The organism is Ensifer sp. LC384 (assembly GCF_001695865.1).
Classification (GTDB): domain Bacteria; phylum Pseudomonadota; class Alphaproteobacteria; order Rhizobiales; family Rhizobiaceae; genus Ensifer.
Map to the genome: position 1 here is coordinate 1 of NZ_MBST01000067.1, position 57,353 is coordinate 57,353.

The 57,353-nt window shown below is 62.8% G+C and carries 52 protein-coding genes; 22 read left to right on the plus strand and 30 right to left on the minus strand.

The genetic code is table 11. The features are described 5' to 3' along the window. Positions 1-192 precede the first annotated feature (192 nt). Positions 193-741, minus strand: a complete 549-nt coding sequence (locus BC363_RS29260) for a hypothetical protein (RefSeq protein ID WP_065783026.1) — start codon at positions 739-741, stop codon at positions 193-195. A 279-nt stretch (positions 742-1,020) separates the two neighbouring features. Here BC363_RS29260 and thrC point away from each other — a divergent pair, with 279 nt between their 5' ends. From thrC to BC363_RS29280, 4 genes are all read left to right on the plus strand, one after another. Continuing rightward, positions 1,021-2,421, plus strand: a complete 1,401-nt coding sequence (gene thrC / locus BC363_RS29265; RefSeq protein ID WP_065782644.1) for a threonine synthase — start codon at positions 1,021-1,023, stop codon at positions 2,419-2,421. A 16-nt stretch (positions 2,422-2,437) separates the two neighbouring features. Further along, the gene (locus BC363_RS29270; protein WP_065782646.1) at positions 2,438-3,739 is read left to right on the plus strand and encodes a pitrilysin family protein; all 1,302 of its coding nucleotides are present in this window, start codon (positions 2,438-2,440) and stop codon (positions 3,737-3,739) included. A 192-nt stretch (positions 3,740-3,931) separates the two neighbouring features. Next, the gene (locus BC363_RS29275; RefSeq protein WP_065782648.1) at positions 3,932-4,543 is read left to right on the plus strand and encodes a GNAT family protein; all 612 of its coding nucleotides are present in this window, start codon (positions 3,932-3,934) and stop codon (positions 4,541-4,543) included. Continuing rightward, positions 4,543-7,452, plus strand: a complete 2,910-nt coding sequence (locus BC363_RS29280; RefSeq protein ID WP_065782650.1) for an EAL domain-containing protein — start codon at positions 4,543-4,545, stop codon at positions 7,450-7,452. Before BC363_RS29275 ends, BC363_RS29280 begins: the two co-directional genes overlap by 1 nt. A 112-nt stretch (positions 7,453-7,564) precedes the next feature. On the opposite strand, the gene BC363_RS29285 is transcribed toward BC363_RS29280, so the two are convergent. Continuing rightward, on the minus strand, positions 7,565-8,170 hold the full coding sequence (locus BC363_RS29285; protein ID WP_065782652.1) for a YqgE/AlgH family protein: 606 nt from the start codon (positions 8,168-8,170) through the stop codon (positions 7,565-7,567). A gap of 169 nt (positions 8,171-8,339) precedes the next feature. On the opposite strand from BC363_RS29285, the gene BC363_RS29290 reads away from it, so the two are divergent. After that, a complete protein-coding gene (locus BC363_RS29290; protein WP_083223470.1) occupies positions 8,340-9,188 on the plus strand; it encodes a protein-disulfide reductase DsbD domain-containing protein in 849 nt (282 codons plus the stop codon). 142 nt (positions 9,189-9,330) lie between these two features. Next, on the plus strand, positions 9,331-9,816 hold the full coding sequence (locus BC363_RS29295) for a peroxiredoxin (protein WP_053250780.1): 486 nt from the start codon (positions 9,331-9,333) through the stop codon (positions 9,814-9,816). Positions 9,817-9,847: 31 nt separating this feature from the next. On the opposite strand, the gene rnhA is transcribed toward BC363_RS29295, so the two are convergent. The 13 genes from rnhA to coxB form a co-directional block, all read right to left on the minus strand. After that, entirely contained in the window at positions 9,848-10,324 is a 477-nt protein-coding gene (gene rnhA, locus BC363_RS29300; protein ID WP_065782654.1) for a ribonuclease HI, read from the minus strand. Continuing rightward, positions 10,321-11,301 carry a homoserine kinase gene (locus tag BC363_RS29305; RefSeq protein WP_065782656.1) on the minus strand — a complete coding sequence of 327 codons (981 nt, stop codon included), beginning with the start codon at positions 11,299-11,301 and terminating at the stop codon, positions 10,321-10,323. Before BC363_RS29305 ends, rnhA begins: the two co-directional genes overlap by 4 nt. 26 nt (positions 11,302-11,327) lie before the next feature. Beyond that, the gene (gene ispH, locus BC363_RS29310) at positions 11,328-12,335 is read right to left on the minus strand and encodes a 4-hydroxy-3-methylbut-2-enyl diphosphate reductase (protein WP_053250658.1); all 1,008 of its coding nucleotides are present in this window, start codon (positions 12,333-12,335) and stop codon (positions 11,328-11,330) included. A gap of 3 nt (positions 12,336-12,338) precedes the next feature. Beyond that, the gene (locus BC363_RS29315; RefSeq protein WP_065782657.1) at positions 12,339-12,704 is read right to left on the minus strand and encodes a DUF1304 domain-containing protein; all 366 of its coding nucleotides are present in this window, start codon (positions 12,702-12,704) and stop codon (positions 12,339-12,341) included. A 53-nt stretch (positions 12,705-12,757) separates the two neighbouring features. After that, entirely contained in the window at positions 12,758-13,525 is a 768-nt protein-coding gene (locus tag BC363_RS29320) for an SURF1 family protein (protein ID WP_083223471.1), read from the minus strand. After that, positions 13,494-13,877: a DUF983 domain-containing protein gene (locus BC363_RS29325; RefSeq protein WP_065782659.1), complete on the minus strand. Its 384-nt coding sequence runs from the start codon at positions 13,875-13,877 to the stop codon at positions 13,494-13,496. Before BC363_RS29325 ends, BC363_RS29320 begins: the two co-directional genes overlap by 32 nt. After that, positions 13,874-14,368: a L,D-transpeptidase family protein gene (locus BC363_RS29330; protein ID WP_141690480.1), complete on the minus strand. Its 495-nt coding sequence runs from the start codon at positions 14,366-14,368 to the stop codon at positions 13,874-13,876. The genes BC363_RS29325 and BC363_RS29330 overlap by 4 nt, the downstream gene beginning before the upstream one ends. 100 nt (positions 14,369-14,468) lie before the next feature. After that, positions 14,469-15,347: a cytochrome c oxidase subunit 3 gene (locus BC363_RS29335; RefSeq protein WP_065782663.1), complete on the minus strand. Its 879-nt coding sequence runs from the start codon at positions 15,345-15,347 to the stop codon at positions 14,469-14,471. Positions 15,348-15,411: 64 nt separating this feature from the next. Beyond that, positions 15,412-16,011, minus strand: coding sequence for a cytochrome c oxidase assembly protein (locus BC363_RS29340; protein ID WP_065782665.1), 600 nt, complete (start codon positions 16,009-16,011; stop codon positions 15,412-15,414). A 12-nt stretch (positions 16,012-16,023) separates the two neighbouring features. Next, on the minus strand, positions 16,024-16,164 hold the full coding sequence (locus BC363_RS35655) for a hypothetical protein (protein WP_025426174.1): 141 nt from the start codon (positions 16,162-16,164) through the stop codon (positions 16,024-16,026). Next, a complete protein-coding gene (locus tag BC363_RS29345) occupies positions 16,164-17,120 on the minus strand; it encodes a heme o synthase (protein WP_065782667.1) in 957 nt (318 codons plus the stop codon). The genes BC363_RS35655 and BC363_RS29345 overlap by 1 nt, the downstream gene beginning before the upstream one ends. Positions 17,121-17,218: 98 nt before the next feature. Further along, positions 17,219-18,907, minus strand: a complete 1,689-nt coding sequence (gene ctaD / locus BC363_RS29350) for a cytochrome c oxidase subunit I (protein ID WP_065782669.1) — start codon at positions 18,905-18,907, stop codon at positions 17,219-17,221. Positions 18,908-18,927: 20 nt separating this feature from the next. Continuing rightward, a complete protein-coding gene (gene coxB, locus BC363_RS29355; RefSeq protein WP_083222531.1) occupies positions 18,928-19,812 on the minus strand; it encodes a cytochrome c oxidase subunit II in 885 nt (294 codons plus the stop codon). 355 nt (positions 19,813-20,167) lie between these two features. Between coxB and BC363_RS29360 the strand changes: the two genes are divergently transcribed. Further along, entirely contained in the window at positions 20,168-20,698 is a 531-nt protein-coding gene (locus tag BC363_RS29360; protein ID WP_053250648.1) for an invasion associated locus B family protein, read from the plus strand. A 134-nt stretch (positions 20,699-20,832) separates the two neighbouring features. Here BC363_RS29360 and ribB read toward each other — a convergent pair whose 3' ends face one another. The 3 genes from ribB to BC363_RS29375 all read right to left on the minus strand — a co-directional run bounded on the left by ribB (position 20,833) and on the right by BC363_RS29375 (position 26,549). Then, the gene (gene ribB / locus BC363_RS29365) at positions 20,833-21,933 is read right to left on the minus strand and encodes a 3,4-dihydroxy-2-butanone-4-phosphate synthase (RefSeq protein ID WP_065782673.1); all 1,101 of its coding nucleotides are present in this window, start codon (positions 21,931-21,933) and stop codon (positions 20,833-20,835) included. Positions 21,934-22,048: 115 nt separating this feature from the next. Continuing rightward, positions 22,049-23,149 carry a chorismate synthase gene (gene aroC, locus BC363_RS29370; RefSeq protein WP_065783029.1) on the minus strand — a complete coding sequence of 367 codons (1,101 nt, stop codon included), beginning with the start codon at positions 23,147-23,149 and terminating at the stop codon, positions 22,049-22,051. Between the two features lie 220 nt (positions 23,150-23,369). Beyond that, complete coding sequence (locus tag BC363_RS29375) at positions 23,370-26,549, minus strand: EAL domain-containing protein (protein ID WP_065782675.1); 3,180 nt, start codon at positions 26,547-26,549, stop codon at positions 23,370-23,372. Positions 26,550-26,847: 298 nt separating this feature from the next. On the opposite strand from BC363_RS29375, the gene BC363_RS29380 reads away from it, so the two are divergent. Next, complete coding sequence (locus BC363_RS29380; RefSeq protein ID WP_053250645.1) at positions 26,848-27,108, plus strand: DUF1344 domain-containing protein; 261 nt, start codon at positions 26,848-26,850, stop codon at positions 27,106-27,108. A 66-nt stretch (positions 27,109-27,174) separates the two neighbouring features. Here the strand turns inward: BC363_RS29380 and BC363_RS29385 are convergent, their stop codons facing one another. The 4 genes from BC363_RS29385 to BC363_RS29400 all read right to left on the minus strand — a co-directional run bounded on the left by BC363_RS29385 (position 27,175) and on the right by BC363_RS29400 (position 30,561). Then, on the minus strand, positions 27,175-27,759 hold the full coding sequence (locus tag BC363_RS29385) for a histidine phosphatase family protein (protein WP_065782677.1): 585 nt from the start codon (positions 27,757-27,759) through the stop codon (positions 27,175-27,177). Between the two features lie 49 nt (positions 27,760-27,808). Next, the gene (fabI, locus tag BC363_RS29390) at positions 27,809-28,627 is read right to left on the minus strand and encodes an enoyl-ACP reductase FabI (protein ID WP_065782679.1); all 819 of its coding nucleotides are present in this window, start codon (positions 28,625-28,627) and stop codon (positions 27,809-27,811) included. A gap of 205 nt (positions 28,628-28,832) precedes the next feature. Continuing rightward, positions 28,833-29,891, minus strand: coding sequence for a DnaJ C-terminal domain-containing protein (locus BC363_RS29395; protein WP_065782681.1), 1,059 nt, complete (start codon positions 29,889-29,891; stop codon positions 28,833-28,835). A 217-nt stretch (positions 29,892-30,108) separates the two neighbouring features. After that, entirely contained in the window at positions 30,109-30,561 is a 453-nt protein-coding gene (locus tag BC363_RS29400) for an RT0821/Lpp0805 family surface protein (RefSeq protein WP_065782682.1), read from the minus strand. A 140-nt stretch (positions 30,562-30,701) separates the two neighbouring features. Here BC363_RS29400 and pdxH point away from each other — a divergent pair, with 140 nt between their 5' ends. Next, positions 30,702-31,322, plus strand: coding sequence for a pyridoxamine 5'-phosphate oxidase (gene pdxH, locus BC363_RS29405; RefSeq protein WP_065782683.1), 621 nt, complete (start codon positions 30,702-30,704; stop codon positions 31,320-31,322). Between the two features lie 21 nt (positions 31,323-31,343). Here the strand turns inward: pdxH and BC363_RS29410 are convergent, their stop codons facing one another. Beyond that, positions 31,344-32,393 carry a polysaccharide deacetylase family protein gene (locus BC363_RS29410; protein WP_065782685.1) on the minus strand — a complete coding sequence of 350 codons (1,050 nt, stop codon included), beginning with the start codon at positions 32,391-32,393 and terminating at the stop codon, positions 31,344-31,346. Between the two features lie 307 nt (positions 32,394-32,700). On the opposite strand from BC363_RS29410, the gene BC363_RS29415 reads away from it, so the two are divergent. Beyond that, positions 32,701-33,960 (plus strand): D-alanyl-D-alanine carboxypeptidase, encoded by a 1,260-nt coding sequence (locus BC363_RS29415; RefSeq protein WP_202618639.1) that lies wholly within the window; start codon positions 32,701-32,703, stop codon positions 33,958-33,960. Positions 33,961-33,990: 30 nt separating this feature from the next. Here BC363_RS29415 and tldD read toward each other — a convergent pair whose 3' ends face one another. After that, positions 33,991-35,406, minus strand: coding sequence for a metalloprotease TldD (gene tldD / locus BC363_RS29420; protein WP_065783031.1), 1,416 nt, complete (start codon positions 35,404-35,406; stop codon positions 33,991-33,993). A 78-nt stretch (positions 35,407-35,484) separates the two neighbouring features. Then, positions 35,485-36,684 carry a winged helix-turn-helix domain-containing protein gene (locus BC363_RS29425; RefSeq protein ID WP_065782687.1) on the minus strand — a complete coding sequence of 400 codons (1,200 nt, stop codon included), beginning with the start codon at positions 36,682-36,684 and terminating at the stop codon, positions 35,485-35,487. A 114-nt stretch (positions 36,685-36,798) separates the two neighbouring features. Between BC363_RS29425 and BC363_RS29430 the strand changes: the two genes are divergently transcribed. The 5 genes from BC363_RS29430 to BC363_RS29450 are packed head-to-tail and all read left to right on the plus strand — an operon-like array spanning position 36,799 to position 41,356. After that, positions 36,799-37,479, plus strand: coding sequence for an ABC transporter ATP-binding protein (locus BC363_RS29430; RefSeq protein ID WP_065782689.1), 681 nt, complete (start codon positions 36,799-36,801; stop codon positions 37,477-37,479). Continuing rightward, the gene (locus tag BC363_RS29435; protein ID WP_083223472.1) at positions 37,473-38,078 is read left to right on the plus strand and encodes an energy-coupling factor transporter transmembrane protein EcfT; all 606 of its coding nucleotides are present in this window, start codon (positions 37,473-37,475) and stop codon (positions 38,076-38,078) included. The genes BC363_RS29430 and BC363_RS29435 overlap by 7 nt, the downstream gene beginning before the upstream one ends. Positions 38,079-38,114: 36 nt before the next feature. After that, the gene (locus tag BC363_RS29440; RefSeq protein WP_065782691.1) at positions 38,115-38,678 is read left to right on the plus strand and encodes a biotin transporter BioY; all 564 of its coding nucleotides are present in this window, start codon (positions 38,115-38,117) and stop codon (positions 38,676-38,678) included. 4 nt (positions 38,679-38,682) lie between these two features. After that, positions 38,683-40,185: an AMP-binding protein gene (locus BC363_RS29445; protein WP_065782693.1), complete on the plus strand. Its 1,503-nt coding sequence runs from the start codon at positions 38,683-38,685 to the stop codon at positions 40,183-40,185. Beyond that, positions 40,169-41,356, plus strand: coding sequence for a thiolase family protein (locus tag BC363_RS29450; protein WP_065783033.1), 1,188 nt, complete (start codon positions 40,169-40,171; stop codon positions 41,354-41,356). Before BC363_RS29445 ends, BC363_RS29450 begins: the two co-directional genes overlap by 17 nt. A gap of 12 nt (positions 41,357-41,368) precedes the next feature. On the opposite strand, the gene BC363_RS29455 is transcribed toward BC363_RS29450, so the two are convergent. After that, positions 41,369-41,770 carry a thioesterase family protein gene (locus BC363_RS29455; protein ID WP_065782695.1) on the minus strand — a complete coding sequence of 134 codons (402 nt, stop codon included), beginning with the start codon at positions 41,768-41,770 and terminating at the stop codon, positions 41,369-41,371. A 16-nt stretch (positions 41,771-41,786) separates the two neighbouring features. On the opposite strand from BC363_RS29455, the gene BC363_RS29460 reads away from it, so the two are divergent. From BC363_RS29460 to dxs, 5 genes are all read left to right on the plus strand, one after another. Beyond that, positions 41,787-42,761, plus strand: a complete 975-nt coding sequence (locus BC363_RS29460; protein ID WP_065782697.1) for a zinc-dependent alcohol dehydrogenase family protein — start codon at positions 41,787-41,789, stop codon at positions 42,759-42,761. Between the two features lie 63 nt (positions 42,762-42,824). Next, positions 42,825-43,754 carry a histone deacetylase family protein gene (locus tag BC363_RS29465; protein ID WP_065782699.1) on the plus strand — a complete coding sequence of 310 codons (930 nt, stop codon included), beginning with the start codon at positions 42,825-42,827 and terminating at the stop codon, positions 43,752-43,754. A 2-nt stretch (positions 43,755-43,756) separates the two neighbouring features. Beyond that, positions 43,757-44,008: an exodeoxyribonuclease VII small subunit gene (locus BC363_RS29470; protein WP_025426149.1), complete on the plus strand. Its 252-nt coding sequence runs from the start codon at positions 43,757-43,759 to the stop codon at positions 44,006-44,008. A gap of 116 nt (positions 44,009-44,124) precedes the next feature. Beyond that, the gene (locus BC363_RS29475) at positions 44,125-45,048 is read left to right on the plus strand and encodes a pirin family protein (protein ID WP_065782701.1); all 924 of its coding nucleotides are present in this window, start codon (positions 44,125-44,127) and stop codon (positions 45,046-45,048) included. Between the two features lie 236 nt (positions 45,049-45,284). Next, on the plus strand, positions 45,285-47,198 hold the full coding sequence (gene dxs / locus BC363_RS29480) for a 1-deoxy-D-xylulose-5-phosphate synthase (protein WP_065782703.1): 1,914 nt from the start codon (positions 45,285-45,287) through the stop codon (positions 47,196-47,198). A 91-nt stretch (positions 47,199-47,289) separates the two neighbouring features. On the opposite strand, the gene BC363_RS29485 is transcribed toward dxs, so the two are convergent. Further along, entirely contained in the window at positions 47,290-49,503 is a 2,214-nt protein-coding gene (locus BC363_RS29485) for a HAMP domain-containing methyl-accepting chemotaxis protein (RefSeq protein ID WP_244519973.1), read from the minus strand. 249 nt (positions 49,504-49,752) lie between these two features. Here BC363_RS29485 and BC363_RS29490 point away from each other — a divergent pair, with 249 nt between their 5' ends. After that, positions 49,753-50,523: a TlyA family RNA methyltransferase gene (locus BC363_RS29490; RefSeq protein ID WP_065782705.1), complete on the plus strand. Its 771-nt coding sequence runs from the start codon at positions 49,753-49,755 to the stop codon at positions 50,521-50,523. Further along, positions 50,520-51,770 carry a class I SAM-dependent RNA methyltransferase gene (locus BC363_RS29495; protein WP_065782707.1) on the plus strand — a complete coding sequence of 417 codons (1,251 nt, stop codon included), beginning with the start codon at positions 50,520-50,522 and terminating at the stop codon, positions 51,768-51,770. The genes BC363_RS29490 and BC363_RS29495 overlap by 4 nt, the downstream gene beginning before the upstream one ends. 343 nt (positions 51,771-52,113) lie before the next feature. Here BC363_RS29495 and mcpU read toward each other — a convergent pair whose 3' ends face one another. The 3 genes from mcpU to BC363_RS29510 all read right to left on the minus strand — a co-directional run bounded on the left by mcpU (position 52,114) and on the right by BC363_RS29510 (position 57,311). Next, positions 52,114-54,192 (minus strand): methyl-accepting chemotaxis protein McpU, encoded by a 2,079-nt coding sequence (gene mcpU / locus BC363_RS29500; RefSeq protein WP_244519977.1) that lies wholly within the window; start codon positions 54,190-54,192, stop codon positions 52,114-52,116. Between the two features lie 573 nt (positions 54,193-54,765). Next, positions 54,766-55,518: a crotonase/enoyl-CoA hydratase family protein gene (locus BC363_RS29505; RefSeq protein WP_065782711.1), complete on the minus strand. Its 753-nt coding sequence runs from the start codon at positions 55,516-55,518 to the stop codon at positions 54,766-54,768. A gap of 11 nt (positions 55,519-55,529) precedes the next feature. Further along, positions 55,530-57,311: an acyl-CoA dehydrogenase gene (locus BC363_RS29510; RefSeq protein WP_065782713.1), complete on the minus strand. Its 1,782-nt coding sequence runs from the start codon at positions 57,309-57,311 to the stop codon at positions 55,530-55,532. Positions 57,312-57,353: the final 42 nt, after the last annotated feature.

Consider the following 57,353-nt stretch of genomic DNA (forward strand, 5'->3'; position numbering starts at 1 on the left):
GGCACCAGACTGTCGAGCGTCACCATCTCGAGCGCCGTCTGTTCGGGAACGGGTTTCTTCAACATGTCCCAATGAATCATAAACCCCTGGACGGTGCCAGGGGTTTGTCAGCGGTCTGAACGCCGGGGCTTGCCCCGGCGTTTTTCGTTTCAGGCTGCCGTTGCAGCCGCTTATACCAACCCTGCGCTGATCTTACTTCTTGCGCTTGGCCGGCGGACCTTCGTCGAAGCCGACGAAGACCTTGGCGTTGGACCCTGCGCCGGCCGGCAGCGTGACGTCTGCCTTGGTGAAGACGAACTGCGTCGAGCCGTTTGCCGGGATCTCAACGGCGTGCTGGGTCAGCTCGGAATAGAGCGTCTTTTCTTCGTCCGTTGCGGCGACGCGGATCGGCATGGTGATCTTGCCGGGACCGCCCGCGGGACCGCTGACGACACGGCCCTGAACCACGACGGTGATCGTCAGGGCGGTTTCGCTCTGAACGCATTGCCGCGTCGTGTCTGCCAGCGACGCCTGATAGATGACCTTGGTCGGATCGTCCTTGCCGCCCTTGGCATAGGTGCGGAACGACGAGGTGCCGTCTCTCAAGACCACCTGCGGGCATGCTGCCTGGACGACGGCCGGCGTAGGTGCTGCGGCACTGCCACCCGCATCGATCGCTCCGCCGGATTGCGTCTTGTTACAGCCGGCGAGGACCGCGAGAAAGGATATTGCGAGGACAGGCCGGGATACTTTGCCAAACACGTTGAACAACCTCTGCTGAACCGGTTGAAACTCCTTGACCGAAATCTCGGCCGGAAGGCCTTTCATGGCCTTCGGGCATCGTCTATAGCAGCGGCGAATTGAAAAATCGATTGGGTCAGCCACCTCGATCGGAATTTTCCGAAACGACGCTGAGGCCGGAAATTGCACTGGTGACAAGAATGCGTGGGGACTTTGTCAAGGACTGACGCAATAAGACAGACGCGCCGCGGCCGGTTCGCATAGGGTCGCCGCGATCCTAAGGCAAGACGAAGGACTAGGATGGTGAAGTATATCTCGACGCGCGGCGAGGCCGCTCCTCTCGGCTTCTGCGATGCGCTGCTGGCGGGCCTTGCTCGCGACGGCGGTCTCTACCTTCCCAAGGAATGGCCGACGCTGTCGAAAAAGGAGATCCGGGCGCTACGCGGCAAATCCTATCAGGACATCGCCTTCGCCGTACTCGAGCCCTTCATCCACGGCGAGATCCCCTCGGCAAAGTTTCGCGAGATGATCGACGAGGCCTATGCCACGTTCCGTCATCCGGCCATCGCCCCGCTGGTCCAAACCGGCCCCAACGCCTTCGTCATGGAGTTGTTCCATGGCTCGACGCTCGCCTTCAAGGACGTGGCGATGCAGTTGTTGGCCCGGCTGATGGACTATGTGCTCGCCGAGCGCGGCGAACGGGCAACCATCGTCGGCGCAACCTCGGGCGATACCGGTGGCGCGGCCATCGACGCCTTTGCCGGGCGCGAGCGCACCGACATCTTCATCCTCTTCCCGCACGGCAAGGTCTCTGCCGTGCAGCAGCGCCAGATGACGACGTCGAAGGCCGGCAACGTTCACGCCATTGCCGTCAAGGGCAATTTCGACGATTGCCAGAACCTCGTCAAAGGCATGTTCAACGACGCGGCCTTCCGCGATCGCGTCAAGCTGTCGGGTGTCAACTCGATCAACTGGGCGCGGATCATGGCCCAGATCGTCTACTATTTCACGACCGCGATCGCGCTCGGTGGGCCGGACCGGAAGATTTCCTTCACCGTGCCGACCGGCAATTTCGGCGATATCTTCGCCGGCTACGTCGCCAAGCGCATGGGCCTGCCGATCGACAAGCTGATTGTCGCCACCAACGAAAATGACATTCTCGCCCGCACGCTGAAGACCGGCCGCTACGAAATGCGCGAGGTCAAGGCGACCACGTCGCCGTCGATGGATATCCAAATCTCGTCCAACTTCGAACGGCTGCTGTTCGAAGCCAACGATCGCGACCCGGCCGAAGTGCGCTCCGCCATGGACAGCCTCAAGCAGTCCGGCTCTTTTGCCATCCGCGAAAAGGCGCTGAAGGCGATCCGCAAGGAGTTCCGTGCCGGGCGCGCTTCGGAGAAGGATGTCGCCAAGACCATTGCCAAAACCCTGGAAGAGACCGGCTATCTGCTCGATCCGCACAGCGCCATCGGCGTCTTCGTGGCGGCCAAGCACGAGAAGCCTTCCGCCCCGATGGTCACGCTTGCAACCGCCCATCCCGCAAAATTCCCCGGCGCCGTAAAATCGGCAAGTGGTATTGACCCGGCGCTTCCGACGTGGCTTGCTGACTTGATGAACAGGGAGGAGCGTTTCGATATCCTGGATGCGGACCTGAAGAGCGTCGAGACCTTTATCGGCGACCGTGCCCGTGTCCGGGGGTAAGAACGAGAAGAAACGTATGATGAAAGTTGAGTGCACCCGGCTCCCTTCCGGGTTGACGGTGGTAACCGAGCAGATGCCGCATCTCGAAAGCGTGGCGCTCGGCGTGTGGATCAAATCCGGTTCACGCAACGAAACCGTGGGCGAACATGGCATCGCCCATCTGCTTGAGCACATGGCTTTCAAAGGCACCGGACGGCGCACCGCCCGCCAGATCGCCGAGGAAATCGAGAATGTCGGCGGCGAAGTCAATGCCGCGACCTCGACCGAAACGACATCCTATTACGCGCGCGTCCTCAAGGACCACGTGCCGCTGGCCGTCGACATCCTTGCCGACATCCTCACCGAGTCGAGTTTCGACGAGGACGAGCTGCGCCGCGAAAAGCAGGTGATCCTGCAGGAGATCGGCGCCGCCGACGACACGCCTGACGACGTCGTCTTCGATCGCTTTGCCGAAACCGCCTATCGCAACCAGACGGTTGGACGCCCGATCCTCGGCACGCCAGAGACGGTGATGTCGTTCTCCGCCGACCAGATCCGCCAGTATCTCGGCCGCAACTACACCACCGACCGGATGTTCGTCGTCGCCGCCGGCGCCGTCGAGCACGAAGCTTTCGTGCACCAGGTCGAGGAACGCTTCTCGACACTGCCACGCACGCCGCTGGCAACGCCGGTTCTCGAAACCGCGATCTACACTGGCGGCGAAAGCCGCGAAACGCGCGACCTGATGGATGCGCAGATCCTGCTCGGGTTCGAAGGCAAGGCCTATCACGCCCGCGACTTCTACTGTTCGCAGATCCTCGCCAACATTCTCGGTGGAGGCATGTCTTCGCGCCTCTTCCAGGAAGTGCGCGAGCACCGCGGCCTCTGCTACTCGGTCTATGCCTTCCATTGGGGCTTCTCCGACACCGGCATCTTCGGCGTGCATGCGGCCACCGGCGGTGAAAACCTGCCGGAGCTGATGCCCGTCATCGTCGACGAACTGCGCAAGTCGTCGATGAACATCGAACAGCAGGAAATCGAGCGTGCCCGCGCCCAGATCCGCGCCCAGCTGCTGATGGGCCAGGAAAGCCCGGCCGCACGCGCAGGCCAGATTGCCCGCCAGATGATGCTCTACGGTCGCCCGATCCCGAACGAGGAGCTGATGGAGCGCCTGTCGGGCATCACCATCGAGCGCCTGACCGACCTGGCAGGTCGCCTGTTCTTCGACACCAGTCCGACGCTGTCGGCGATCGGACCGCTGGAACAGCTGGCGCCGATGAACGACATCCTGTCGTCGCTCACCGGAAAAACCGTCGTCGCACACGCCGTCGCAAGCTGATCCGGAACACCTGGTTTCGGCCGGGCCCGTCATGGCGCCCGGTCGGCGAAGTGTTTGCGGCTTTTCGTAAAATCGGATTCGATTTGTGCGCAAAGTTGTGCAACGCTTGGATTTGCGATGGCGCAAAGGGCGCTGTCGGCCGGGCGGTTAAGGATCTTCCGCGCGTTCAACTGGAAGGCCTCGGAGGCACATATGACACGATCGGTTTTTCGGTTCCTGTCGCGGCAGCCCGAGACGATCGAGATCGCCAATCAGGATTACCTGCTCCGCCTTCCCCGCTACGCCGATTATCGTCAATGGTACGAGCTTCGAAGCGAGAGCCGCAGCTTTCTGGAGCCGTGGGAACCGACCTGGCGCGCCGACGAAATGACGGAGAGCGCCTTTCGCGGCCGCGTCATCCGCAACGAGCAGGAATTCGCGTCCGGCCAGGCCGTGCCGCTTTTTCTTTTCCACAAGCCTGCAGAGACCCTGCTCGGAGGGCTCACCATCGGCCACATCCGACGTGGAGCCGGGCAAAACTGCATGATCGGCTACTGGATGGGCGAGCGCCATGCCGGCCACGGCCACATGTTCGCCGCCCTCAAGCTCGCGATTCCCTACATCTTTTCGAGCCTTGAGTTGCACCGTATTGAAGCAGCCTGTATTCCGGAGAACTCAAGAAGCATCCGGCTCCTTGAAAAGGCCGGTTTTGAGCGTGAAGGCTACTTAAGACAGTACTTGAGGATAAACGGGCAATGGCGTGACCATGTGCTGTTCTCTCTCCTGTCCGATGATGCCGTACCGAACAGGAAATTGCCCCTTTGATGCCTCTAACCCGCTCGCCCTTCGCATGGTCAGCCTCGAAGCTGGCAGCGTTTCTGATTGCACTCACGACGCTTTTCTGCGCGTTTGGCGGCATTGCCCATGCTCTTGAGCCGGTCAAGATTTCGCGCGAAGACACCGCACTCGACCTGACCGCGACGACCGAGATCTATAGCGGCCGCAGCGAAGCCTTCCAGGTTTCGACAGCGCCGGGTGCCGATGGCATCGTCCGTCGTATCGAGGTGCGCTCCAGCACCGAGAACCATCAGGGCGACTGGGCAGTTTTCGCGCTTGCCAACGTCTCCGGCGAGCAGCTCGATCGCGTGATCGTCGCGCCGCATTTCCGCCTGGTGAATTCCAAGCTCTTCTGGCCCGACCTCGGGTCGCAACGCATCCTGTCGATCACGCCGAGCGAGGGTTTCGCGCTCGAACGGCTGCCAAGCGACGATTCGGACGTCTTCCAGATCACGCTCAACCCGGGCGCCGTCATCACGTTTGTCGCCGAGCTGGCAACCCCGGAGCTGCCGCAGATCTACCTCTGGCAGCCGGACGCCTACAAGGACACGGTCAACGCCTTCACGCTCTACCGCGGCATCGTGCTCGGCATCGCCGGCCTCCTCGCCGTGTTCCTGACGATCCTGTTCGTGGTCAAGGGAACGTCGATGCTGCCGGCGACGGCAGCGCTCGCCTGGGCGGTGCTGGCCTATATCTGCGTCGATTTCGGCTTTCTGTCCAAGCTCATCAGCGTCACGGCCGGCGACGAGCGAATATGGCGAGCGGGCACCGAGGTCTTCCTGGCGGCGGGTCTCGTGATCTTCCTGTTCACCTATCTCAACCTCAATCGCTGGCACCAGCACCTGGGTTACGCAACGCTCGCCTGGATCCTCGGCCTCGGCCTGCTCTTCGGCGTTGCGGTCTATGATCCGGCAATCGCATCGGGTATCGCCCGCCTCTCCTTCGCGCTCACGGCAACGGTCGGCATCGTGCTGATCGCGTATCTCGGCTTCAACCGCTACGACCGCGCCATCCTGCTGGTCCCTGCTTGGCTGCTCATTCTGGTCTGGCTGTTCGGCGCCTGGCTGACCGTCACTGGCCAGCTCGCCAACGACATCGTCCAGCCGGCGCTCGGCGGTGGTCTCGTCCTGATCGTGCTGCTGATCGGTTTCACCGTCATGCAGCACGCCTTTGCCGGCGGCGCCTACCAGCAGGGCCTGTTTTCCGATCTGGAGCGCCAGTCGCTGGCGCTGACGGGCTCCGGCGATACGGTCTGGGACTGGGACGTGGCGCGTGACCGCGTCGTCACCATTCCCGACATCTCGCTGCAGCTCGGCCTGTCGATGGGCTCGATGCACGGCCCCTTGCGCAACTGGCTGCCGCGCCTGCACCCGGATGACCGCGATCGCTTTCGCGCTACCCTCGATGTCCTGCTCGAACACCGCCGCGGCAAGCTCAACCACGAGTTCCGCGTGCGTGCGGAGGATGGCCATTATCACTGGCTGTCTATCCGCGCGCGCCCGGTGCTTGGCGCCAATGGCGAGATCATCCGCTGCGTCGGCACGATCATCGACATCACCGAGCAGCGCAATTCGGTCGAGCGGCTGCTGCACAATGCGCTGCACGACAATCTGACCGGCCTTCCCAACCGACAGGTCTTCCTCGACCGCCTGCAGGCCATTCTGCTGATGGCCGACAGCTCAACGACGGCACGCCCGACCGTGCTTGCGATCGACATCGACCGCTACAAGCAGGTCAACGACCTGCTCGGCATTGCTGCCGGCGACAACATCCTGATCGCACTGACGCGCCGGCTGCGCCGGCTGCTGCGTCCGCAGGATACGCTGGCACGCCTCGGCGGCGACCAATTCGGGTTAATCCTGATGTCGGAACGCGACCCGGCCAAGGTTGCCGATTTCGCCGACGCGGTCAGTAAGGCGATCATGGTTCCGCTCAACTACGGTAACCGCGAGATCAACCTCACCGCATCCATCGGCCTCGTTTCCTGGCTCGAGCAGGAACAGAGCGCTGCCGGCCTGATCGACGATGCGGAGCTGGCGATGTTCCGCGCCAAGAAGGAAGGCGGCAATCGCGTCGAGCCCTTCCGGCCGGCGTTTAGAACCTCCGGTTCGGATCGCATGCAGCTCGAAGCCGATCTCAAGCGCGCCATCGAGCGCAAGGAACTGTCGCTGGTCTATCAGCCGATCGTCCGGCTCAGCGACGCCGAGATTGCCGGGTTCGAAGCGCTGATGCGCTGGGACCACCCCAAGCGCGGCAACGTCTCGCCGACCGAGTTCATCCCGATCGCCGAGAATTCCGAGCTGATCAATCAGCTCGGCATGTTCGCCTTCGACAAGGCGACCAGCGACCTCACGGAGTGGCAGATCCAGACCGGCGACCTGCCGATCTTCGTGTCGATCAATCTCTCCAGCGCACAGCTTCTCAACAACGAGCTCTATGACGACGTTCGGGCGGTTCTCAACAAGAACCGTTGCGATCCGGCCAAGGTGAAGATGGAGCTGACGGAATCTCTCGTAATGGAGAACCCGGAGCAGGCCCGGCTCGTTCTCGAGAAACTGAAGGAAGCCGGGCTGAAGCTGGCGCTCGACGACTTCGGCACGGGCCACTCGTCGCTCTCCTATCTCACCCGGTTCCCCTTCGATACGATCAAGATCGACAAGGCGCTGGTGCGCGACCCGAGCGACAAACGCGGCATCCTGCTGCGCTCGGTGATCACCATGGCGCGCGAACTCGACATGCAGGTCGTGGCCGAAGGGATCGAGTCCGAGGAAGACGCGATCCAGCTTTCGCAGATGGGCTGCGATTACGGCCAGAGCTTCCTGTTCGGTCCTCCGATCGGCTCGGAGTCGATCCTGCGGCTGTTGAAAGAGCGATTTCCGCTGATGAAACGGGCTTAACCAAGCGGAACAGGCCAATGCAACGCGGCGAGCACAGCCGCGGTCTCAGACCGTAGAACTCAGTGAGCCTCGGTGTCTTGAGGTGGATTGCCCGGGTTTTCGGCGTCCGCGATCAGGCGTGGCCGGCGTCGATCGACAGCATCGCCGGGCTGACGCCCATCAAAGCAAGGGCGCGGTCGTATTTGTCGCCGAGGGCCTTGTCGAAGATCAGTTCCTCGTGCGCCGGGCAGGTCAGCCAGCCGTTCTGCGTGATTTCCGCCTCGAGCTGGCCGGGACCCCAGCCCGCATAACCCAGCATCATCGTCGCCCGATGCGGCCCCTCCCCGCGCGAGATCGCGCGGACGATGTCGAGCGTGGCGGTCAGGCAAATGTCATCGCTGACCGGAATGCTGGAATCGCTCAAATAGTCGTCGGAATGCAGCACGAAACCACGCCCGGTCTCGACCGGTCCGCCAGTCTGAATCTGGAAGTCGCGCGTCATCGCCGGCAGACGGATCGCTTCGTCCTCGTCGAGAATCTCAAGGTGCATCAGAACATCGGCGAAGGTGAGTTGCTGCGGCCGATTGAGGATGAACCCCATGGCGCCGTCATCCGAATGGGCGCAGATGAAGATGACGGTGCGGGCAAAATTCGTGTCAAACATCCCAGGCATGGCGATCAGGAACTGACCGTCAAGGAAACCGCGTTCCCGTTTCTTCTGTGCCATGGTTATTGCCATAATGCAGACAGCCTACCAATTCGCCGCGAAATGAAAAGCGCTTCAACGTCGCGACCGCCAAATAATGCACGTACCGCGTTTGCCGTGCCCTGCCTGATCAAACATTTATGATCTCCGCGCCCAATGGGGCGTCTGGAGCGCTGCCGGCAAAAGCGATATTGCTTTAGCCATGATCAAACGCCCCACATATAAGAACATGGTCCAGCGCATCGGCACGGCAAGCCTTCTCGTCGCATTTTTTCTGCCTGCCGGCGCTCAAGCCGCGACCAGCGAATGGATGACGTCGGCCGGCGGCATGATCCGACTTGTCGCTGCTCCGCCGCAGCAGGACGGCACAATCCCCGCAACGCTCGAGGTTAAGCTGAACCCCGGCTGGAAGACCTATTGGCGCGAGCCCGGCGCCAGCGGCATTCCCCCGCAGATCACGCTCGATCCGGCCGCGGGCGTCGTTCTTGAGAAGATCGGCTTTCCCGTTCCCAGGACCTTCGACGACGGTGTCGTACGCTATGTCGGCTACGACAAGTCGGTTGCCTTCCCGCTCACCCTGAAACGCCTGCACGGTGAGGGAGACGTGAAAATCCGCGCCTCGGTGTTTCTCGGGATCTGCGAGGACATCTGCATTCCGGTGCAGGGCGAATTGGACCTGACGCTCAAGCACGGCGACTTCGACAACCCGCTCGATGCCGCCCGCATCAATGACGCAGTCGCTGCCCTGCCGGAACCTCCCTCCCAAGATTTCAAGGTGACGACAGCCACCTATGACGAGCAGAAGGCAGCGGTGCACCTCTCGTTGCGGCTGCCGCCGGATACCGGCAAGGATCACCGCGAACTGTTCCTTGCCGGCGCCTCAGGCCTCTCCTTCGGCAAGCCGGTGATCACCAAGACGGACGGCGCGGAGCTCCAGGCGGAGATCCCCGTTCGGCTCTCCGGCAAGGACAAGAGCCTGAAGGGAAAGCCGGTCATCGTCACGGTGCGTGCGGACGGGCGCAGCATGGAAACGACCCTTGCCTTTGATTGATGCGTCTCTATAGTCCAGCCGGTTTCAGGCGATGGCGTCCAAGGACGCCAGCAGGAGACGCCCGGACGCAAGACAACTCAAGCCGCGACAACGCCCTGCCGGAACGCCGGTCTGGCCACGCGCGCAACGCAAGGAGAATGCCGTGACCATTGCCGTCGGAGACAAGCTGCCTGCCGCAACCTTCAAGGAAAAGACCGCCGATGGTCCGGTGGAAGTGACGACCGAACAGCTTTTCAAGGGCAAGCGTGTTGTGCTCTTCGCCGTTCCCGGCGCGTTCACGCCAACCTGCTCGCTCAACCATCTTCCCGGCTATCTCGAAAACCGTGACGCGATCCTGTCGCGTGGCATCGATGATATTGCCGTGGTTGCCGTCAACGACCTGCATGTCATGGGCGCGTGGGCGACGTCGTCAGGCGGCATGGGCAAGATCCATTTCCTCTCGGACTGGAATGCCGCCTTCACCAAGGCGCTTGGCATGGATATCGATCTTTCCGCCGGCACGCTCGGCATCCGCTCGAAGCGCTATTCCATGCTCGTCGAAGACGGCGTGGTGAAGACACTCAACCTCGAGGAAAGCCCGGGTCAGGCAACCGTATCGGGCGCCGCCGCGATGCTGGAACAGCTCTGAGCACTGACATCAATCAATAAAAAACGGGCCCTTACGGCCCGTTTTTTATTGAGAGAGGATCCGGACGGCGCCCTTTCTTGTAGGGCTCCATGCCCTTGCGGGCGAGTTCATCGGCGCGTTCGTTTTCCGGATGGCCGGCATGGCCCTTGACCCAATGCCAGGTCACCTTGTGGCGTCGGTTGGCCTCATCCAGCGCCTGCCAGAGTTCGCCGTTTTTCACCGGCTTCTTGTCCGCGGTCTTCCAGCCGTTCTTCTTCCAGCCGTGGATCCACTTGGAGATGCCGTCCATCACATATTTGCTGTCGGTATGCAGGTCGACCTCGCAGGCGCTCTTCAGCGCATCGAGCGCCGAGATCGCAGCCAGAAGCTCCATGCGGTTGTTGGTCGTTTCCGCCTCGCCGCCACACATATCCTTTTCCACCTCGCCGTAGCGCAGCACCGCGCCCCAGCCGCCCGGCCCGGGATTGCCCGAGCAGGCACCGTCGGTGAAGATGTCCACATGCTTCATGCCGAAGCCTCTTCGAGTCGGAGGCCATACTCGGCGCTGGAAACGATCGCCCGATGGAAACGGATCTTCGTCAGGTATTCCAGCGGATCCTTCTTGACGACCAGGGCGCCGGCAGGCGTCATCAGCCAATCATAAAGGCGCGTCAGGAAGAACCGCAGCGCCGAACCGCGGCAGAGCAGCGGCAGGGCTTCGACCTCGTCCGCCGTCAGCTTGCGCACGCTCTCATAGCCCGAAAGCAGCGCCATGCCCTTGGTGATATTGTAGGAGCCGTTCTTCTCGAAGCACCACGAGTTGAGGCAGATGGCCACATCGTAGGCGAGATAATCGTTGCAGGCGAAGTAGAAGTCGATCAGCCCGGAAAGCTGGTCGCCGAGGAAGAAGACATTGTCGGGGAACAGATCGGCATGGATGACGCCGTCCGGCAACGACTTCGGCCAGTTGCGCTCGAGATGCTCGAGTTCGGCGGAAATCTCGTCCTTGAGACCGGTCTGCACCTCGTCGGCGCGCGCCTCGGAATTGACCCACAGCGGCCGCCAGCCGCCGACCGAAAGCGCATTGGCGCGCGTCAGGCCAAAACCCTGGCCGGCGACATGCATCTCTGCCAGCGCCCTGCCGACTTCGCGGCAATGCTTGGCCTCAGGCTTGCGAAGCCACATGCCTTCAAGGAAGGAAATGACGGCGGCCGGACGGCCGGACAATTCGCCCAGGAGCTCGCCATCCGCGCGCGGCAAAGGCAGCGGGCAGGAAAGCCCGCCATCGGCCAGGTGGTGCATCAGCCCCAGGAAGAATGGCAGGTCATCCGCGTTCACGCGCTTCTCGTAGAGCGTCAGGATGTAGGCGCCCTTTGTCGTGTGCAGCAGGAAGTTGGAGTTTTCGACGCCCTCGGCGATGCCCTTGTAGGAGGTCAGCTGGCCGACGTCATAGGCCTCGAGAAAAGCGCTCAGGTCGTCTTCCGTGATATCGGTGTAAACTGCCACGGTTCTTCACTTTCAAGAAATGCGGGTTATTCGCCGTTGACGAAGGCCATGTCGGCGGCGGTCAGCGGCACATGCCGGATCTCGCGATTGACGAGGAAGTTCTCGTTTTCCTCGACGGTGTCGGCAAGTTCAACGACGGCGTCGTAACGCTCGCGGAAGGCCTCGATGATCTCGTTGACGATCACCTCAGGCGCCGATGCGCCGGCAGACAGGCCGACGGTGGAGATATCGCCGATCGAATCCCAGTCGATTTCGGCTGCCCGCTGCACGAGAACGGACTTCTTCGCGCCGGCCTTCAGCGCCACTTCGACGAGGCGCTTGGAATTCGACGAATTCGGCGCACCGACGACCAGGAACAGATCGCAGCCGGGTGCCGCCTGCTTGACCGCTTCCTGCCGGTTGGTGGTGGCATAGCAAATCGAGTCCGCAGCCGGCGCCGTCAGGTTGGGGAAGCGCTCGTGCAGCCGCTTGATGACGCCGGCAGTGTCGTCGACGGAAAGCGTGGTCTGGGTGACGAAACCGAGATTGTCCGGATCGGGCGGCATGTAGACATCCGCATCCTCGATTGTCTCGACCAGAGAAACAGCACCCTCCGGGAGCTGCCCCATCGTGCCAATGACTTCCGGATGGCCGGCATGGCCGATCAGCACCACGTGGCGGCCCAGCCGGTTGTGGCGCATCGCCTGCTTGTGGACCTTGGAGACCAGCGGACATGTGGCGTCGAGGTAGAAGAGATTGCGCGTATCGGCATCCGCAGGCACCGATTTCGGCACGCCATGGGCGGAAAACACCACCGGCTGCTTGCGATGCTCCGGCGGGATCTCGTCGAGTTCCTCGACGAAAATCGCCCCCTTGGCCTCAAGTCCTTCCACGACATAACGATTATGCACGATCTCGTGGCGCACATAGACCGGCGCACCGAATTCCTTCAGCGCCAGGACGACGATCTGGATCGCCCGGTCGACGCCGGCGCAGAAGCCGCGCGGCCCGCAAAGGCGAATGGTGATCGGAGATTTTGCCGCGGATGATGCCATGGATCAGGATGCCAGTAGAACGAAAACAAGGGCTGCAATCGCCGGGCCGCCCTGGATCAACAGGATGCGCGGCTTGACGGACCACGCGCCATATATAGCGGCAACGATCACGCACACAAGGAAGAACACCTTCAACTCGACGGCAAATGATGCATCCGGCTGCAGGAGGGACCAGAAAAGGCCGGCTGCGAGAAAGCCATTGTAAAGCCCCTGATTGGCGGCCAGCACCCGGGTCGCTTCCGCCCGCTCGACCGACATGCGGAAAACCGAACGCCCCTGCGGCTTGGTCCACAAAAACATCTCCAGCACGAGAAAGCCGAGATGCAAAAGCGCCGTCAGCGCGATCAGGATCGTCGATATCAAGCCCATTACCCATGCCCCCAACTGCGTCGGTCAGGGATAGCACGGCGTCGGCGAGCCGCCTATGGCCTGCGCCGCATGACAAAGACGCCGCTGACAACGACCAGGGCCGCGGCAAGGCCGTACCAGGTCAGCGCGTATTGCAGGTGACTGTTCGGCAGGTCGAACTGGGTAACACCACCGATCGGAAGTCCGCCCGGATTGGGCGACGCATCGGCATCGACAAAGAACGGCACGACCTTGTCGGCGGGAAGCCCGACCGACGATGCCATCGCATTGAGGTCCTTCCAGTAGAAGGTGTTCTTTACGAGATCATTGTCGGGAACGATTGACGACGGCTTTTCGCTAAGCTTCGGTCTTGCGAGGCCGTGGATCGCCGCGGAAGCCGGAAGCTCGCCTGCCAGACGGGTCGAGGAATCCTTCTGTTCGAAGGGCACGAAACCGCGATTGACGAACAAGGAGCGACCGTCCTCAATCGTCAAGGGCGTAAAGATGTAGTAGCCGGTGCGGCCATTGTAGGTGGCAAAAAAGTGTCGCTCCTTGCTGTGGTCGAAACCGCCGGGAACCGTGACGGTGCGGTAATCGATGTCGGCACCTGCCGCGAGCATCTTCTCGATCTCGGCAAGCGTCACCGGTGGCGCCGAACGGCGCTCGGCAATTGCCTGAAGCAGGCCTTCCTTCCAGTGCAGGCGCTGCATCTGCCAGGTGCCGAGCGAGATAAGGATGGCGAAGACGATAGCGAGCAGGACGAATGCGCCGAGGCGCCCGACAAGGCCGCCCTTCTTCTTGATCTCGATCTCAGCCACGATCGATCTCGCCGGGCCGCGCATTGTTGCGATACTGCAGGTTGATCAAGATGCCCTTCAGCACGCGCATCAGGCCGAGGCTGAGTACGATCGCCAGCGGTATCCAGAGCAGGAAATGCAGCCAGAGCGGCGGATTGACGTTGACCTCCATCCAGAGCGCCGCGCCGACGACGATGAAGCCGACAATCAGGATGACGAAGACAACCGGACCATCACCGGAATCGGCGAAGCGATAGTCGAGATCGCAGTTGGCGCAGGAGGGCTTTACCGTCAGGAACCCGTCGAACAGCTTGCCCTGGCCACATCGCGGGCACAGGCCCTTGATGCCGGTCATGACCGGGTCGACCGGCGGATAGAGAGCTTTGTCGTCACTCACGGATTGATCTCGATCGGGGTGTTGTTGGGAACCATGTCCCAGATTTCATCCATTTCGGTATTCGTAACCGCAATGCAGCCATCCGTCCAATCGAACATCTGCGTCATAAACGCCAGCCAGCCGAAATAGTTGCGTTGACCGTGGATCATGATCATGCCGCCGGGATCGACGCCCTTGGCTGCCGCTGCCTTGATATCCGCGGGTGTCGGATAGGAGACGTGCATCGACAGGTGATAACCGCTCTGGTCATTGCGCCAGTCCAGGACATAGAGACCTTCCGGCGTTCGCCGGTCGCCCTCGCGCTGCTTGTGGCCGATCGGATTGCCACCAAGGGCGATCGTATATTGGCGCAACATCTGACCGCCGCGGAAGAGTTGCAGGATCCGCTTTTCCTTGTGCACCACCACGCGGTCGGCCAGATCGCCGGCAAAGGCAGAAAAGCATCCGGCCAGAAGCCATGCCGTCGTGACCGCAGCCACGCGTATTTTCATGTCGGCTCGCCCCATCGATACCACCGCAAGACAAACAAAAAAATAAGGCGGCTGCATGGTCGCAGCCGCCTTGTCGAGAAGAGCTTGAGCTCAAATCCTCTTACATGTGAGCGACAGGCGCGCCCCAACCACCCCAGATGTAGATGGAGAAGAAGAGGAACAGCCAGACGACGTCAACGAAGTGCCAGTACCAGGCGGCCGCTTCGAAGCCGAAGTGCTGCTTCGGCGTGAAGTCGCCACGCAGCGCGCGCAGCAGGCAGACGAGCAGGAAGATCGTGCCGACCAGGACGTGGAAGCCGTGGAAGCCGGTCGCCATGAAGAAGGTCGCGCCGTAGATCGAGTCCTTGAAGGCGAACGGAGCGTGAGCGTATTCATAGCCCTGGACGTAGGAGAACAGCACGCCAAGCAGGACGGTCAGCGTCAGGCCGTAGACGAGGCCCTTGCGGTCGTTGTGCAGCAGCGCGTGGTGCGCCCAGGTTACCGTCGTGCCGGAAAGCAGCAGGATGACGGTGTTGTAGAGGGGCAGGTGCCAGGGATCGAGAACCTCGATGCCCTTCGGCGGCCAGACGCCGCCGGTAAAGGCCGTGCGGGTCGCCTGGATTGCTTCGCCGGGGAAGAGGCTGGCGTCGAAATAAGCCCAGAACCAGGCGACGAAGAACATCACTTCCGAGGCGATGAACATGATCATGCCGTAGCGCAGGTGCAGCGAGACGACGCGGGTGTGGTGACCCTCGTGCGCTTCCTTCACCGTGTCCGACCACCAGCCGTACATGGTGTAGAGGATGACGGCGAGACCGATGAAGAAGACCCACGGATTGGCGAGCTCTGCGCCGAACAGCTTGAAGGAGCCGCCCGAGAGATAGCGCATGTAGCCGACACCGCCGAACGCCATGACGAATGCGCCGATCGAGGCAAGCAACGGCCAGGGGCTCGGGTCGATGATGTGGTAGTCGTGATTCTTCTGATGCGCATCGGCCATGTCAGTAATCCCCGATAGGTCTTTCTCTTGTCGCCCTTTCGGCATAGCCGAAACGGGCCTCCAGTCAAAGTTTGTTCTCAGTTTCGCCCGTCTTCACCTGTGCGACCGGCTTCGACGGCTCGCGCGGGTAGAAGGTGTAGGAAAGTGTCAGTGTCTTGATGTCCTTGGTCTCGACCGCCTTGACCATGTCCGGATCGACGAAGAATACCACCGGCATCTCCATCTCCTCTCCCGGCTGCAGGGTCGTCTCGGTAAAGCAGAAGCATTGAACCTTGTTGAAGTAGGCGCCGGCCTGCATCGGCGTGACGTTGAACGTCGCCTGCCCGGTCGTCGGCTTCGACGAAAGGTTCTTGGCACGGTACATCACCTGCACGGTCTCGCCGATCCTGACGTCGATGTCGCGCTGAACCGGCTTGAACTCCCAAGGCAGGCCGCCAGAGGTATTGGCGTCGAAGGTGACCTTGACCTTTTCGTCAAGAATGACGTCCGATGCCTGCTCGACGCGCTGCGTCGTGCCGTTATAGCCGGTGACGCGGCAGAACATGTCGTAGAGTGGCACTGCCGCGTAGGCCATGCCCGTCATGCCGACAACGAAGGCGAGGCAGGTGCCGACGATGACGCCGTTGGAACGCTGCTTCTGCTCGGAATTCTGGGAGGTCGTCATATCACGTCTCCCTCAGTTGACCATGCCGTTGCCGAACTTGATCAGCGTGACGACGTAGAACAGGACGACCAGACCAGCCAGCACGATACCGAGCGCAATGTTGCGGCCGCGGCGCGACTTCTTCTGGGCTTCGTTCAGCTTGACGGTTTCCATCAGGCAACACTCCCGGCATTCAGCCAGATATTGACGATCAGGTGATCCGCCATCAGAGCGGAGAAGATCACAAACAGATACATGATCGAGAAGGCGAAAAGCTTCTTGGCGGGCAGCATGCGCTCATCCGTCTCAGGCATGCGCAGCACGCCGATCGAATACCAGATGAAGCCGAGACCAAGCGCTGCTGCAACCGCCCCGTAACCGATGCTCGCGAAACCGAGCAAGGTGGGACAGATGCCGATCAGGGCCGTCAGCACGGCATAGATGACGATCTGCTTCTTGGTGGTTGCCTGGCCGCAGACATTGGGCAGCATCGGCACACCGACGGAGCCGTAGTCGCCCATCTTGAACAGTGCGAGCGCCCAGAAATGCGCCGGCGTCCACAGGAAGGTGATGAGGAACAGGATGATGCTTTCGACGGATACGCCGCCGGTCACACAGGCCCAGCCGATCATGGGCGGGAAGGCACCGGCAGCACCGCCGATGACGATGTTCTGCGGCGTCGAGCGCTTGAGCCACATCGTATAGATGACGGCGTAGAAGAAGATGGTGAAGGCGAGCAACCCGGCTGCGAGCCAATTGACGGCGAGCCCGAGGATGATCACGGAAAAGGCGGAGAGCGTCAGACCGAAGGCCAGCGCTTCCTCGGGCAGGATCTTGCCGGCCGGGATCGGGCGCTTGGCCGTGCGGGTCATGACCGCGTCGATATCGGCGTCATACCACATGTTGAGCGCGCCGGAGGCGCCAGCACCGACTGCGATGCACAGGATGGCGATGAAACCGATGAACGGATTGATGTGCCCGGGCGCGAGCACGAGGCCGGCAAGCGCCGTGAACACGACGAGCGACATGACGCGGGGCTTCAGAAGCTCGAAGTAATCGCGTGCAGAGGCCTCGGACAGGCGCGGTGCACCATCCATGCCAACTGCTTCGTGATTGTCGATGACCGTCATGTCTCGTCCTTGATCGTCTTTTGCCCATACGGGCCGTCTTTTGCCGGTTCTCCGGCGGGGTGAAGCCGCCGGAACCGGCGGCTTCTGTTTCTTTCCCATCACTTGATGCGCGGGAGCTGTTCCCACTGGTGGAACGGCGGCGGCGAAGACAGCTGCCATTCCAACGTGTTCGCACCCTCGCCCCACGGATTGTCGCCAGCGACGCGCTTCTTGGCGAAGGCTTCGGCAACGCAGAAGAGGAAGATCAGCACGCCGACGGCCGCGATGTACGAGCCGTAGGACGACACCATGTTCCAGCCGGCATAGGCATCCGGATAGTCGATGTAGCGGCGCGGCATGCCTGCGAGACCGAGGAAGTGCTGCGGGAAGAAGATCAGGTTCACGCCGATGAACATGACCCAGAAGTGCAGCTTGCCGAGGAACTCGGAGTACATGTAGCCGGTCATCTTCGGGAACCAGTAGTACCAGGCGGCGAAGATCGCGAACACGGCGCCGAGCGACAGAACGTAGTGGAAATGAGCAACCACGTAGTAGGTGTCGTGCAGCGAACGGTCGAGGCCGGCGTTGGCGAGCTGGACGCCCGTGACGCCACCGACGGTGAACAGGAAGATGAAGCCGATCGCCCAGACCATCGGGGTCGTGAAGCGGATCGAACCACCCCACATCGTCGCGATCCACGAGAAGATCTTAACGCCCGTCGGAACAGCGATGACCATCGTCGCGAAGACGAAGTAGCGCTGCGTGTCGAGCGACATGCCGACGGTGTACATGTGGTGCGCCCACACGATGAAGCCGACGGCGCCGATCGCGACCATGGCGTAGGCCATGCCGAGGTAGCCGAAGATCGGCTTGCGCGAGAAGGTGGAAACGATGTGGCTGACGATGCCGAAGCCCGGCAGGATCAGGATGTACACTTCCGGGTGACCGAAGAACCAGAACAGGTGCTGGAACAGGATCGGGTCGCCGCCGCCCTCAGGCGCGAAGAAGGCGGTGCCGAAGTTGCGGTCCGTCAAGAGCATGGTGATGCCGCCTGCCAGAACCGGCAGCGAGAGCAGAAGCAGGAAGGCGGTGATCAGAACCGACCAGGCAAACAGCGGCATCTTGTGCAGCGTCATGCCGGGAGCGCGCATGTTCAGGATCGTGGTGATGAAGTTGATCGCACCGAGGATCGACGACGCGCCGGCAATGTGCAGGCCGAGGATCACAAGATCCATCGCCGGCCCGGGCATGCCCGACGTCGAGAACGGTGGATAGATCGTCCATCCGCCCCCAGCGCCATAGGCGCCGGCCGGACCTTCGACGAACATCGAAAGCAGGACCAGCAGGAAGGCCGGAATGATCAGCCAGAAGGAGATGTTGTTCATGCGCGGGAACGCCATGTCAGGCGCACCGATCATGATCGGAACCATCCAGTTGGCGAAGCCACCGATCAGCGCTGGCATGACCATGAAGAAGATCATGATGAGCGCGTGCGCGGTCGTGAACACGTTGAACATGTGCTTGCCGCCGTCGATGGCAGCGTCGCCCTCGAAGCCGTAGACCATCTGCGCCAGGCCGTGGAAGATCTGGATGCCCGGCTCCTGCAGCTCGGCGCGCATGAACACCGACAGCGTGCCGCCGATGATGCCCGCGATGATCGCGAAGATCAGGTAGAGCGTGCCGATGTCCTTGTGGTTGGTCGACAGAAACCAGCGCTGAAAGAAGGTCAGCGGCTTGTGCGCGTGGTCTGCGTGGCCATGATCGGAGTGATCATGGCGTTGGTCGTGATGAACGGCTGTTCCAGCCATGGGTCGAGCTCCCCTTCCGATTACTGTGCGGCGTTGGCGGCGACGTCAACGGCCTTGGCCGCGCCGTCGATGGACGCCATGAGCGCCTTGTTCGCGTCGCCGATGTTGGTTGCGGCGGCAGCGAGCCAGGCGTCGTATTTTTCCTGCGAAACAACGCGGATGGCGATCGGCATATAGGCGTGGTCCTTGCCGCAAAGCTCGGAACACTGGCCGTAGTAGAGGCCTTCGCGGTCAGCCTTGAACCAGGTTTCGTTCAGGCGGCCGGGAACGGCATCGATCTTAACGCCGAAGGCGGGCATTGCGAAGGCGTGGATGACATCGGCAGCGGTGACGAGCAGACGAACGGTCTTGCCGACCGGAACGACGACTTCGTTGTCGACGGCGAGAAGGCGCGGATACTCGACCTTGTCTTCCTTGCCGAGGCTCGCGCGATCTTCTTCCTTCATCAGCAGGCTGTCGAAGGAGAGCGGGCTTTCGCCGACTTCATATTCATAGGACCAGTACCACTGGTTGCCCGTCGCCTTGACCGTCAGGTCAGGATTGGCCGGCGGCGTCAGCTGCGCCGTCAGAAGCTGGAAGGACGGGATTGCCAGGAACAGCAGGATGATGACCGGACCGACGGTCCAGACAACTTCGATAGCGGTGTTGTGGCTGGTCTTTGAGGGAACCGGGTTGGCGCTCTCACGGAATTTGACCACCACGACAATCAGCAGCAGGAGGACAAAGAGAGTGATCGGAATGATGAACCACAGGGTATAGTGCTCAAACCACGTGATTTCTTCCATAATGCCCGTCGCAGCCGTCTGAAAGTTCGTCTGCCAATCGACAGGCTTGTCAGCGAAGGCGCTCGAAGCAAAAAGCAGACAGGCAAGCGCTGCCATAACTGCATAAGCCTTGTTTTTCACAATATGTCTCCCCAATGCGCTTGATCAGGATCAAACCGAAACGCAGAATCCCTGCGATACTGCAGCGCTTCAAACCACAGTTTGCCCAGCGCCGCAACATCTGTGCAATCAACCCCATGCGGCATTTTTGCACAAATGCGACTTTTCTCACAGGCACCCCTCGGAACCCCAGACGAATCGACTTATATGCCTCGTTCTGCGCCGCCGACGGCGCTATCACGCCACGTCAGCGCGACAATGGCGCTCCGCGAGCCCAATTTCCGCCATATGGCGCTGGAATGTACCCCACAGGGCTTTTCATTTCTCCCTGCGCGCTTCAAGAATAGCCCTGATGATTCGACGTTTTGAGGTTTACATGGGCCTGCCCCTTTTCTCCCGACTGTCGGCTCTTGCCGCTCTCGGATTTGCCGTTCTCGCCCTTCCCACGGCGAGTGCTGCCCAACAACCCGCTGGCGCGCCCGGAACGGTCAAGTCCAACCATGGTGCATGGTCAATCGTCTGCGATCAGCCGGCAGGTGCATCGGCCGACCAATGCGCCCTGATGCAGAACGTCATCGCCGAAGACCGGCCGGAAGTCGGCCTCTCGGTCGTCGTGCTCAAGACTGCCGACCGCAAGGCGAAGATCCTGCGCGTTCTGGCGCCGCTCGGCGTACTGCTTCCGAACGGCCTCGGCCTCAATGTCGACGGCAAGGATATCGGCCGCGCCTATTTCGTGCGCTGCTTCTCCGACGGCTGCTATGCCGAGGTCGTGCTTGAAGACGAACTGTTGAAGACCTTCCGCTCCGGCGCGACGGCGACCTTCATCGTCTTCCAGTCGCCGGAAGAAGGCATCGGCATTCCGGTCGATCTCAAAGGTTTCGGCGAAGGCTACGACGCCCTGCCGTAAAGGCAGCCATTACAAACCGCTTTCGAAGCCGCGTCTCGTGCGCGGCTTTTTCATTTCCGCCGCGAAGAAGCAGGCAAAACAAAGAAGCCCGGACTTTCGTCCGGGCTTCATCGATCGGAATGATGGAAAACGGGTTAGATAATGTCGGTCGCGGCAATCTTGATGCCGAAGCCTTCGAGGCCGACATAGTGGCGCTCGCGCGAGGCGATCAGACGGATGGAACTGATGCCGAGATCCTTCAGGATCTGCGCGCCGAGGCCGATCTCCAGCCATTCGCTTTCACGGGCCTGCGCCTCGTCATGGGCTTCGCGGTCATGTTTACCCTTGCGGGCGGTCTGCGACACGCCGACGCCGACCGAGCCTTCGCGCAGATAGACGATGACGCCCCTGCCCTCTTCGGCCATGCGCTTCATGATCCGGTCGATCTGGCAGTCCTTGCCGAAAACGTCGGCGCCGACATTTTCAAGGTGCAGGCGAACCGGAACATCGACACCGTCACGGATGTCGCCGAAGACGACGGCAAGATGCTGCATCGGATCCCAGGGCAACGAATAGGAATGTCCCTTGGCCTCGCCGTAGGGTGTCTCGATGTCGAACGAGCTGCCTTGCTCGATCAGCGTTTCCTTGCGCTGGCGGTAGGCGATCAGGTCGGCGACGGAAACCTGCTTCAAACCATGCTTTTCGGCAAAGGCGCTGACCTGCGGGCCGCGCGTGACGGTGCCATCGTCATTGACCAGTTCGCAGATGACGCCGATCGGCGGCAGGCTCGCGAGCTTGCAGAGATCGACGGCGGCCTCCGTATGGCCCGAGCGCATCAGAACGCCGCCTTCGCGGGCGACCAGCGGGAAGATATGGCCCGGACGCACGAAATCGGTCGGCCCGACATTGGGGTTGGCGAGGTTGCGCACCGTCAGCGTCCGATCGTCGGCTGAGATGCCGGTGGTCGTGCCGTGCTTGAAGTCAACCGAGACGGTAAAGGCGGTGGTGTGCGCCGAGTCGTTCTCCGCCACCATGGCGTTGAGGTTGAGGCGTTTTGCCTCCTCGCGCGGCATCGGCGTGCAGACGATACCCGAGGTGTGGCGCACGATGAAGGCCATCTTCTCCGGCGTGCAATGGACAGCGGCAACGATCAGGTCGCCTTCGTTCTCGCGGCCGCCATCGTCGGTGACGACGACAATCTCGCCGGCTTCGAAGGCACGGATGGCATCAACGACACGCTTCTGGTCATAGGACATCTTTTTCTTCCCGAATTACTTACAGCGCCGCGCGTCTATTTAGACGCGCAAAGGTCGCTGTAACACTTTGAGTTGCGGCATAATTTTGTCCTTAAATCGACTCCGGTTTAAGGAATTATGCAGTAAGCCGGCCGGTCTGGCCACGGTCACGCAGGTAGTGATCCGCAATCGTGCAGGCAACCATCGCCTCGCCGATCGGCACGGCGCGAATGCCGACGCAAGGGTCATGACGCCCCTTGGTGCGCACATCCACCTCGTTACCGTCACTGTCGATCGAACGACGCTCGGTGAGGATAGAAGAGGTCGGCTTGATCGCAAAGCGGGCGATGACCGGCTGGCCGGTTGAAATGCCACCAAGAATACCGCCGGCATTGTTGGAGAGGAAGACCGGCTTGCCGTCGTCACCGATGCGCATCTCGTCGGCATTTTCCTCGCCGGTGATTTCGGCGGCACCGAAACCGTTGCCGATTTCGACGCCCTTGACTGCGTTGATCGACATCAGGTTTGCGGCAATGTCCTGGTCCAGCTTGGCATAGATCGGCGCTCCGATGCCGGCCGGCACGCCCTCGGCCACGACCTCGACGACGGCGCCGATGGACGACCCGGACTTGCGGATACCATCGAGATATTCCTCCCAGACGGGCACGATCGCCGGATCCGGCGCGAAGAACGGGTTATTGTTGACCTCGGTCCAATCCCAGTTGGCGCGGTCGATCTTGTGTTTGCCGATCTGAACCAGCGCGGCGCGCACGACGAGACCCGGCACCACCTTGCGGGCGATACCACCGGCAGCAACGCGCGCTGCCGTTTCGCGCGCCGACGATCGGCCGCCGCCGCGGTAGTCGCGAATGCCGTATTTGACGTCGTAGGTGTAGTCGGCATGCCCCGGTCGATAGCGCTTGGAGATCTCCGAATAATCCTTCGAGCGCTGGTCGGTGTTTTCGATCAGCATCGAGATCGGCGTGCCGGTGGAGATCATCGTCTCGCCGTCCTCATCCAGCATCACGCCGGAGAGAACCTTGACGAGATCGTCCTCACGGCGCTGCGTGACGAACCGCGACTGGCCGGGCTTACGCTTGTCGAGCCAGGCCTGCAGTTCGGCCAGCGTGAAACGAATGCCGGGCGGGCAACCATCCACCACGCAGCCGAGCGCCGGGCCGTGGCTTTCCCCCCAGGTGGTGACGCGGAAGAGGTGACCGAAAGTATTGTGAGACATGAGGCAACCGAACTCTGAGAAGCAACGGACGTACATGTTTCATGTACGGGCACCACTCTCTTAGTGGAAAGCCGGGACAGGGGAAAGTCTTTCCGATCACCGCTAAAGCGCGTCGCGATCTCTAGGATTCGCTTGTTGCCCGTCGGCTCCTGTTCTTATGCATGTCCCGCAACACCGCCACAGGCTTTTGCGGGACATCCACTCTGCCTTTGCGCCCGCATCAGGAGGCGAGCCTGAGCCCCCGCTCCGTCGCGAATGCCAAGAAGCTCTCCGCGCTCAGCGGCTTGGAGAAGGCATAGCCCTGTAGCAGATCGCAGCCGAGAATGCCGAGCATTTCGGCATGAGCCATGGTCTCCACCCCCTCGGCCACAGTCTCGATGCCGAGCGAACGGGCAATGTCGATGATCGACCGGATCAGCGCCTGTTCGGTACGGGCGCTGAGCACCGGAATCACGAGCTGCCGGTCAATCTTCAGCCGCTTCGGCTTGATCTTGAGTAGGCTGACGATCGACGTATGGCCGGTGCCGAAGTCGTCGATCTCGATGTCGATGCCGAGCTTCTTGATGCCCTCGATGTTGGCGGTGACGATATCGTCGCTTTCATCGAGGAAGATGGATTCCACCAGTTCGAAGGAAAGCTGCCCCGGCACGATGCTCAGGCCCTCGAGCGAGGCGAGCAGCCGCTCGTCCTGCAGGCGCTTGGCCGACACATTGACGGAAATCTTCGGAACCCGCAGGCCGGCGGCCGCCCATCGCATCTGGTCGGCCAGCGATTTCTCCAGGACGAGGCGGTCGAGGGCCGCGGTGACGTTCAGTTCATCGGCGATCGCCAGGAACTTGTCCGGCGTCAGAATGCCCTGGCGCGGATGGCGCCAGCGGATGAGCGCCTCAACGCCGGAGAGCGCCAATGTCGAGGCATCGAATTGCGGCTGGTACCAGGGCACGAACTCGTCGCGCTCGATGCCCTCGAGGATTTCATCGGCTACGCGCTTGGCGGTGACGACTTCGGCTTGGAGGATCTGGGTGAAGAACTGATAGCGGTTGCGGCCGTTCTCCTTCGCGCGATAGAGCGCCATGTCGGCATTGACGAGAAGCTTGCGCGCGTCGGCGTGCGCCTGGCGCGCCACGGCAACGCCGATGCTGACCCCGAAGCGACAGGGAAACCCGTTGTAATCGACGGGTTGGCGCATTTCCGCGATGATCCGGTCGCACAGCGCCGCAAGTGCCGCATCGCCCGGCGCGCCGGTTACGACGACGACGAATTCGTCGCCGCCGATGCGCGCCACGATATCAGCAGGCGCAATGTTGGAGCGCAGGATCTCTGACGCATGAACAAGCATCGCATCGCCGGCCGCGTGGCCGAGCGTGTCGTTGATCTGCTTGAAACGATCAAGGTCGATGTGAAGGATGGCGATACTCTGGGGCGCATCGGCGCTCTGGCCGGTCAGGCGCTCAAGCGCCTTGTCCAGCATGCGGCGATTGCCGAGGCCGGTCAGCGGATCGTGCAGCGAATTGTGTTCGATGCGGATCCGCGCCTGTTCGAGCTCGGCATTCTTGGCGTCGGCCATCGCCTTGGCGGCGCGCAATTGCTCGGTCATCACCACGTCGTCGGTGACATCAAGCGCGATGCCGACCAGCTTCCTGCGCCCCTCCGGCGAGACATGCAACTTGCCGACCGAGCGAATGTGGCGAACGGTACCTTCCGCCAGAACCACGCGGGACTGGTGGACATAGGTTTCGCGGGCACCGATCGCCGTATTGACGGCTGACAGTGCGGATCCGCGATCGTCCGGATGCAACGCATTGAGCCAGGTTTCTTCGGTGGTGGCGCCATCGGTATAGGCCAGCCCGTAGAGCTGGTGCATACGCTCGTCCCAATAGGTGACGTTGCTGTCGAGATCGGCCTCCCACATGCCGCAACGATAGGAATCGAGCGCCAGATCGAGCCGACGCGATAGTTTCTCAAGATCCTGCTCGCGCTCGTAAAGCCCCTTCAGGGCCTGCTCGAGTTCCAGGTTCTGCTGGTCAACCTGGGCCTTGGCAGCCCCCAACCTTTCGCTCTTCAAAACGTCATCGGTCACGTCCCAGCTGATGCCGGTGATCTTCGAGCGACCGTCGACCCCCTGATGGCCGGAACCGACGTTGCGGATATGGCGTATGTTGCCGTCAGCTACCACCACCCGATACTGGGACCGGTACTCCAGGCCCTCATCGAGGCTGCGGAAGAGCGCGTTGGCGGCGATCCCGGCATCATCCGGGTGCACGGTCGAGCGCCATTCATCGTAGGTCGGCTCATCATCATGGACGCTAAGCCCATGCAGATGGAACATGCGCTCGTCCCAGGAGCGCTCCTGCGTTGCCTGGTCGATTTCCCATACACCGATCTTGGAGGCCTCGAGCGCCAGGTTGAGGCGATGCGAAAGCGTCATCACTTCGCCTTCACGCGCCCTGAGCTTGGCGATGTTGCGCTGGCGCTCGTTGACCAGGCCGCCCGTCAGCAGGATGGGAATGACGACGACGGCGAGCGCTGCCGCAATCGCCAGCCGCAGGTCTTTGCTGTTTTCGGGCAACTGTTCCCAGCCACCGATCGGTGTTGCCGCCAACTCCCAGACGCCGCCAGGCAGAACGAGTTGGCGCTTGGCCGGCGCCGCTCGAAAGACACCGTCATCGCCGAAGAAGGCATCCTGGATGCGCTCCGGCTCCGAAACGTCGCGAATCGCGAGATGTACATCGACATGGCGGTGGTTACCGGTGAACTCCGGCGTTTCGACAACTTCCTCAAGCAGGCGGGCGGATCGATAAAGGGCTCTTTCATCGATGATTGCTTCGACATAGCCCCATCGTTCCATGCGGCCCTGGATCTTGGCGAAGACGGGCAGGAAAAGTTCAAAGCCGTCGCGTCCGCTCGGCAGTCGGATAGGACCGATCATGACCGGCTTCACCGTGGATGACGCCCTTTCTACCGCCCGGCGGGTCGCCCCGAACTTGCTGAAGTCGGTGCCGACGAACCATTGCTGGCTTTCGCGGGGAAAGGCGATGCGAACGACGCCGCCAGGGGCCGCCGACGCGCGCACCATCTGCGGGTTCTGCAGCAAGAGCTTGGTCGACATGATCGTGAAATCGTCGGCGGTCATCTCAGGATGAACGCCGATGCTGTTGGCGAAACCGTTGAGGGCAGCGATGTTGGTGTTGACCTCCGCCTGGAGCCGATTGGCAATGAGGTTCAGTTCATTCTCGACGTCGATCCTCAGATCGCTTCGGAAGTTTTCGCGGTTTTGGCGCTCATAGACGTGGCCGCCGCTGAAGACGACGATACCGGCAATGGCAGCCGGTATCAGCGACGGTTTCGCAAATCTGGCTGCCGCCCGAATGCGTTGGCGCAGAACGTCAACAATCTTCACTCTATTCCCCTCGATCCCCAACCGAAGGTAGCGATCGAGTCTTAAGATTGGCTTTCGTCACATTTCTTTGGAAAACCCTACAATTCATGGGGATACAATACGGAAGCACCGCCGGCGCCACCGGCAGAACGCTTGAAAACTGCACGTTTGGCGTTCAGTCTCCCTCGACCGGCCGGGCAGCCCCAAAAACGGGGGAAATGCCTGTCAAAAGCTACGGTGCAAGGCAATTTTTGCCACAATCGGGGATCAAAGGGTGATGACAAGAAGAATCGCAGATACATTGAAGAGGGCAAGAAAGATGCGTTTTGTCATTGCCGCGCTCATGGCCACCGCCGGCTTGCTTTCGCCTTTGTCGGCCCTTGCCGAAAGTGCCGACGTGGAGGCTGTCATCACCGGCGTCGATACCGATCGCCTCAGCCTCCAGCTCGACGACGGCAAGAGCTACCAGGCGCCTGAAGAATTCAACTTCGAAGGTCTCACCGCCGGCGTAAAGGTTCTCGTGTTCTATACCGAGGTCGACGGCAAGCGCGTGATCAACGACCTGGAAATCGTCCAGTAGGACCATTTAAGAGCCAAGTCCCGCCCCTCGAGGGGCGGGGGTGTACTGACCCGGCACGCCGAAGCCTCAGATCCAGCCGATCGTGTTCCCGGCAATGCGCAACAGACGATCTTGCGGGATGGCAGCGGTAGCCGCCTCATCTTCGTCCATCTCACCAAAAAGCTTGAACAGCGCCCGGATGACGCCGCCGTGGCTGACACAGACCGTCGGCTTGTTCACGCCCTTGAGCCATGCGGCAACCCGCCAGGACAGGATCTCGTAGCTTTCGGCGTCATCGCCGGGCGGGATGAAATCCCATTTCACCTTGCGTCGCTCGGCAATGCGCTCCGGCACGGACCGCTTCAACTCCGGCAGCGTGAAGCCTTCCCAATCGCCGAAGGAGACTTCCTTCAGCCGGTCATCGGTGCGGTAGGCGGTGGGGTCGAGATCCATGGCCCGGCGAAGGCGTTCCATGGTTTCACGGGTGCGACCGAGCGGGCTGGCGACAAAGTCGAACTGCGCGGCGTCGGCCCCGAGGATCGCGCCAAGCGCAATCCCGTTTCCGGTCGCCTGCTGGCGACCGGTGTCGTTGAGGGGGATGTCCTTCTGCCCCTGGAGGCGGCTTTCCGCATTCCAGTCCGTTTGTCCGTGACGGATCACATAGATCAGCACAACATCTCGCTCCGGGCAGGAGGCTGTTCGGGCCGGTGGGCGGCGCCGATCAATCCTTGATGACGGAGATATCCGGAGCGTCGACAGCCTTCATACCGACGACATGGTAGCCGCTGTCGGCGTGGTGGACTTCACCCGTGACCGAGCGCGACAGGTCGGACAGCATGTAGAGGCCGACATCGCCCACTTCCTCGATGGTGACGGTGCGACGCAGCGGTGCGTTGTACTCGTTCCACTTCAGGATATAGCGGAAATCGCCAATACCGGAGGCGGCCAGCGTCTTGATCGGGCCGGCAGAGATCGCGTTGACGCGAATGTTCTTCGGACCGAGGTCGACCGCCAAATACTTGACGCTCGCTTCGAGCGCAGCCTTGGCGACACCCATGACGTTGTAGTTCGGCATGACCTTCTCGGCGCCGTAGTAGGTCAGCGTCAGCATCGAGCCACCGTCCGTCATCAGCTTTTCAGCGCGACGGGCAACCGAGGTGAAGGAATAGACCGAGATCTGCATCGTCTTGGCGAAGTTTTCCGGCGACGTGTCGACGTAGCGTCCGGTCAATTCGTCCTTGTCGGAGAAGCCGATCGCGTGAACGACGAAGTCGATCTTGCCCCAATGCTTTTCAAGCGTAGAGAAAACCTCATCGATGGAGGCTTCGTCGCTGACGTCGCAGTGGCCCGCCATGAAGCCGTCGATTTCCGCCAAGAGCGGCTCGACGCGCTTCTTCAGTGCATCGCCCTGATAGGTAAGCGCAACTTCGCCGCCTTGGGCATGGATGGCCTTTGCGATCCCCCATGCGATCGAACGATTATTCGCGACGCCCATGATGACGCCACGCTTGCCCTTCATCAAACCCGATGCCTGAGCCATGCATTGTCCCCAATACTGTCTGCCGGCATCGACGACGGCCGACGCCAGACTTCACAAAATTCAAAAACGCCAGACCGGCGCTGTCGGCGCACGTGCGGCAAATTGTCGAGAATTGCCTATGGCATAGCCGCCCCGGTGGTTCAAGCGCGGCCGAGATCAGGAACTGTTAGTCCCCGTAATATTGGTTCAGCGTGTCAACAATCCGTCACAAATAAAGGCCGTCGCGCAGCGATTTCATCAGGTCGGTGACCTTGTCGTCCGGCGTGTCGCGCAAGACGAGCCGCAATTCGACCAGCAGATCGCCGCGCGCGCCATAGGCACCCGGCAGCCCGAAGCCTTCGATGCGGATGACCTTGTCGGAGCCGGACCAGGCCGGGACCACGACCGTCACCTCGCCGACCGGCGTGGCGATGACATGCTCGCAGCCCAGGACGGCGCTCTGCAGATCGACGGGCAACGTCGTCAACAGGTCCAGCCCATTGGTGCGGAAGGAACCGTTCTGGTCGACACGCAGGGTGACGACGACATCGCCGCGCGTCATGCCGGTGACGCGGTACCCCTGCTCTGCCAGGCGGACCGTCTGTCCGTCGACGGCACCCGGCGGTATCTGGACCTTGACGGTTTCACCATCGGGCAATTCCAGGGACAGGCGTTGACGATCGATCAGATCCTGGATGGTCACAGTCAGATCGACAGAGAGATCAGGAACCTTATCGGCGGTCTTGGCCGCCCGGCCACGAATACGCCTGACGATGGCAGCGACGAGTTCCGCGGCCGGTGCTGCGGCGCGCTGCATCAGCGGCGGCTCCGTCTTGGCGACCGCCTCCTGCTTCGGCTCGCTGGCGGGTTCAGGCTTCGGCTCGGGAGCCACAGCGGGTCTTTCCGGGGCCTTCGTCGCAGCCGGCTTCGGGGCAGGCTTGGCGGTTCTTGCACGCGTCTCCGTGCCAAAAATCTGCGAGACCGCCTCCTCGGCGGTTTCCGCGTCGACCGGCTGCTCCTCCGGCTCTGAGCCGCGCAGCTTCGCCTTCATCGCCTCCATGCGGCGCAGCTCGGCTTCACGCCGGGCATAGTCGTAGCGGCTTCTCAGCTTCGGGTCGCGCAGCAGCTCATAGGCCTTGCCGGCCTCGGCGAAGCGCTCGGCGGCCGTCGGGTCGTCCTGATTGTGGTCGGGATGGATCGCCTTGGCGACCGAGCGCCACGCCGCCTTGATTTCGTCCTGACCGGCAGTGCGCCGGACGCCGAGGATTGCATAGGGATCACGCATGGCTTGCTACCATTTTCTCTGATCGGCGGCCTCTCCCGGATGCCCGCCTTATGCCTCAAAACCGGGGACCAAGCGCAAGGATGGCATGTCCCGTTCACGGGCGAGGATGGGCAGAACTTGCTAAATATCGGTTAGCCGAGAGGAACGGCGGACCAGTTCAAAACGCAGATCGAGCCGTTCCTGCTGTGGTTTGCCGAAATGTGGTTAACACAGGATTTCAGGCACGCGGGCCGAAGCTGGTGAGGTACCACTCTCCATCGCCGAACTGGCAGGTGCTGCCGTCGAACTTGGCGATGCCCTCATAGGAGTGGCGGGTCGTGGTGAACCGGCGGCAAAGCATGCCGCTGGCATTGTCTTCCTGAATGCTGCTGATGACGCCGGCGCTGCCGGAAGACGAATTGGCCCAGGGAATAGGGTTGAGCGACCCCTGCCCGAGTTCGGCTGAGGTGACCGCGTTGCGAACCAGGACCGCATCGGAAAGGCCATCGGAGGTCTTGGCAACGGGAACGGTGCCTGTCGAAACCGTGCGATCGACGCCGCTGCCGAACATGTCGAAGCCGGCTCCCATGCAACCAGACAGGATGAGCACTGGCAGGCAAATTGCCGCGCCACGCATCACTGAGAAGGAATACCCCTTCTTGCCATCGATCCACTTTGCTATGTCTTGCACGGCAATCCTGTCAGACTCGCAAGAGCCGCACGTTTCCCGAGGAAGTCAACAAGCAGGCTCTGACATTTTCGATGCGGAAACACCGATCGGGCTCATCCCGAAGCGTTTCCGCGCCAGACATCACGGCGTTAGAAGGCAATATGGCGGTGAATGAGTTAACAAGCGGTGACTTCACGGAAGCAAATGAGCCCTTTTCCCTTTTCGGCACATGGCTGAAAGACGCGGAAGGCAGCGAGATCAACGACCCGAACGCCGTGGCGCTGGCGACCGTCGACCCCGATGGACTGCCGAATGTGCGCATGGTTCTGCTCAAGGATTTCGACGAACGCGGCTTCGTCTTCTACACCAATTTCGAGAGCCAGAAGGGCCGCGAAATTCTCAGCTCCCGGAAGGCCGCCATGTGTTTTCACTGGAAGTCGCTCCGGCGCCAGGTGCGGGTGCGCGGACCCGTCGAAATCGTCTCGGAGGCCGAGGCGGACGAGTATTTCAAGTCGCGCCCACGCGGCAGCCGCATCGGCGCCTGGGCGTCGAAACAGTCCCGCCCGCTCGAAAGCCGCTTCGCGCTCGAAAAGGCGGTTGCCGAATTTACCGCCCGCCATGCGCTCGGCGAAATCCCCCGTCCGGAATACTGGTCCGGCTTTCGCATCCGTCCGACCTCGATCGAGTTCTGGCACGACCGGCCGTTCCGGCTGCACGACCGCCTGGAGTTTCGCCGCGATGTACCCGAAGGCGGCTGGGAAAAGGTGCGGATGTACCCCTGACGGGCGATCCCCCCGCTGTGGCTAACCGCGTGCGAGCCGAAACGGAATCCCCGAGGCGAGCGCCGAGACATAACGGGCGCGCTGGAAGTGGCCGTTGAGCGAAATGCGCGGCAAGGCATGCAACGCCGCCGCCTCCGCTATTGTGCCCGGCATGGTGGTGACGGCGATCGTAAACCCCAGATCGGCGACAAGCCTGTGATCGCGCGGCGAGACAGCCGGGCGATCACCGTAGGGATAGGCAAAGCTGCGCGGTCTCTTGCCCGCAATCGCTTCGATGCGGGCGGCGGACGCCTCGATCTCTTGGACGGCATGATCTTCGCTGAGCCGCGCGACCGCGCGGTGACTGATCGTGTGCGCCCCGAGGCTGGCGAGCGGACTTTCAATGAGGCAACGGAGACCGGTTTCATCAAGCGTCAGCGCTTTGGCGATCGCCGCAGCATCGATCCCATGCTGCAGTGCCGTCGCGTCGAGCGCGGCGACGGCAGAGCTTTCATCACGGCTGTGGATATAGCCGGCCATGCGGCCAAACACCGCCTGCTTGTCCGCGGCGCTTTCAACCTCCAGCACCTCTACGCCGCTACCGAAATCGAACCGGAACCGGCTTGTTGCTGACAGCAGGTCGGCCAGCGTTTCCCACCAGAGCGTATGTGTGCGGTCGACGAACCCGCCGGTCACGAAAACGGTGAACGGTATGCCGTGCCGCGTGAAGACTGGCAGGGCATGGTCGAGATTGTTGCGGTAACCGTCGTCGAGGGTGAAGCAGGCGAAGGGCGCATTGTCCTTGTCGACAAGCGCCGTCGGCAGGTCGTCGAGCGCGATGAAGCGATAGCCGCCCCGCTTCAACTGGGCGATCGCCGTATCGAGAAACTCCGGGGTGATTTCGAGATGAGCGTTCGGATCAAAAGCACGAGCAACCGGCGGCCGGACGTGATGCAGGGTGAAGATGGCGCCGCGTCCGCGCGCATCCGCCATCAGGCCGGCGCGGCTTAGACCGCCTGCCAGCTCGAGCCCGCCGGCGATCGCCGCGCGTCGCGTCCTCGTCTTGATGCCTGCCGTGATACCGCCCGCCATATCAGTCCATTCAATCCAGCCCTATCGGCTGCTGCACAAGTCTCTTGATCAACATTGCTTCAAGGGAAAGGTGTTGCAGCGTCCTTTGCGCGTCAGATCTGGCGCGCCACCATGGAGGTTAACGGCGCGAGCGTTAAACCTTGCTGAAGGACGGTGGCGTTAATTTTTGGTTTACCACCCCGACGAAAGTCGCAGGGAAAAAGCGCATTCTGCCTCAAAGTTGCAGCAAAGACACGGCCTTGTCGCAAAACGACACAGCTGTGGGCCTGCCCGACGGCGCATTTCGATGGGGACCGACATGAAAACTATCCGCCGCCTGCTGCTGGCGATGTGCGCCCTCGCGTTGGGGTCTGCGACGGCATTTGCCGGCAGCGCTTCGTTGGTGCTCGATGCACGCACGGGCAAGGTCCTGTCGTCGGAAAATGCGGATACGTTGAACCACCCGGCGTCGCTCACAAAGATGATGACGCTGTATCTCACCTTCGAGGCGCTTCGGCGCGGCGACATCAGCTGGGACAGCAAGATCAAGGTGTCGAAGGCGGCGGCCGCCAAGCCGCCGATGAAGCTGGGCTTGAAGCCTGGCAGCACGATCACCGTGCGCGAGGCGGTCTATGGCATGATCGTTCGTTCGGCCAACGACGCAGCCGCGGCGATGAGTGAAAAGCTCGGCGGTTCGGAGCAGAACTTCGCCAGGAAAATGACCGCCAGGGCCCGCCAGCTGGGTATGAGCCGCACGGTGTTCATCAATGCATCCGGTCTGCCCGCAAGCAAGCAGGTGACGACCGCGCGCGATATGTCGACGCTGGCCGTTGCGCTGATGCGCGACTACCCAAGGGAGTACCGGCTGTTTTCCACGCCGAGCTTTACGTTCCGCGGCCGCAAGATCCGCGGCCACAACAACCTGATGTACCGCTATGACGGCATGGACGGGATCAAGACCGGGTACACCAATGCCTCGGGCTTCAATCTGGTCAGCGCCGTCAGGGACGGCAACCGCCGCGTCATCGGCGTCGTGATGGGCGGGCGCACGGCGCGCAGCCGCGACGACAGGATGGCGGCCCTGCTGAACCGCCATGTCGGCAAGGCGTCCAACGGCCGCCAGTTCGTGGCCGCATCCAAGACGCGCAGCACGACTGCAGTCGAGGTCGTGTCCGCCGCAACGATGTCGGACGTACCGCTACCCTATACGGCGCCGCATCGCGCCAAAGGCGACAGCGTTGCGGCATTGATTGCAGCGTCATCAGCAGCGATCGTCCCGGCCGAGCGGCCGACGGCCATGGTCGAAGTCGAAACCAGCGCCGCCGTTCCAGCCGCCGGCCGCTGGCAGATCCAGATCTCGGCGGCACCATCGGCCGAGGCCGCCCGTGCGCTACTGGCACAGGCGCAAATGGTCGGTGGTGACATGCTGGCGGAAGCCTCTCCCTATACGGAAGCGGTCGGCAAAGGTGCCGGCACCGTCTATCGCGCCCGCTTCGTCGGCTTCAGCAGCCGCGACGCGGCAGCCTCCGCCTGCGAGAGGCTGAAGAAGCGTTCCTACGACTGCATGCTGCTGCCCGCGCGAGGCTAACGGAGGGCCACGCGGAGAACGCCATCGGCGTTAGGCCTGCGTGCCGCCCACGGTGATCTGGTCCATGCGCAGATGCGGCTGGCCGACGCCGACCGGCACCCACTGCCCGGCCTTGCCGCAATTGCCGATGCCGGTGTCGAGCTTGGTGTCGTTGCCGACCATCGTCACGCGCTTCATTGCATCGGGGCCATTGCCGATCAGCATCGCGCCCTTGACCGGCGCGCCGATCTTGCCGTTCTCGATCATGTAGGCCTCGGTGCAGCCGAAGACGAACTTGCCGGAGGTGATGTCCACCTGGCCGCCGCCGAAGGAGACGGCATAGATGCCTCTTTTCACCGAGGCGATGATTTCCTCAGGCGTCCGGTCGCCGGACAGCATGTAGGTGTTGGTCATGCGCGGCATCGGCACGTGGGCATAACCCTGGCGCCGGCCGTTGCCGGTCGGCTGCATGCCCATCAGGCGGGCGTTCTGGCGATCCTGCATGTAGCCGACGAGCTTGCCGTCCTCGATCAGCACGTTGTAGCCCGATGGCGTGCCCTCATCGTCGATCGAGATCGAGCCGCGACGCGCCTCGATCGTGCCGTCGTCGACGACGGTGACGCCCCTTGCAGCGACCTGTTCGCCGAGCAAACCGGCAAAGGCCGAGGTCTTCTTGCGGTTGAAGTCGCCTTCAAGGCCGTGGCCGACGGCTTCGTGCAGCATCACGCCCGGCCAGCCCGAGGCCAGCACCACGTCCATGGTGCCGGCCGGCGCGTCGATCGCATCCAGATTGACGAGCGCCTGGCGCAGCGCCTCGTCGGCGCCCTTCTTCCAGTTTTCCTCGGTGATGAAGTCGCCGAAGCCGCGACGCCCGCCGATGCCGTAGGAGCCGCTTTCCTGGCGGTCGCCATCGCCGGCGACCACCGAGATGTTGATGCGCGTCATCGGCCTGATGTCCTGAACCCGGTGGCCGTCGGCGCGCAGGATATCGACGAGCTGCCAGCTCGCGGCAATCGAGGCCGTCACCTGCCGGACCTTGGGGTCGCTCGCGCGCAGATAGGCGTCGATTTCCTGCAGGAGCGCGACCTTCGCCTCGAAGCTCGGCTCGCCGATCGGGTTCTCGTCGCCATAGAGCTTCTTGTTGGTGCGTTGCGGCGCCGCCGCATAGGAGCCCGCATAACCGCGCGTCACCTGGCCGACAGCATCCGCCGCACGGCGAAGTGCGGCCAACGACAATTCGCCGGCGTGCGCATAGCCGACAGATTCGCCCGCAACGGCGCGCAGACCAAACCCCTGATCGGTGTTGAAGCTGCCGCCCTTCAGGCGGCCGTTGTCGAAGGAGAGCACTTCGGCCTGGGCATGCTCGAGAAACAGTTCGCCATCGTCGGCGCCGGCAAGCGTCTCCGACAGAACCTTGCGGATCGCCGCCTCGTCGGCATCGAAGAGGCTCATCAGGTCGGTGTTCATGGTCGTGCGCTCCCGCGTCATAAAATTCGTTGGCCTTCATTTAGGAAGGCCGACGGTTCAAGCCAAGGGAAATCTCGATCAGGCGAGCGAAGCGTTCCAGCCATCGAGGCGTTCGATACGCTCGACGCCGGTAAAGCGGGCGACGCGTTCGAGTTCCGCATCGATGCGCTCCATGCGACCGGAAGACGGCTTGATCCCGCGCTCCAGCCAGAGCCGACGCACGTCGAGGCTGCCGCGCTTGCGATCGGCCTTCATGTCGATGCGGCCGATCAGGCGGTCGCCCTCGATCAGCGGGAAGACATAATAGCCATATTCCCGCTTCGGCTCGGGCACGAAGATCTCGATGCGATAGAAGAAGCCGAACAGCCGCTCGGCGCGATTGCGGTCGCGCAGCAAAGGATCGAACGGGCTCAAGACGCGCACGCGGCCCGGTGGATCGGGAATGTCGCCAAGCTCGTCGGGAAAGCCGGCAAGCGCGTAGGACGACCGCGGTTTGCCGCCGTCGATCGGCTCGATCAACACCTCGACCAGCTCGTCGCGACGCTCTGCAACCCAGGTCTTTGCCTCGTCGGGAGAGACCAGATCCCAGAAGGCGGCAATTTCGCCATGGGTGGCAAAACCCAGCCGTTCCAGTGCGCTGCGGCAGGCCCAGTCGATGAACTCGTGGTGCTCCACCTCGCCATCCCAGTGGTGCGGCGGGATCACGCGTTCTGTCAGGTCGTAGACTTTCTGGAAATTCTCGCGCCGGGCGATTGCCAGTCTGCCGGTGCGCCACAGCACCTCAAGCGCGGTCTTCGACGGGTGCCAGTTCCACCAGCCGCCGGACTCGTGCTCGGCTTCCTTGAGATCGCGGGCAAGCACCGGCCCGCCCTTGGCAATGCGCTCGTAGGTTTCGTCGCAGCCTTTCTCAAAGCCTTCGCCACGCCATTTGCTCCAGCGGTCGACGATGGTCTCGCCTTCCCATTTGAAGCGGTGTTTCCAGTAACGAAAGAAGCTGCTGGGGATGATGGAGGCGTCATGGGTCCAGTGCTCGAACAGCTCGCGATCGTCTTCGAGCAGCGATGTCAGATGTTCGCGACGATAGGTCTGGTTGCGCGCGAACAGGATCTGGTGATGGGCGCGTTCCACCGTGGCGATGCTGTCGACCTGTACGAAGCCGATGTCGTGGATCAGCTTCAGCAGACCATCCTTGCCCAGCGCGCGGTGCGGCGCGCCGGAAAGCCCCTGCTTTGCGAGAAAGATGCGCCGGGCATCGCTATTGGAAAGCCGAATCGTCATGACGGAAAGAATAGGCTTTTATTCCCATATTTCAAACTGAAGCTTGATTCAAACTGCATTGCCCTTGTCCGCCGACTTGGCCTATAGAGCAAACCGCAAACCGCGAGGGACGGGATGGACATCCGCTTTACCGATTGCTCGGTCCGCTTCGGCGAACGGGTGGCTCTGCAGCCGCTGACGCTGACGATCACCGAAAGGCGCGTCGGCATCATCGGCCTCAACGGCTCCGGCAAGACGACCTTCGCCCGGCTGATCAACGGCCTCGTCAAACCCTCGCTCGGCAGCGTTACCGTCAACGGCCTCGATACGGTCAAGGACGAGCGTGCCGTGCTTTCCGAAGCCGGCTTCATCTTCCAGAATCCGCAGCACCAGCTGATCATGCCCGTCGTTGCCGACGACATCGGCTTCGGCCTGAAGAATCGCGGCCTCAAGGGCGAGGAGATCGAGAAGCGGACGCAAGCCGTGCTGTTGCGCTTTGGCGTCGAGCACCTGGCGCGACGCCGGGTCCATGAACTCTCCGGCGGCGAGACCCAGCTGATCGCCATGGCCAGCGTCGTCGTCACGGATCCGAAAATCCTGATCCTCGACGAGCCGACCAACCAGCTCGACCTGCGCAATCGGCGGCGCGTCGCCGACACGATCGCGACGCTGGACGAAGATACGCTCGTCATCACTCACGACCTGCCGCTGGTCGAAAATGTCGAACGCCTGTTGCTCTTCCACGAGGGGCGGCTTGCCGCGGATGGCGCACCGCAAGAAACGATCCGCCATTATCATGAGATCGCCGGATGCTGACGAGCCTGCACATCGAGGGCAACAGCTGGCTGCACCGCCTTCCGGTGCGCGCGAAGCTTTTGGCACTGGTGGCGCTCAGCATTCTGCTTTTCCTCAGCGGCTCGCTCCTTGTGCAACTGACGGCGTTCGTGATTTCGGGTGGACTCTATCTCTCGGTCGGCCTTTCCTGGCGCGAGGCGCTGAAACGCGTCGGCTTCGTCTTCTTCACGATCTCCTTTCTCGCGGCCGTGAACCTGTTCCTCCTCCCCTTGAGCGAAGTGGCCGTGCTGACCCTGCGGCTGATGGCACTGGTGCTTTTTGCAGCAGCGGTAACGGCGACGACGACCATCGGCGCTTTCATGGACGAGATCACGGTGCTGCTGACGCCCTTCGAACGCCTGGGATGGGTGCGTGCCGCCGATGTCAGTCTGGCGCTCGGGCTCGTGCTGCGCTTCGTGCCCGACATTTTTTTGCGCTACCAGGCCATTCGCGAAGCGCACCGGGCGCGCGGGCTGCCGGTGCGGCCGTTGACGATCATCGGGCCGCTGATCATCCTGACGCTCAAAGATGCGGATACGATCGCTGCAGCGATTGACGCCCGTGGTTTTCGCCGTCAATAAATTCGCACACCCTAATAAACAAGGAACAGGAACAGCATGAACACCAGAGACCTCGTCCTTATCGCTCTCTTTGCCGCGATCGTCGTCGTGCTCGGCCTCATTCCGCCGATCACGCTCGGCTTCATTCCCGTGCCGATCACCGCACAGTCCATGGGCGTTATGCTCGCCGGCTGCATTCTCGGCGCCAAGCGCGGCGCTTTCGCCTTCCTCCTGTTCCTTCTGCTCGTCGCCATCGGCCTGCCGGTGCTATCAGGCGGTCGTGGCGGTCTTGCCGTGTTTGCCGGCCCGTCGGGCGGCTTTATCCTCGGCTGGGTCGTTGCCACTTTCGTCACCGGCCTGATTGCGCAGCGCTTCGTCCGTGAGGGCCAGCCGGAAGTCCGCCAGTTCGTCGGCTTCTTCCTCGCCTCCGTCGTCGGCGGCATCATCGTGCTTTACGCGATCGGCATGCCCTGGGTATCGGCCGTCACCGGAGCGCCACTCCTGACCGTCGCCACCGGTTCGCTCGCTTTCCTTCCCGGCGACCTGCTGAAGGCCGCGATCGCGACGCTTGCCGCACGGGCCGTCTTCGCCGGCTATCCGCTGCTGCCGGTTCGCGCCTGAACCGATGCCCTTTGCCGCCGCCCTTGTGCGCCACGCGGAACAAAATCCGCATGCCCCGGCCTTCCGCATGGAGGGCCGGGTTTTCACATTCGGGGAGCTTGTGCTTTGCGCGGGCCAGCTCGTTTCCGCTTTCGGAAGGTTGACAGCAAATACCCGGAATAAAAGCGTGCTACCCGGCACCACGACGCTGATCGCTCTGGAGATCGGCAACCATCCCTTTTTCGCCGCAGCATTCGTCGCTGCAACATCAGGCGGTCATTGCGTGGCCTTGATCGATCCGCACCTGCCGGACGCAACGCGTCAAGCCATGCGTGAGTTGCTGCGGCCCGACATCGTCGTTCGCGCCGACGGCGGCGGGCTGCGGCTCGACGCCACCGCTGCCGGCCAAGGCATGTTTTTCACCGCCGTATCAAGCGAAGACATTGCGCCGATCGCCATCGGCGCCGATGACGAGCCGTTTCTCGTCGTCTTCACCTCCGGCACCACGGGCATGCCGAAAGCGATCGTCCGCGATCGCGGATCCTGGCGACGCAGCCTGAAGACCGGGCAGGACTTTTTTAGCCTCGACAGTGACACGTGCACCTTTGCTCCCGGCCCGCTGGCCCACGGGCTGACCCTCTATGCACTTGCCGAAACGCTGGTTGTCGGCGCCGAGTTCGTCGGCATGGCGCATTTCGATGCGGCACGCGCGTCCGAGATCATCGCCTCGCAGGACGTCAGGCGACTCGTACTCGTGCCGACGATGCTGAGACGGTTCTCTGCATTACCTTCGCATAACGCACTGACGTCGGTGCAGAAGATCACCGTTGCCGGCGCCAAGCTGACACCGGCCGATCGTGCAGCAGCGGCAAGGACATTTCCCCAGACTGACATTATCGAATATTACGGTGCCTCTGAACTCGGTTTCATCAGCGTCGCCGGCGCTGGCGACACCGCGTCGGCGACCGCCGTCGGACGCGCCTTTCCCGGCGTCGGCCTCACCGTGCTCGACGAGAGCGGAACGACGCTGCCACCAGGAGAAACCGGCACGATCTTCGTCGACAGCGACCTGATTTCGAACGGCTATATCGGTGCCGGGGATGGTGCGGGGCTCAGGCGCGTCGGCAGGCTCGCAACCGTCGGCGACCTCGGGTTCCTCGATGCCGATGGCACATTGCATCTCGTCGGTCGCTCCGGCGGCATGGTGCTTTCCGGCGGCAACAACATCTACCCGCAGGAGGTCGAGGCGACGCTCGCCGGGCATGCGGATGTGCATGCGGCCTTCGTTCTCGGGCTTGATCATCCCGACCTCGGCAGCGAGCTCGTCGCCGTTATCGAACCGAATGCTGCTACAATCGACCGTGCCGCACTTGACCGTCATCTCGACGACCATCTGCCGCGCTATAAACATCCCCGTCGAATCTGGCTTTGCCGCACCTTGCCGATGACACAATCTGGTAAGGTGGCGGCCGGCACCCTCAAGCAATGGATTGTGGACGGACATGACGCCCTTGAGCCCTTCGTCTGACCCATCGCGCACACCGGTGATCGTGGCGCCCCTGCGCACGCCGATCGGCCGCGTGCGCGGCGTGCTCGCAGAGATCGAACCGGCGCGCCTCGCCGCCCCTTTGATCACCCGCATCCTGGCCGATGTCGGCCTGGCAGCGGATGCGATCGACGATGTCATTGTCGGCAACGCCGCTAACTGTGCCGGCAATCTCGGGCGGCTCGCGGCACTCGAAGCCGGACTTCCGGTATCGACACCCGGCCTTACCATCGACAGGCAATGCGGTGCCGGGCTCGAAGCCATCACGCTTGCCGCGCGGCTCATTCAGGCGGGCGCCGGACGCTTTTACCTCGCCGGCGGCACCGAGAGCGCCAGCCGCGCCCATATTCGCCTGAGGCCGCCGACGATCCCCGGCGACGAGCCTCAACCGATCAAACGCTCGCGCATGGCCCCGGACGAGATCGGCGACCCTGACATGGGCGTCGCCGCCGAAAACGTCGCCACAGCCTGCGGCATTTCCCGCGAAAGACAGGATGGCTTCGCGCTCGAAAGCCAGCGCCGCGCCGTCGCCGCCCAGCTCGCCGGGCGGTTCTCGCGCGAAATCGTGCCGATCGAAACCACGGCCGGCACCATCGACACGGACGAATGCCCGCGCGCCAATGCCTCCCTCGAAACCTTGCAGCGGCTGAAGCCCGTCTTCGTCAAGGACGGCACGGTGACCGCCGGCAATGCCTGCCCGATCAATGACGGTGCGGCGATGGTTCTGGTGACCAGCCTTGCCGAAGCGCGCCGCCTGGGGCTTTCCTTCGCGCTCGAATTCGTCGACGCGGCGACCGCGGGCGTGCACCCAGATCTGCTCGGGCTCGGTCCGGTTCCGGCGATGGACAAGCTGAAGGCGCGCAATCCGGCGCTCGATGTCGACGCGATCGACTTCATCGAGTTCAATGAAGCCTTTGCCTCGCAGGTGCTCGGCAGTCTCGATCAACTCGACATTTCACCGGAGCGGGTCAATCTCGATGGCGGCGCCATTGCGCTCGGCCACCCCTATGGCGCGTCCGGCGCGATCCTCGTGGTGCGGCTTTTTACGCAGATGCTGGTTGTCCCGCGGGAAACGCAGGCCCTTGCGATGATGGGCATCGGCGGCGGCATGGGCAGCGTGGCGCTGTTCCGCAGCCTGCGGCTCAGCGAATAGTTTCCTGATGGTTCAGAGAATGTAGCTGCCGAGCCATTCTCGGGTTGCAGCCGGCACCGGCAGCGGCGTGTGCCGCTCGCGATCGACGGCGACCCAGACGATCTCGAGCTCGGCCGCAAGCTGCCCGGCCGCCTCGACGCGCACGGCAAAGCTGACCGAGCTTCCGCCAATCTTGGCGACAGTGACGATGAAGCGCGCCGGCTCATCATAGCGCAAGCCCCGATGGAAGACGCAGGCCGAGCGGCGAACGAGATAGGCAGGCTCATGCACGACCGACGGTCGATGCCGCCAGAGGTGGGAAAGTGCCGCTTCGGCATGGGCATAGTAGGCGGCATTGTGCATGTGGCCATGCATGTCTATATCGCGAAACGGAATGCGGATTTCCGTGACGTTGTCCCTCTCCCTGCCGTCCATGCGAGGTCCTCTTAGAATGCGCTCCACCCTCGTTAGCCAGTTCGGCGATCCGCGACAAGTGATTGCGCTCGTCGATGCCGAGCGCGTTCCGCCTGGGCCCGGCGAGGTCGAGGTCGCCCTTTCCTTTTCGGCCATCAATCCCTCCGACCTCATTCCGGTCACCGGTGCCTACAGTGCCCGCACCACCCTGCCCTTCGTGCCCGGCTTCGAAGGCGTCGGCACAATTGCCCGCGTCGGCACCGGCGTCGAGACCTTGAAGCCCGGCGATCGGGTGATCCCGATCGGCGCGAGCGGCCTTTGGCAGGAATATCTGGTGCGCCCTGCCGAATGGTGCTTTGCGGTGCCTGACGATGTCGACGACCGGCAGGCGGCAACCAGCTACGTCAATCCGCTGACGGCAATTCGGCTCATCGAAGCGCTCAGGGCCCATTTCGGATCGATGGCCGGTCGCAGGATCGGCGTGACCGCCGCGGGCTCGGCCATAGGCGGCATGCTGATGAAGCTCTTAGCAGGCGAAGGTGCAAGGCCGGTCGGGATCGTTCGCAGCGAACGCAGCGCCGTGCGGCTGGCTTCCGACGCCGTGGGCGAAATCGTCGTCGCCGATGCGGGGCATATCCCTTCGACCCTTGCCTTCGACGCCATTCTCGACGCAGTCGGCGGCCGGTTTGCCGGCGACCTCATCGGCCAAACGCTCCTGCCCGGCGCTGCATTCATCCAGTATGGCGCCTTGAGCGGCGTGCCCGTGCCGATACCGGCGATCCAGGCGCGGCCGGATGTGCGCTTCTCCTTCCTGTGGTTGAGAACCTGGGTGCACGCCGCCGGACGGCGGGCCATCGAAGAGGCCTTCGCGCAGAGTTTCGTCGGTCTTCGCTCTGGTATTTTTTCGAGCCGCATTGCGCTGATCTATCCGCTCAGCCGCCTCGATGAGGCCCTGGCGCATCAGGAGGACCCGCATCGCGACGGCAAGCTGCTCATCGATACGCGCTGTTGAAAATCGGCACTTTCCCTTCGACGCGCCATGGACCTTGGCAGGCTGGAGCACTAGTTTCCGGGCATGACCACGCTGCTCTATGAAAATCCGGTCTTCCTGGAACACGAGGTTCCGGAGGGTCATCCCGAACGGCCGGACCGGCTGAAGGCGCTGAACCTTGCGCTCGAACATCCTAATTTCGCCGGCCTCCAGCGCATAAAGGCGACGAAGGCGAGCGAAGACCTCGTGCTGCTGGTGCATCCGGAGGAGCATCTTCGCACCGTCAAGCGCGCCATCCCCGAAGAAGGCATCAACGACCTCGAAGCCGACACCTACGCCAGTCCCTTGAGCCTCGAGGCGGCACTGACCGGCATCGGCGGCGCGGTCGAGGCGGTGGACGCGGTCTTCACGGGCAAGGCGGACAACGCTTTCGTCGCCGCGCGTCCGCCCGGCCACCACGCCGAGAAGAACAAGGCCATGGGCTTCTGTTTCTTCAACACCGTTGCGATCGCCGCCCGCCACGCGCAGGTGGCGCATGGGGCCGAGCGCGTCGCGATCGTCGATTGGGACGTGCACCATGGCAACGGCACGCAGGACATTTTCTGGGACGATCCGTCGGTGCTTTTCTGCTCCACCCACCAGATGCCGCTTTATCCCGGCACCGGTGCCAAGGACGAAACCGGCGTGAAGGGCAATGTCGTCAACGCGCCGCTCTCGCCTAACACCGGCAGCGAGCATTTCCGCGAGGCATTCCGTTCCCGCGTCCTGCCGGCGCTGACCAACTTCCGGCCGGACTTCATCCTGATCTCGGCCGGCTTCGATGCCCACCACCGCGATCCGCTGGCGCAGATCAACCTTGTCGCCGAGGATTTCGACTGGGCGACCGGCCGCCTGCACGAGATCGCCGACCGCAGCGCCGGCAACCGCATGGTCAGCCTGCTCGAGGGCGGCTATGACCTGCAGGGGCTCGCCGAGTCGGCCGGCATGCATATTCTAAGACTGATGAGAGGGTAACCATGACCACCACCACGCAACCGGACGTTTCGGCCCTCTCCTTCGAGCAAGCCGTCGAAGAACTGGAACGCATCGTCTCGGCGCTGGAACGCGGCGACGTCGCACTCGACAAGTCGATCGAGATCTATGAGCGCGGCGAAGCTCTGAAGAAGCACTGCGAGGCGCTCTTGAAGGCTGCCGAGGACCGGATCGAAAAGATCAGGCTCGACCGCGCTGGCAAGCCGCAGGGCGTGGAACCGCTCGACGCGGAGTAACCGGCCCCGGGATTGGTCAACGTCCGGAAACGCTGCGTCTTCGCCTCGCGCCTACCCGCAACCTGCGTCAGGCGCTAGGGTCGTTCAAGACCACATGAACAACGGGAGCGTGCACCATGTCCTTCTTTCCAGGCCCCGACCCGCTCGCCGGCGACAAACCCGCCTGCGATGCCATCGAACACCTGATCATCCCGCGCACCAGCGACATCGGCGGCCTGCAGGTTCGCCGCGCGCTGCCGACCGCCAAGCGGCGGCTCGTCGGGCCGTTCATCTTCTTCGACCGCATGGGTCCGGCCCTCTTGCGCGCGGGAGAGGCGATCGACGTTCGGCCGCATCCGCATATCGGCCTTTCGACCGTCACCTATCTGTTCGACGGCGAGATCAAGCACCGCGACAGCCTCGGCACCGAAATGGTCATCCGCCCCGGCGACGTGAACCTGATGACCGCTGGCCGCGGCATCGTTCACTCGGAGCGCTCGCCGGAAAATCAACGCGGGCACGAACGCTCGATTTCAGGACTGCAGACCTGGCTGGCGTTGCCAGACCACAAGGAAGAGATCGATCCGATCTTCGACCACACGGAACGGCACGTGCTGCCGCAGCTCAGCGACGGCGGCATCGACGCCAGGGTCGTGATCGGCAGCTTCGAAGGACAGAAGTCGCCGGTCGCCGTCTTCACCGATACGATTTATGTCGACCTCAACATCGCGCCCGGCAAGAGCGCACCGTTTGCCGCCAATTGGGAAGAGCGTGCGCTCTACATCCTGTCCGGCGATGCGATCATTGCCGGCGATCACTTCGCCGACAACCAGCTGCTGGTCTTTCGCCCGGGCGACGAAATCACCGTCACCGCCGGTCCGCTCGGCTGTCATGTCATGCTGTTCGGCGGCGCGGCACTCGGCTCGGCCCGCCACATCTGGTGGAATTTCGTGTCGTCGTCGAAGGACCGCATCGAGAAGGCCAAGGAAGAGTGGCGCACCGGCCGCTTCGACATCGTGCCCGGCGACGAGGAGGAATTCGTGCCCCTGCCGGCCGGTTGAGGACATGGGATAATGGCGACAGGTTGCCGCTTCCAGTTGCCGCATCTTTCCTTAAATCGATTTCGATTCAGGGAATCATGCGGTAGTCTCTTGGACGACGACGCAGGAAAGCCTAATTTTGCATTCAGCGACAATTGCGTCTAAAGAGCCGCTTTAACGGTACCACCAACTATCGCGCACCCGATCCGTGCGGTGCGCATGAGGCATGCAGCGTGACACAACTGCCAACCACCCCGATGCCGGCAACCCCCCTGCTCGACAAGGTGACCTTTCCCGACGATCTGAAGAAGATCGACGACAGGGATCTGCCGGAGCTTGCCGGCGAAGTTCGTGCAGAGATGATCGATGCGGTCTCGCGCACCGGCGGCCACCTCGGCGCGGGCTTGGGCGTCGTCGAGTTGACGATCGCCATCCACAAGATATTCAACACGCCGCATGACCGGCTGATCTTCGACGTCGGTCATCAGTGCTACCCGCACAAGATCCTGACCGGCCGTCGCGATCGCATCCGCACCCTGCGCCAGGAAGGCGGCCTTTCCGGCTTCACCCGTCGCGCCGAAAGCGAATACGATCCCTTCGGTGCCGCCCACTCCTCGACCTCGATTTCCGCCGGCCTCGGCATGGCCGTTGCCGCCGACCTCGACGGCAAGAACCGCAATGTCATCGCCATCATCGGCGACGGTGCGCTTTCCGCCGGCATGGCCTATGAGGCGCTCAACAATGCCGGCGCGCTCGATGCGCGCCTGATCGTCATCCTCAACGACAACGACATGTCGATCGCACCGCCGACCGGCGCGATGAGCGCCTATCTGGCACGCCTCGCCTCCGGCCGCACCTATATGGGCATCCGCGAAGTCGGCAAGAAGCTGACGGCCTACCTCGGCAAGACGGTCGACCGGGCGATCACCCGCGCCGTCGAGCACGCGCGCGGCTATGTCACCGGCGGCACGTTGTTCGAGGAGATGGGCTTCTACCATATCGGCCCAATCGACGGTCATTCGTTCGAGCACCTGTTGCCCGTGCTGCGCAATGTGCGCGACAACGCCAAGGGGCCGGTGCTGATCCATGTGGTGACGCAGAAAGGCAAGGGCTATCCACCCGCCGAAGCCGCTGCCGACAAATACCATGGCGTCAACAAGTTTGATGTCATCACCGGCGCGCAGGCCAAGGCAAAGCCGAACGCCCCCGCCTACACGACGGTTTTTGCCGAAGCCCTGACGCAGGAAGCCGGTTTCGACGACAAGATCGTCGCGATCACGGCCGCCATGCCGTCCGGCACCGGGCTCGACAAGTTCGCCCTCGCCCATCCCTCGCGCTGCTTTGATGTCGGGATCGCCGAACAGCATGCGGTGACCTTTGCGGCGGGCCTTGCCTCGGAGGGCTACAAGCCGTTTGCGGCGCTCTACTCGACCTTCCTGCAGCGCGGCTACGACCAGGTGGTCCACGACGTCGCGATCCAGGGTCTTCCGGTGCGTTTCCCGATCGACCGTGCCGGCTTCGTCGGCGCCGATGGGCCGACGCATGCGGGCTCCTTCGACACCACCTATCTCGCCACCCTGCCCGGCTTCGTCGTCATGGCGGCCGCCGACGAGGCAGAGCTGAAACATATGGTGCGCACGGCCGCAGCCTATGATGCCGGCCCGATCTCGTTCCGCTATCCGCGCGGCGAAGGCGTGGGCGTCGAAATGCCGGAGCGCGGCCAGATCCTGGAAATCGGCAAGGGCCGCGTGGTCAAGCAGGGCTCCAAGGTGGCGCTGCTTTCCTTCGGCACCCGGTTGGCCGACTGTTTGATGGCCGCCGAAGATCTCGACGCGGCGGGCCTTTCGACGACGGTTGCCGACGCGCGCTTTGCCAAGCCGCTCGACCACGACCTCATCCGCCAGCTTGCGCGCCATCACGAAGTCCTGATCACCATCGAGGAAGGCGCCGTCGGTGGCTTCGCCAGCCACGTGCTGCAGTTCCTCGCCGAAGACGGCCTGCTCGACGGCGGCCTGAAGGTCCGCCCGATGGTCATGCCCGATATCTGGATGGAGCAGGCCAAGCCTGAAGCGATGTACGCCGCCGCCGGCCTCGACCGCGCCGGCATCGTCTCGACGGTGTTCAAGGCGCTCGGCCAGAAGCAGGATATCGGCATCGGCGCGGCTAGCTAAGGCTACGCGTCCGAAGGAAGATCCGCAGATTCCGAGACAGTAAAAAACCCCGGCGATCAACCGGGGTTTTCTTGTTTCTTTCCAATGGCGATCAGAATTCCTGCCAATCGTCCTGCACCAAAGCCGCATTGCCATGCGACATGGGACGGGCGGCACTTGCCGCGCGCATCGGCGCCGACGGCGCCGCCATCGTGCGTGCCATGGCGCGCAAATCGCTCGCGGCGACCGCGCCATTCGGGCGGCCCGGCAACGTGAAGCGGGCGATCAGTTCACGCAGGCGGCCGGCCTCGCTGGCAAGCTGGGCACTGGCGGCATTGGCCTCTTCGACCATCGCCGCATTCTTCTGCGTCACCTGGTCCATCTGGTTGACGGCAGTGTTGACTTCGCTCAAGCCCACCGACTGTTCGCGTGCCGAAATGGCGATCGCGTCCATGTGCTGGTTGATGGTGGCCACGTGACCACCGATCGCTCTCAGCGCCTCGCCGGTATCGCGCACCAACTTGACGCCACCTTCGACCTCGACGCTGGAATTGCGGATAAGCTCCTTGATTTCCTTGGCAGCCTTTGCCGAGCGCTGGGCAAGCTCGCGCACCTCCTGGGCCACGACGGCGAAGCCCTTGCCGGCCTCACCCGCGCGCGCCGCTTCGACGCCGGCATTCAGCGCCAGCAGGTTCGTCTGGAAGGCGATCTCGTCGATGACGCCGATAATGTTGGAGATCTGGCCGGAAGAGCTTTCGATCCGGCGCATCGCCTCGACCGCACTTGCCACCACGACACCGGATTTGGCAGCGCTTGCGTTTGCCTCACCGGCCACGATGCGCGCCTCTTCGGCACGCCGGGTCGAGCTCGTGACGTTGGCGGTGATCTCGTCGAGGGCGGCCGCGGTCTGCTCAAGTGATGCGGCTTGCTGTTCCGTACGCCGCGACAGGTCGTCGGCACTCTCGCTGATTTCGCGCGAGCCGCCGTCGATCGAGCCGCTGGAATCGGCGACCGCCGCCAGCGCATCGCCGAGCCGTGACACGGCCGAATTCAGATCATGACGCAGTTGCTCGAAATCCGGCGCAAAGGGCTCGGTCAGTTGAAAGGCGAGATCTCCGGCCGCCAGGCGCTGCAGGCCCCCGGCAAGACCGGAGGTTGCCTGGCGAAGGCGCGCCTGTGCCGCGGCTTCGGCTTCCTCCTGCAGGCGCGCCCGCTCTGCATCGGCACGCGTGCGGTTTTCCGCGGCTTCCGCCTCCAGCCTCTGGTTGGCGATCGCCGCCTGCCTGAAGATTTCGACGGCGCCGGCCATTTCGCCGATTTCATCCTTCCGGCCGGCATAGGGAATGGCAGATGCGGTATCGCCATCGGCGAGGCGCGTCATCGAACGGGTAGTCGCCACGATCGGCTTGGAAATCGTCCGGCCGACGAGGAAGACCGTTGCGGCGATGATGGCGATGGCCGCCAGGACCGCGCCAAGCGCGATTTTCTCGGCGAAATGCTGCATCGCTGCGCTTTCGGTCTCGGCCTCAGCCTTCTCGGCCCCGATCGCCGTCGCCATCTGCTCGAAGATCGGTTCGACGGTCGAAAAGGTCTCCGACATCCGCGTGCGCAACGCAGTCTCGCTTTCAGCCAGCGCGGCGTAGTCCGCAAAGGCGACGCTGTAATCCTCCAATGCCGCCAAGATCTTGGCCTGGTTTTCCTTGCCGCCGAACGTCTCGGCTGGGAAACCCGCGAAGGCCTTCACCTCTTCGACATGCTTCTCGACGTATTTGTGATCGCGCCGCATGATGAAGTCTTTCTCGTGGCGCCGCATCGTCAGCATGCTGGCCTGCAGTCCCTTGTCCGAAACGGACTTCAGCGCCTCCTCAATCGAGTGAACGGCAGCACGCATCACGCCCTCCTTGCCGGCTGACGGCTCGAGGCCGAGCGTGCGGTTGGCGTCGGCCACCGCCACGAACTCGCCGAGGTAGCGCTCGTAGCCCTCGGAGATCAGCTTGAGTTGCGACAGCGTCGACCGGCTGGACAGTAGCTTGCCGAGAGCGGCGATCGTCTCACTCGCCTTGGCGGCGATTTCCTGATGCGAGGCAGCGTATTTCTCCTGCCGCCGCAGCAAGAAGTCCTTCTCTGCGCGACGGTTCTGCAGGAGCTGGCTTTCAAGCACCAGGAGTGTGCGATCCGCGTCCCTATGGGCCTGCACCTGCCGGCGGTAGTCCTCCTCTATGCTCCGCTCCACGAGGAAGATGGCGACGATGGCGAGAATGCCGGCGACAGCGATGGGCACGAGCAGGCCGATGCGGTGCGAAAGCCTGAGATGGAAGCGGGACATGCGGGAAACTCCTTGCGCCGGGCGGCGTCAGGTCGGGGATGATCAGATGTGTCGGGAGGTCCGATTTGGAGCGGAGGGCCTGCATCATGCAGGCTGCGACATTGGGCCAAAGTGCCACGCATCATTTAAGGACACGTGAATATTCACCTATCTCCTTGGGGGTCTTGCCACCATGTCTTTGCCGCCGTTCCGAGCCGTCCCGCAGCGAAGGGGCTTGCCATAAGGCCGGCAAGGCTCCATGAGAAACACATGTCAGAAGAACGCCAGAATGAAGAACACAAGAACAGAGTCCGTCTCGACCAGCTGCTGCTCAACACAGGACTGGTCGCCAGCCGCGCCCGCGCCCGCGACGCGATCCAGCGCGGCACCGTCAAGGTCGACGGCCGCACGGTCACCAAGCCGTCGTTGGCCTTTGCCGAGAGCGTGACCATCACCATCGATGACCCGGCGCAGGATTATGTTTCGCGCGCAGCGCTGAAGCTTGCCGCAGCGCTCGATCATTTCGCACTCGATCCCGCCGGTGAAAGCTGTGTCGATATCGGCGCCTCCACCGGCGGCTTCACCGAGGTGCTCTTGAAGCGCGGTGCCGATCACGTGGTCGCCATCGATGTCGGCCATGGCCAAATCCATCCGCGTATCTCGGGCGATCCGCGCGTAACCAGCATCGAGGGCCTCAACGCCCGCGCGATGACCGAGGACGACATCGAGAACCGCGACGTCACCTTCATCGTTTCCGACGTTTCCTTCATTTCGCTGAAGCTTGCCTTGCCGCCGGCACTTGAGATGGCGCTTCCCGGCGCGCATTGCATCCTGCTGGTCAAGCCGCAGTTCGAAGCCGGTCGCGATGCCATCAGCAAGGCCGGCCTGCTGAAGGATCCCGATAGCGCGCCGGCGGTTGCCGCCGAGCTCGAGCGCTGGCTGGTCGAAGACATGGGCTGGCAGAGCCTCGGCCTAATCCCCTCGCCGATATCAGGCGGCGACGGCAACGTCGAATTCCTGCTGGCCGGGAAAAAGCCATGAGCACCCAGACCCTGACCATCGCCCGCCTGGGCGCGCAGGGCGACGGCATCGCCGAGACCGAGGCCGGTCCCGTCTATGCGCCCTTCACGCTGCCGGGCGAAAGCGTGGCGCTTGCCGTCAACAAGTCTCAAGGCACACTGATCTCGCTGCGCGAAGCATCTCCGGACCGCGTCGAGCCCCGCTGTCGTCATTTCGGTCCGGACGGCCAGAACGGCACCTGCGGCGGCTGCACGCTGCAGCATGCCGCCGATGGTCTTTACCAGACCTTCAAGCGCGGTCTCGTGATCAGCGCCTTGAAATCGAAGGGGCTGAAGCCTGATGTCGCGCCACTGATCATCGCCCATCCCGGCGAGCGCCGCCGCGCCGTCTTCACGGCCCGCAAGACCGAGAAGGACCTGCTTCTCGGCTTCAACCAGGCGGAAAGCCATCACATCGTCGCGATTTCGGAATGTCCCGTCGCGAGCCCGGGCATCGTCTCGCGGCTCGCCACCATCGGCAAGGTCGGCGCGGCCATGGCCGTCAATGCCGAACCGTTCCGCATCACTGTTCTCGAAACGCTTTCGGGACTCGACCTCTCCGTCGATGGTATCAAGGGATTTGGCGACCGCGAACGCCGGCGCACCGTCGAAACGGTTCTCGGCGAACGCGGCATCGCCCGCGTCAGCCTCAATGGCGAGATCATCGTCGAACCGACGAAGCCGATGATCGAATTCGGTGGCGTCGCCGTCTCGCCGCCGCCCGGCGGCTTCACCCAGGCAACGCTTGCCGCAGAAGAGGCGATGGCGGCGCTGGTGCTCGATCATATCGGCAAGGCCAAGCGCGTTGCCGACCTGTTTGCCGGCAGCGGCACATTCGCGCTGCGCCTCGCCCGCAAGGCGCGGGTGCACGCGGTCGAAGGCGATGACAAAGCGCTGAAGGCGCTCGACTTTTCCGCCCGCAACACGCAAGGGCTGAAGCCGGTGACGATCGAGAAGCGCGATCTCTTCCGCCGCCCCGTCATGGCGCAGGAACTCAAAGTCTACGACGCCATCGTGTTCGATCCGCCCCGCGCGGGCGCGGAAGTGCAGTGCCAGGAGATCGCCCGCTCCGGCGTCAAGAAGGTCGTCGCCGTCTCCTGCAATCCGATAACGCTTGCGCGCGATCTCGCGATCCTCGTTGCCGCCGGTTACCGCATCACGTCGGTCACGCCGATCGACCAGTTCCTCTGGTCGGCCCATGTCGAGGCCGTCGCAACGCTCGAGAAATAGAAAGGGCCCGGGAGACGGGGCGTGAGATTGCCGACCTACACAGGGTCACCGCTGATCCACATCGCCTTCCCCTCCGTCATGCTCGGGCTTGACCCGAGCATTCAGACCAGCGCCTAGAATGCCATGCACGTTTCTCCGCGGGAAGTGGATCCTCGGGTCGAGCCCGAGGATGACGAGATGAGAGGTTGGCGTCCGACGTCAGCACTACCAGCAAACAAAAGGCCCGGTTTCCCGGGCCTTTTGTTTGCGTTGGGTTTGAAGCGGTTGCCATACTGAATCATGGCAACGCCTTATCCCTCTGTTTTTGCATCATTCTGCCAGCGGCGTGCGAACTGCGCTAGGTTCAAGCCGCGCGACGGCGATGACCACCGTTCCCGGCGTAAGCACCTTGCGCATTGCCGAGGTTGAACTGGGCGAGAAGCGCGTTGAGCGAGGCGGCTTCCGAAGCCAAGCCGTGGCTTGCCGCTGTCTGCTCTTCCACCATCGCCGCATTCTGCTGCGTGCCCTGGTCCATCGTGTTGACCGCCGTGTTGATCTCCTGAAGCCCCGTCGACTGTTCGCGCGTCGCCGTGACGATCGCGCTCACATGCTTGTTGATCTCCTGCACTTCGGCGACGATCGTCTCCAGCGCCTTGCCGGTATCGCCGACCAGCGTCACGCCGCTGCGCACCTGGTTGCCCGAGGTGGTGATCAGCGCCTTGATCTCCTTGGCCGCATTGGCCGAGCGCTGGGCAAGCTCACGCACTTCCTGGGCAACGACGGCAAAACCCTTGCCGGCTTCACCGGCACGGGCCGCCTCGACGCCGGCGTTCAGCGCCAGAAGGTTGGTCTGGAAGGCGATGTCGTCGATGACGCCGATGATGTTGGAGATTTCGCCCGACGACTTTTCGATCGCATGCATTGCCTCGACGGCATTGGCTACGACCTCGCCGGACTTCTCGGCGCCAGTACGGGTGCGGGCGACCAGCGCACCGACTTCCTCGGCGCGGCGGGCGGAATCCTTGACCGTGGTGGTGATTTCTTCGAGGGCCGCTGCCGTCTCTTCGACCGAGGCTGCCTGCTGTTCGGTGCGGCGGGCCAGATCGTCGGCGGCCGAACGGATTTCCGTTGCACCGGCATCGATGCCGCGGGCGTTCGCCCCGACGGCGCAGAGCGTGTCGTGCAGCTTGGCGACCGAGTTGTTGAAGTCGGCGCGCAGCCGGTCGAGACGATCGGCAAACGGATTGTCGATGCGGTAGGCAAGATCACCCTCGGCCAGGCGGCCAAGACCAGTTGCCAGACCATCGACCGCCTGCTGCACTTCGGCCGCATCACGGGCATCGCGGGCCTGGCGCTCCAGACGCTCGCGCTCCGACAGCGACCGGTTTGCGTCCGCCTCGTCTTCGAGACGGGCGCGCTCGACCGCATTGGCGCGGAAGACGGCAACGGCGGCGGCCATCGAGCCGATCTGGTCGCGGCGGTCTTCGCCGGGGATTTCGACCTCGAGGTTGCCGGCCGCAAGCCTCTCCATCGCGCCGGTCATGTCGGTGACCGGGCGGATGACCAGGCGGTTGAGGAAGGTTGCAAGGAAGACGAGCATGACGCCGACGGCGAGAATGGTCGCGACCGTCGCGGCAATGCGGAACTGGTCGATGGCGGAATAGGCGACATCGGCGTCGATGACGAAGCCGACATACCACTCGACCGAAGGCAGGCCCTGAACCGGGACGAAGCTGACGATCATCGGCTTGCCGTCGAGTTCGGTGTTCATGATGCCGGAGCCGATCGTCGGCGTGTCGTTCGGGAAGGCATCGGAGAGCGTCTTGGTGACGAGCTTGGAATCCGGATGGACGAGGATCTGGCCGTCCTTGTTGGCGAGGAAGGCAAAGCCCTCACCGCCGACGTCGATGCCCTTGACCATCGATACCAGCGTTTCCAGCGAGAAGTCGCTGCCGGTGACGCCGTAAAGCTTGCCGTCGCGCTTGACCGGAACGGCAGCGCTGATGATGAGGTCGCCGGTCGAGGCGTCGACATAGGGCTCGGTGAGAACGCGTGCGTCGGCCTTGACGGCCTGCTGGTACCACGGGCGCTGGCGCGGATCGTAGCCGGCCGGCATCGGATTGTCCGGCCAGGTGATGAACTTGCCGCTCTCATTGCCGACATAGGTCGAGATGAACTCGTTCGTCAGTACGTCGTTCTTGAGGATCGGCTGGACACCGTTGTCGTCGGTCGCACGACCGGCAGCGTCGGCCACCATCGCCGTCAATGTGACGCGGCCGTTCAGCCACTTGGCAACGCTCTGCGCCGCCTGGACGCCGGAGGACGCGATGTTTTCTTCGACCGCCTTGGTGGTGGTATCGTGCTGAAGCGTGTCGATATAGACGGAAAAGCCGGCAAACGCGGTGACAACGACACAGGACGCGGCGACAAGAATGCGCGTCATTAGGTTCGATCGCTTGGACAAGATGGGCTCCTAACAGGGGCCGGCGTGCTTCGCCGGACATGAGCTCTCGATGATTTTCGCGCGCAGCATCGCTCAACCGCCGGAATGGTGGTTGGTCGAGCCTCGGGAAAACGTTGAACATGCCAAAAAGGCGGGGCCAGCCATGCCTCATGCGGCCGGGGCCACCCTCATGAGGGTAGGCCTATCGCGCCGCACGCTAGCGATCGCTATTTAAGAAGCGATTAAAATTGACATATGCAAGTTCGGGATGCCGGCAGCAACGCGATCTTCACAATGGGGCGGCTAAAAGGCCGCCCCGACTTTGCTTGTCCCAACGTGGGGAAACGGCGCCGCAAAACGTCCGAAAGCATGCCGCGATCGCTGCAGCGCCGCGCGTCAAATATGACGCGCAAAGGACGCTGTAACGCTTGAATCCTGCTACATAATTTTCTCCTTAAATCGATTCCGATTTAAGGAATTATGCAGTAGGCTTCGACTATTGCGCTTTAAGCTCTTGTTTTTCTTGCGCACGTCGTTGTCGCAAAACCGCTGCGCACTTTTGCGCGCCATGCTTCAGCGACGCATGAAGGCCTCGAAGGCAGCCCTTGCCTCGGCACTTTTCAGCTGCGCCGCGAAATGCTTCGCCTCTTCGTCGATGCGCGCGATCACGTCGCTGCGATCACCACGGACGAGATCGCGGGCGATGCGCAGTGCGTCCGGCGGCTTCTTGGCAAGGCGCGTGGCGAGTGACAGCGTCTCTTCCTCGACAGCATCCTGGCCGACGATCTTCCAGATCAGCCCGGCCTCGAGCGCATCGCGCGCCTCCAGCGGTTCGCCGGCGGCAAGCAGCGCGAAGGCGCGCTGATGCCCCATGATACGCGGTGCGATCAGGCTCGATGCCGCTTCCGGCACCAGGGCCAGATCGACGAAGGGCGTCTTGAAGACCGAGCGGGCGGACGAGATCGTCAGGTCGCAATGCAGATGGATCGTCGTGCCGATGCCGATCGCGAGCCCGTCGACACCGGAGACGACCGGCTTGGCCGCGCTCGCCAGCGTTTTCAGAAAATCGATGACCTCCGTGCCCATGCTGCCGCCCATGGCAAACGCCAGAAAGTCGGCCATGTCGTTGCCGGCGGAAAAGCACCCATCGGTGCCAAGAAACGCGGTAACGCGAACGGCGGGATCGCTACCGGCGACGGTCAGTGCGTTGGTCATCTTCGCGTACATGTCGCGCGTGATGGCGTTCTTCTTTTCCGGCCGGTTGAGGCGGATGACCTGGACACCCGGATAGGCATCCGGACGTTCGACAAGCACCTGGTCGGTCATGATCTTTCCTCTCAACCCAAGACGGCGCGCGCGGCAGCGAGGCTGTCGGCGCCGGTAACGACACGATCCTTCAAGGCGGAAGTTTCCGCCAGCATGTTTTCCGCGGCAAAGCGGCTGAGAGCGATGCGCTGCTCGTCCTTGCCGTCGGACGCTTCGGCGAGACCGCCCTTGGCGAGATAGACGCCGGTCAAGGCGAGGCCGAACAGGCGCTGATAGGCGGTAGCGCCGGCGAGCGCTTCGGTGAGCTTGCCGGCCGAAACAGCTGCAATCAGCCATTCGGTCGCGTCGGAGAGATCATCGAGCGCCGCATCGAGCCGGGCTGCCGTGTCGCCGAAACCGCCCCGGTTCGACGCGCGGACCGCCGTCCCGATCTCGCGCAATTCGGCAATAAACCCGCGGACATGCTCGCCGCCCGAAAGTGGCAGTTTGCGGGTGACGAGGTCGATCGCCTGGATGCCGTTGGTGCCCTCATAGATCGGGGCGATGCGCGCGTCGCGCAGGTAACGGGCGGCACCGGTCTCCTCGATGAAGCCCATGCCGCCGTGCACCTGGATGCCGAGCGAGGCGACATCGACGCCGGCATCGGTGGCGAACGACTTGGCAATCGGCGTCAACAGGCTGGAGCGCTCCTGCCAATGCCTGGCCTTGTCGCCGTCTGTCGCATGTTCCATGTCCACCGCATGGGCACAGGCATAGGCGATGGCGCGCGACCCTTGCGTCAGGGCCTTCATCGTCAGCAGCATGCGGGCAACGTCGGGGTGCTCGATGATCGGGCTCATGCCCTGGCCGGACCAACCGGGCGCCTTGCCCTGCGTGCGCTCCTTGGCAAAGGCGATCGCCTTCTGGGTGGCGGCGTCTGCGATCGCGACGCCCTGCATGCCGACGGCAAGCCGGGCGTTGTTCATCATCGTGAACATACAGGCAAGGCCGCGGTTCTCCTCGCCGATGAGGTAGCCGACAGCACCTTTCTCGGCGCCGAATTTGCCGTCGCCATAGATCATCGTGCAGGTCGGCGAACCGTGGATGCCGAGCTTGTGCTCGAGCGAGTGGCAGAACAGATCGTTGCGTTCGCCGAGCGAGCCGTCGGCGTTCACCAGGAACTTCGGCACGAGGAACAGCGAAATGCCCCTGGTGCCCGCAGGCGCATCCGGCAGCCGCGCCAGAACGAGATGGACGATATTGTCGGTGAAGTCGTGTTCACCCCAGGTGATGAAGATCTTCTGGCCGAAAATGCGATAGGTGCCGTCGTCGCGGCGCTCGGCCCGCGTCTTGAGAACACCGAGATCGGAGCCGGCATGCGGCTCCGTCAGGTTCATGGTGCCGGTCCATTCGCCGGACACCATCTTCGGCAGGTAGGTCGCCTTCAGCGCCTCCGAGCCGTGCTTCTCCAGCGCGTCGACAGCGCCCATGGTCAGCGTAGGGCTGAGCGCGAAAGCCATCGAGCCGGCGTTCCACATTTCCATGGCCGCGACATGCAGCATATGCGGCAGGTTCTGGCCGCCGAATTCTTCCGGCGCCGTCAACCCGTTCCAGCCGCCGCCGATCCAGTTGTGATAGAGATCACGCCAACCGTCCGGCGTCTGAACCTTGCCATCGACCAGGCGCGAACCCTGCCTGTCGCCGACGTCGCCGAGCGGCGCCACTTCCTCCGTCGCGAAACGGCCGGCTTCTGACAGGATCGCATCCACGAGATCCTCCCCGAGGTCGCCAAGGGCGCCGCTTTCCAGCGCGCCGGCCATGCCGGCCACGTGCTTCAGCGTGAATGCAATCTCGTCAACGGGTGCCTTGTACATGATGATCCTCCCAGATACCGGAGCGCTTTCGCAGCTTCCGGC

What these genes read in the sequence shown, in the direction of transcription:
- ribB (WP_065782673.1), bottom strand. Translation starts at nt 21,933, where the DNA reads ATGTCCTATGACCAGAAGCGTGTCGTTGATGCCATCCGTGCCTTCGAA.
- aroC (WP_065783029.1), bottom strand. Translation starts at nt 23,149, where the DNA reads ATGTCTCACAATACTTTCGGTCACCTCTTCCGCGTCACCACCTGGGGG.
- thrC (WP_065782644.1), top strand. Translation starts at nt 1,021, where the DNA reads ATGGTGAAGTATATCTCGACGCGCGGCGAGGCCGCTCCTCTCGGCTTC.
- BC363_RS29315 (WP_065782657.1), bottom strand. Translation starts at nt 12,704, where the DNA reads ATGGGCTTGATATCGACGATCCTGATCGCGCTGACGGCGCTTTTGCAT.
- BC363_RS29490 (WP_065782705.1), top strand. Translation starts at nt 49,753, where the DNA reads ATGTCAGAAGAACGCCAGAATGAAGAACACAAGAACAGAGTCCGTCTC.
- tldD (WP_065783031.1), bottom strand. Translation starts at nt 35,406, where the DNA reads ATGAACACCGACCTGATGAGCCTCTTCGATGCCGACGAGGCGGCGATC.
- BC363_RS29320 (WP_083223471.1), bottom strand. Translation starts at nt 13,525, where the DNA reads ATGCGCGGCCCGGCGAGATCGATCGTGGCTGAGATCGAGATCAAGAAG.
- BC363_RS29290 (WP_083223470.1), top strand. Translation starts at nt 8,340, where the DNA reads ATGATCAAACGCCCCACATATAAGAACATGGTCCAGCGCATCGGCACG.
- BC363_RS29510 (WP_065782713.1), bottom strand. Translation starts at nt 57,311, where the DNA reads ATGTACAAGGCACCCGTTGACGAGATTGCATTCACGCTGAAGCACGTG.
- BC363_RS29335 (WP_065782663.1), bottom strand. Translation starts at nt 15,347, where the DNA reads ATGGCCGATGCGCATCAGAAGAATCACGACTACCACATCATCGACCCG.
- BC363_RS29470 (WP_025426149.1), top strand. Translation starts at nt 43,757, where the DNA reads ATGACCACCACCACGCAACCGGACGTTTCGGCCCTCTCCTTCGAGCAA.
- BC363_RS29445 (WP_065782693.1), top strand. Translation starts at nt 38,683, where the DNA reads ATGCCCTTTGCCGCCGCCCTTGTGCGCCACGCGGAACAAAATCCGCAT.
- mcpU (WP_244519977.1), bottom strand. Translation starts at nt 54,192, where the DNA reads ATGACGCGCATTCTTGTCGCCGCGTCCTGTGTCGTTGTCACCGCGTTT.
- pdxH (WP_065782683.1), top strand. Translation starts at nt 30,702, where the DNA reads ATGGCGGTGAATGAGTTAACAAGCGGTGACTTCACGGAAGCAAATGAG.
- BC363_RS29425 (WP_065782687.1), bottom strand. Translation starts at nt 36,684, where the DNA reads ATGACGATTCGGCTTTCCAATAGCGATGCCCGGCGCATCTTTCTCGCA.
- BC363_RS29330 (WP_141690480.1), bottom strand. Translation starts at nt 14,368, where the DNA reads ATGAAAATACGCGTGGCTGCGGTCACGACGGCATGGCTTCTGGCCGGA.
- BC363_RS29465 (WP_065782699.1), top strand. Translation starts at nt 42,825, where the DNA reads ATGACCACGCTGCTCTATGAAAATCCGGTCTTCCTGGAACACGAGGTT.
- BC363_RS29495 (WP_065782707.1), top strand. Translation starts at nt 50,520, where the DNA reads ATGAGCACCCAGACCCTGACCATCGCCCGCCTGGGCGCGCAGGGCGAC.
- ispH (WP_053250658.1), bottom strand. Translation starts at nt 12,335, where the DNA reads ATGGCATCATCCGCGGCAAAATCTCCGATCACCATTCGCCTTTGCGGG.
- BC363_RS29395 (WP_065782681.1), bottom strand. Translation starts at nt 29,891, where the DNA reads ATGCGTGATCCCTATGCAATCCTCGGCGTCCGGCGCACTGCCGGTCAG.
- BC363_RS29275 (WP_065782648.1), top strand. Translation starts at nt 3,932, where the DNA reads ATGACACGATCGGTTTTTCGGTTCCTGTCGCGGCAGCCCGAGACGATC.
- ctaD (WP_065782669.1), bottom strand. Translation starts at nt 18,907, where the DNA reads ATGGCTGGAACAGCCGTTCATCACGACCAACGCCATGATCACTCCGAT.
- BC363_RS29270 (WP_065782646.1), top strand. Translation starts at nt 2,438, where the DNA reads ATGATGAAAGTTGAGTGCACCCGGCTCCCTTCCGGGTTGACGGTGGTA.
- BC363_RS29280 (WP_065782650.1), top strand. Translation starts at nt 4,543, where the DNA reads ATGCCTCTAACCCGCTCGCCCTTCGCATGGTCAGCCTCGAAGCTGGCA.
- BC363_RS29410 (WP_065782685.1), bottom strand. Translation starts at nt 32,393, where the DNA reads ATGGCGGGCGGTATCACGGCAGGCATCAAGACGAGGACGCGACGCGCG.
- BC363_RS35655 (WP_025426174.1), bottom strand. Translation starts at nt 16,164, where the DNA reads ATGGAAACCGTCAAGCTGAACGAAGCCCAGAAGAAGTCGCGCCGCGGC.
- BC363_RS29430 (WP_065782689.1), top strand. Translation starts at nt 36,799, where the DNA reads ATGGACATCCGCTTTACCGATTGCTCGGTCCGCTTCGGCGAACGGGTG.
- BC363_RS29380 (WP_053250645.1), top strand. Translation starts at nt 26,848, where the DNA reads ATGCGTTTTGTCATTGCCGCGCTCATGGCCACCGCCGGCTTGCTTTCG.
- BC363_RS29360 (WP_053250648.1), top strand. Translation starts at nt 20,168, where the DNA reads ATGGGCCTGCCCCTTTTCTCCCGACTGTCGGCTCTTGCCGCTCTCGGA.
- BC363_RS29505 (WP_065782711.1), bottom strand. Translation starts at nt 55,518, where the DNA reads ATGACCGACCAGGTGCTTGTCGAACGTCCGGATGCCTATCCGGGTGTC.
- BC363_RS29475 (WP_065782701.1), top strand. Translation starts at nt 44,125, where the DNA reads ATGTCCTTCTTTCCAGGCCCCGACCCGCTCGCCGGCGACAAACCCGCC.
- rnhA (WP_065782654.1), bottom strand. Translation starts at nt 10,324, where the DNA reads ATGAAGCATGTGGACATCTTCACCGACGGTGCCTGCTCGGGCAATCCC.
- BC363_RS29460 (WP_065782697.1), top strand. Translation starts at nt 41,787, where the DNA reads ATGCGCTCCACCCTCGTTAGCCAGTTCGGCGATCCGCGACAAGTGATT.
- BC363_RS29345 (WP_065782667.1), bottom strand. Translation starts at nt 17,120, where the DNA reads ATGACGGTCATCGACAATCACGAAGCAGTTGGCATGGATGGTGCACCG.
- BC363_RS29435 (WP_083223472.1), top strand. Translation starts at nt 37,473, where the DNA reads ATGCTGACGAGCCTGCACATCGAGGGCAACAGCTGGCTGCACCGCCTT.
- dxs (WP_065782703.1), top strand. Translation starts at nt 45,285, where the DNA reads ATGCCGGCAACCCCCCTGCTCGACAAGGTGACCTTTCCCGACGATCTG.
- BC363_RS29440 (WP_065782691.1), top strand. Translation starts at nt 38,115, where the DNA reads ATGAACACCAGAGACCTCGTCCTTATCGCTCTCTTTGCCGCGATCGTC.
- fabI (WP_065782679.1), bottom strand. Translation starts at nt 28,627, where the DNA reads ATGGCTCAGGCATCGGGTTTGATGAAGGGCAAGCGTGGCGTCATCATG.
- BC363_RS29340 (WP_065782665.1), bottom strand. Translation starts at nt 16,011, where the DNA reads ATGACGACCTCCCAGAATTCCGAGCAGAAGCAGCGTTCCAACGGCGTC.
- BC363_RS29485 (WP_244519973.1), bottom strand. Translation starts at nt 49,503, where the DNA reads ATGTCCCGCTTCCATCTCAGGCTTTCGCACCGCATCGGCCTGCTCGTG.
- BC363_RS29455 (WP_065782695.1), bottom strand. Translation starts at nt 41,770, where the DNA reads ATGGACGGCAGGGAGAGGGACAACGTCACGGAAATCCGCATTCCGTTT.
- BC363_RS29285 (WP_065782652.1), bottom strand. Translation starts at nt 8,170, where the DNA reads ATGGCAATAACCATGGCACAGAAGAAACGGGAACGCGGTTTCCTTGAC.